This window comes from Nonomuraea salmonea (genome assembly GCF_042428605.1).
Classification (GTDB): Bacteria; Actinomycetota; Actinomycetes; order Streptosporangiales; family Streptosporangiaceae; genus Nonomuraea; species Nonomuraea salmonea.
The window spans coordinates 57,672-112,849 of the sequence record NZ_JBHMCF010000064.1 but is presented as its reverse complement, the minus strand read 5'-3'; the positions used below and the strand labels follow the sequence as shown (position 1 = coordinate 112,849).

At 70.6% G+C, this 55,178-nt stretch carries 54 protein-coding genes (2 of these 54 cut by a window edge); 33 read left to right on the top strand and 21 right to left on the bottom strand.

From position 1 onward, the window contains the following. From ACFFR3_RS49450 to ACFFR3_RS49425, 6 genes are all read left to right on the top strand, one after another. Window positions 1-893: the 3' portion of a TLP1 C-terminal extension domain-containing protein gene (locus ACFFR3_RS49450; RefSeq protein ID WP_379485470.1), read on the top strand. It extends 547 nt beyond the left edge of the window; only the last 893 of its 1,440 coding nucleotides appear in the window; the start codon falls outside the window, past its left edge; the stop codon is at window positions 891-893. Window positions 894-988: 95 nt separating this feature from the next. Then, window positions 989-1,270 carry a DUF6364 family protein gene (locus ACFFR3_RS49445; RefSeq protein WP_345389508.1) on the top strand — a complete coding sequence of 94 codons (282 nt, stop codon included), beginning with the start codon at window positions 989-991 and terminating at the stop codon, window positions 1,268-1,270. Continuing rightward, on the top strand, window positions 1,257-1,685 hold the full coding sequence (locus ACFFR3_RS49440; RefSeq protein WP_345389505.1) for a type II toxin-antitoxin system VapC family toxin: 429 nt from the start codon (window positions 1,257-1,259) through the stop codon (window positions 1,683-1,685). The genes ACFFR3_RS49445 and ACFFR3_RS49440 overlap by 14 nt, the downstream gene beginning before the upstream one ends. Window positions 1,686-1,732: 47 nt before the next feature. Continuing rightward, a complete protein-coding gene (locus tag ACFFR3_RS49435) occupies window positions 1,733-2,614 on the top strand; it encodes a hypothetical protein (protein WP_345389502.1) in 882 nt (293 codons plus the stop codon). Between the two features lie 313 nt (window positions 2,615-2,927). After that, window positions 2,928-3,884 carry a zinc-binding dehydrogenase gene (locus ACFFR3_RS49430; RefSeq protein WP_345389499.1) on the top strand — a complete coding sequence of 319 codons (957 nt, stop codon included), beginning with the start codon at window positions 2,928-2,930 and terminating at the stop codon, window positions 3,882-3,884. 75 nt (window positions 3,885-3,959) lie between these two features. Beyond that, entirely contained in the window at window positions 3,960-4,820 is an 861-nt protein-coding gene (locus ACFFR3_RS49425; protein ID WP_379485469.1) for an oxygenase MpaB family protein, read from the top strand. 48 nt (window positions 4,821-4,868) lie between these two features. Here the strand turns inward: ACFFR3_RS49425 and ACFFR3_RS49420 are convergent, their stop codons facing one another. The 5 genes from ACFFR3_RS49420 to ACFFR3_RS49400 form a co-directional block, all read right to left on the bottom strand. Beyond that, window positions 4,869-5,621 carry a helix-turn-helix transcriptional regulator gene (locus ACFFR3_RS49420; RefSeq protein WP_345389496.1) on the bottom strand — a complete coding sequence of 251 codons (753 nt, stop codon included), beginning with the start codon at window positions 5,619-5,621 and terminating at the stop codon, window positions 4,869-4,871. Continuing rightward, window positions 5,618-6,421, bottom strand: coding sequence for a DUF4097 family beta strand repeat-containing protein (locus ACFFR3_RS49415; RefSeq protein WP_345389493.1), 804 nt, complete (start codon window positions 6,419-6,421; stop codon window positions 5,618-5,620). Before ACFFR3_RS49415 ends, ACFFR3_RS49420 begins: the two co-directional genes overlap by 4 nt. A gap of 123 nt (window positions 6,422-6,544) precedes the next feature. Further along, window positions 6,545-6,724 carry a DUF6104 family protein gene (locus ACFFR3_RS49410; RefSeq protein ID WP_080045373.1) on the bottom strand — a complete coding sequence of 60 codons (180 nt, stop codon included), beginning with the start codon at window positions 6,722-6,724 and terminating at the stop codon, window positions 6,545-6,547. A gap of 102 nt (window positions 6,725-6,826) precedes the next feature. Beyond that, the gene (locus tag ACFFR3_RS49405; RefSeq protein ID WP_364376733.1) at window positions 6,827-10,477 is read right to left on the bottom strand and encodes a multifunctional oxoglutarate decarboxylase/oxoglutarate dehydrogenase thiamine pyrophosphate-binding subunit/dihydrolipoyllysine-residue succinyltransferase subunit; all 3,651 of its coding nucleotides are present in this window, start codon (window positions 10,475-10,477) and stop codon (window positions 6,827-6,829) included. Between the two features lie 204 nt (window positions 10,478-10,681). Next, a complete protein-coding gene (locus tag ACFFR3_RS49400; protein WP_345389488.1) occupies window positions 10,682-11,326 on the bottom strand; it encodes a B3/B4 domain-containing protein in 645 nt (214 codons plus the stop codon). Between the two features lie 74 nt (window positions 11,327-11,400). Between ACFFR3_RS49400 and ACFFR3_RS49395 the strand changes: the two genes are divergently transcribed. Both ACFFR3_RS49395 and ACFFR3_RS49390 read left to right on the top strand, forming a co-directional pair. Continuing rightward, entirely contained in the window at window positions 11,401-11,967 is a 567-nt protein-coding gene (locus ACFFR3_RS49395; protein ID WP_345389485.1) for a winged helix-turn-helix domain-containing protein, read from the top strand. Further along, window positions 11,964-13,253: an MFS transporter gene (locus ACFFR3_RS49390; protein WP_364376727.1), complete on the top strand. Its 1,290-nt coding sequence runs from the start codon at window positions 11,964-11,966 to the stop codon at window positions 13,251-13,253. The genes ACFFR3_RS49395 and ACFFR3_RS49390 overlap by 4 nt, the downstream gene beginning before the upstream one ends. On the opposite strand, the gene ACFFR3_RS49385 is transcribed toward ACFFR3_RS49390, so the two are convergent. After that, window positions 13,201-14,046: a glutathione S-transferase family protein gene (locus ACFFR3_RS49385; protein ID WP_345389482.1), complete on the bottom strand. Its 846-nt coding sequence runs from the start codon at window positions 14,044-14,046 to the stop codon at window positions 13,201-13,203. The genes ACFFR3_RS49390 and ACFFR3_RS49385 overlap by 53 nt on opposite strands. Before the next feature lie 45 nt (window positions 14,047-14,091). Between ACFFR3_RS49385 and ACFFR3_RS49380 the strand changes: the two genes are divergently transcribed. The 8 genes from ACFFR3_RS49380 to ACFFR3_RS49345 all read left to right on the top strand — a co-directional run bounded on the left by ACFFR3_RS49380 (window position 14,092) and on the right by ACFFR3_RS49345 (window position 23,135). Beyond that, a complete protein-coding gene (locus ACFFR3_RS49380; protein WP_345389480.1) occupies window positions 14,092-15,150 on the top strand; it encodes an MBL fold metallo-hydrolase in 1,059 nt (352 codons plus the stop codon). Window positions 15,151-15,201: 51 nt separating this feature from the next. After that, window positions 15,202-16,074, top strand: a complete 873-nt coding sequence (locus ACFFR3_RS49375) for an SDR family oxidoreductase (RefSeq protein ID WP_345389477.1) — start codon at window positions 15,202-15,204, stop codon at window positions 16,072-16,074. A gap of 179 nt (window positions 16,075-16,253) precedes the next feature. After that, window positions 16,254-17,411 carry an ROK family transcriptional regulator gene (locus tag ACFFR3_RS49370; RefSeq protein WP_364376721.1) on the top strand — a complete coding sequence of 386 codons (1,158 nt, stop codon included), beginning with the start codon at window positions 16,254-16,256 and terminating at the stop codon, window positions 17,409-17,411. Between the two features lie 13 nt (window positions 17,412-17,424). Beyond that, entirely contained in the window at window positions 17,425-18,909 is a 1,485-nt protein-coding gene (locus ACFFR3_RS49365; protein WP_345389471.1) for a sugar ABC transporter ATP-binding protein, read from the top strand. Continuing rightward, complete coding sequence (locus tag ACFFR3_RS49360; protein ID WP_364376719.1) at window positions 18,909-19,916, top strand: ABC transporter permease; 1,008 nt, start codon at window positions 18,909-18,911, stop codon at window positions 19,914-19,916. Before ACFFR3_RS49365 ends, ACFFR3_RS49360 begins: the two co-directional genes overlap by 1 nt. Further along, window positions 19,913-20,962, top strand: coding sequence for an ABC transporter substrate-binding protein (locus tag ACFFR3_RS49355; protein ID WP_345389462.1), 1,050 nt, complete (start codon window positions 19,913-19,915; stop codon window positions 20,960-20,962). The genes ACFFR3_RS49360 and ACFFR3_RS49355 overlap by 4 nt, the downstream gene beginning before the upstream one ends. Before the next feature lie 17 nt (window positions 20,963-20,979). After that, on the top strand, window positions 20,980-22,131 hold the full coding sequence (locus ACFFR3_RS49350) for a Gfo/Idh/MocA family protein (protein WP_345389459.1): 1,152 nt from the start codon (window positions 20,980-20,982) through the stop codon (window positions 22,129-22,131). Then, window positions 22,128-23,135: a sugar phosphate isomerase/epimerase family protein gene (locus tag ACFFR3_RS49345; protein ID WP_345389456.1), complete on the top strand. Its 1,008-nt coding sequence runs from the start codon at window positions 22,128-22,130 to the stop codon at window positions 23,133-23,135. The genes ACFFR3_RS49350 and ACFFR3_RS49345 overlap by 4 nt, the downstream gene beginning before the upstream one ends. A 71-nt stretch (window positions 23,136-23,206) precedes the next feature. Here ACFFR3_RS49345 and ACFFR3_RS49340 read toward each other — a convergent pair whose 3' ends face one another. Genes ACFFR3_RS49340 through ACFFR3_RS49330 form a run of 3 tightly spaced genes read right to left on the bottom strand, consistent with a single transcriptional unit; the run spans window position 23,207 to window position 24,964 of the window. Beyond that, window positions 23,207-24,298, bottom strand: coding sequence for a Zn-dependent alcohol dehydrogenase (locus tag ACFFR3_RS49340; protein ID WP_364376714.1), 1,092 nt, complete (start codon window positions 24,296-24,298; stop codon window positions 23,207-23,209). A gap of 25 nt (window positions 24,299-24,323) precedes the next feature. Beyond that, the gene (locus ACFFR3_RS49335) at window positions 24,324-24,515 is read right to left on the bottom strand and encodes a ferredoxin (RefSeq protein WP_345389450.1); all 192 of its coding nucleotides are present in this window, start codon (window positions 24,513-24,515) and stop codon (window positions 24,324-24,326) included. After that, a complete protein-coding gene (locus ACFFR3_RS49330) occupies window positions 24,512-24,964 on the bottom strand; it encodes a pyridoxamine 5'-phosphate oxidase family protein (RefSeq protein ID WP_364376711.1) in 453 nt (150 codons plus the stop codon). The genes ACFFR3_RS49335 and ACFFR3_RS49330 overlap by 4 nt, the downstream gene beginning before the upstream one ends. Window positions 24,965-25,049: 85 nt before the next feature. Here ACFFR3_RS49330 and ACFFR3_RS49325 point away from each other — a divergent pair, with 85 nt between their 5' ends. After that, window positions 25,050-25,679, top strand: a complete 630-nt coding sequence (locus ACFFR3_RS49325; RefSeq protein ID WP_379485481.1) for a class I SAM-dependent methyltransferase — start codon at window positions 25,050-25,052, stop codon at window positions 25,677-25,679. 4 nt (window positions 25,680-25,683) lie between these two features. On the opposite strand, the gene ACFFR3_RS49320 is transcribed toward ACFFR3_RS49325, so the two are convergent. From ACFFR3_RS49320 to ACFFR3_RS49305, 4 genes are all read right to left on the bottom strand, one after another. After that, window positions 25,684-26,664, bottom strand: coding sequence for a DUF1702 family protein (locus ACFFR3_RS49320; RefSeq protein WP_345389442.1), 981 nt, complete (start codon window positions 26,662-26,664; stop codon window positions 25,684-25,686). A gap of 145 nt (window positions 26,665-26,809) precedes the next feature. Next, on the bottom strand, window positions 26,810-27,859 hold the full coding sequence (locus tag ACFFR3_RS49315; RefSeq protein WP_345389439.1) for a glycoside hydrolase family 15 protein: 1,050 nt from the start codon (window positions 27,857-27,859) through the stop codon (window positions 26,810-26,812). Beyond that, complete coding sequence (locus tag ACFFR3_RS49310) at window positions 27,856-28,566, bottom strand: class I SAM-dependent methyltransferase (RefSeq protein WP_345389436.1); 711 nt, start codon at window positions 28,564-28,566, stop codon at window positions 27,856-27,858. Before ACFFR3_RS49310 ends, ACFFR3_RS49315 begins: the two co-directional genes overlap by 4 nt. 3 nt (window positions 28,567-28,569) lie before the next feature. After that, complete coding sequence (locus ACFFR3_RS49305) at window positions 28,570-29,820, bottom strand: glycosyltransferase family 4 protein (RefSeq protein ID WP_379485468.1); 1,251 nt, start codon at window positions 29,818-29,820, stop codon at window positions 28,570-28,572. Between the two features lie 250 nt (window positions 29,821-30,070). On the opposite strand from ACFFR3_RS49305, the gene ACFFR3_RS49300 reads away from it, so the two are divergent. Beyond that, window positions 30,071-31,093 carry a GDP-mannose 4,6-dehydratase gene (locus ACFFR3_RS49300; RefSeq protein ID WP_364376696.1) on the top strand — a complete coding sequence of 341 codons (1,023 nt, stop codon included), beginning with the start codon at window positions 30,071-30,073 and terminating at the stop codon, window positions 31,091-31,093. A 127-nt stretch (window positions 31,094-31,220) separates the two neighbouring features. On the opposite strand, the gene ACFFR3_RS49295 is transcribed toward ACFFR3_RS49300, so the two are convergent. Further along, window positions 31,221-32,042 (bottom strand): AraC family transcriptional regulator, encoded by an 822-nt coding sequence (locus tag ACFFR3_RS49295; protein WP_379485467.1) that lies wholly within the window; start codon window positions 32,040-32,042, stop codon window positions 31,221-31,223. A 51-nt stretch (window positions 32,043-32,093) separates the two neighbouring features. On the opposite strand from ACFFR3_RS49295, the gene ACFFR3_RS49290 reads away from it, so the two are divergent. The 4 genes from ACFFR3_RS49290 (at window position 32,094) to ACFFR3_RS49275 (ending at window position 35,303) form a co-directional block, all read left to right on the top strand. After that, window positions 32,094-32,672 carry a helix-turn-helix domain-containing protein gene (locus ACFFR3_RS49290; protein WP_364376690.1) on the top strand — a complete coding sequence of 193 codons (579 nt, stop codon included), beginning with the start codon at window positions 32,094-32,096 and terminating at the stop codon, window positions 32,670-32,672. Continuing rightward, window positions 32,665-33,501 (top strand): SRPBCC family protein, encoded by an 837-nt coding sequence (locus tag ACFFR3_RS49285; RefSeq protein ID WP_364376687.1) that lies wholly within the window; start codon window positions 32,665-32,667, stop codon window positions 33,499-33,501. The genes ACFFR3_RS49290 and ACFFR3_RS49285 overlap by 8 nt, the downstream gene beginning before the upstream one ends. A gap of 71 nt (window positions 33,502-33,572) precedes the next feature. Next, the gene (locus ACFFR3_RS49280) at window positions 33,573-33,983 is read left to right on the top strand and encodes a DUF2000 family protein (protein ID WP_379485466.1); all 411 of its coding nucleotides are present in this window, start codon (window positions 33,573-33,575) and stop codon (window positions 33,981-33,983) included. Between the two features lie 531 nt (window positions 33,984-34,514). Then, on the top strand, window positions 34,515-35,303 hold the full coding sequence (locus tag ACFFR3_RS49275) for a DUF559 domain-containing protein (RefSeq protein ID WP_379485465.1): 789 nt from the start codon (window positions 34,515-34,517) through the stop codon (window positions 35,301-35,303). Window positions 35,304-35,661: 358 nt separating this feature from the next. Here ACFFR3_RS49275 and ACFFR3_RS49270 read toward each other — a convergent pair whose 3' ends face one another. Further along, window positions 35,662-36,846: a cytochrome P450 gene (locus ACFFR3_RS49270; RefSeq protein WP_364376678.1), complete on the bottom strand. Its 1,185-nt coding sequence runs from the start codon at window positions 36,844-36,846 to the stop codon at window positions 35,662-35,664. Between the two features lie 755 nt (window positions 36,847-37,601). On the opposite strand from ACFFR3_RS49270, the gene ACFFR3_RS49265 reads away from it, so the two are divergent. The 7 genes from ACFFR3_RS49265 (at window position 37,602) to ACFFR3_RS49235 (ending at window position 45,021) form a co-directional block, all read left to right on the top strand. Continuing rightward, window positions 37,602-38,447 carry a fumarylacetoacetate hydrolase family protein gene (locus ACFFR3_RS49265; protein ID WP_345389414.1) on the top strand — a complete coding sequence of 282 codons (846 nt, stop codon included), beginning with the start codon at window positions 37,602-37,604 and terminating at the stop codon, window positions 38,445-38,447. Then, window positions 38,444-39,739 (top strand): L-fuconate dehydratase, encoded by a 1,296-nt coding sequence (locus ACFFR3_RS49260; RefSeq protein WP_379485464.1) that lies wholly within the window; start codon window positions 38,444-38,446, stop codon window positions 39,737-39,739. Before ACFFR3_RS49265 ends, ACFFR3_RS49260 begins: the two co-directional genes overlap by 4 nt. Beyond that, on the top strand, window positions 39,736-40,476 hold the full coding sequence (locus ACFFR3_RS49255; RefSeq protein ID WP_345389408.1) for an SDR family NAD(P)-dependent oxidoreductase: 741 nt from the start codon (window positions 39,736-39,738) through the stop codon (window positions 40,474-40,476). The genes ACFFR3_RS49260 and ACFFR3_RS49255 overlap by 4 nt, the downstream gene beginning before the upstream one ends. 120 nt (window positions 40,477-40,596) lie before the next feature. After that, entirely contained in the window at window positions 40,597-41,619 is a 1,023-nt protein-coding gene (locus ACFFR3_RS49250) for a sugar ABC transporter substrate-binding protein (protein ID WP_345389406.1), read from the top strand. Continuing rightward, window positions 41,619-43,097, top strand: a complete 1,479-nt coding sequence (locus ACFFR3_RS49245; protein ID WP_364376666.1) for a sugar ABC transporter ATP-binding protein — start codon at window positions 41,619-41,621, stop codon at window positions 43,095-43,097. Before ACFFR3_RS49250 ends, ACFFR3_RS49245 begins: the two co-directional genes overlap by 1 nt. Before the next feature lie 5 nt (window positions 43,098-43,102). Then, window positions 43,103-44,083, top strand: a complete 981-nt coding sequence (locus ACFFR3_RS49240) for an ABC transporter permease (protein ID WP_446686073.1) — start codon at window positions 43,103-43,105, stop codon at window positions 44,081-44,083. Continuing rightward, on the top strand, window positions 44,083-45,021 hold the full coding sequence (locus ACFFR3_RS49235) for an aldo/keto reductase (RefSeq protein ID WP_345389398.1): 939 nt from the start codon (window positions 44,083-44,085) through the stop codon (window positions 45,019-45,021). Before ACFFR3_RS49240 ends, ACFFR3_RS49235 begins: the two co-directional genes overlap by 1 nt. Before the next feature lie 212 nt (window positions 45,022-45,233). Here ACFFR3_RS49235 and ACFFR3_RS49230 read toward each other — a convergent pair whose 3' ends face one another. From ACFFR3_RS49230 to ACFFR3_RS49205, 6 genes are all read right to left on the bottom strand, one after another. Further along, window positions 45,234-46,181: a DNA polymerase ligase N-terminal domain-containing protein gene (locus tag ACFFR3_RS49230; protein WP_379485463.1), complete on the bottom strand. Its 948-nt coding sequence runs from the start codon at window positions 46,179-46,181 to the stop codon at window positions 45,234-45,236. A gap of 55 nt (window positions 46,182-46,236) precedes the next feature. Further along, complete coding sequence (locus ACFFR3_RS49225; RefSeq protein WP_364376654.1) at window positions 46,237-46,917, bottom strand: FadR/GntR family transcriptional regulator; 681 nt, start codon at window positions 46,915-46,917, stop codon at window positions 46,237-46,239. 25 nt (window positions 46,918-46,942) lie between these two features. Next, window positions 46,943-47,977, bottom strand: a complete 1,035-nt coding sequence (locus ACFFR3_RS49220; protein ID WP_345389392.1) for an MBL fold metallo-hydrolase — start codon at window positions 47,975-47,977, stop codon at window positions 46,943-46,945. A gap of 61 nt (window positions 47,978-48,038) precedes the next feature. Beyond that, the gene (locus ACFFR3_RS49215) at window positions 48,039-49,154 is read right to left on the bottom strand and encodes a steroid 3-ketoacyl-CoA thiolase (RefSeq protein ID WP_379485462.1); all 1,116 of its coding nucleotides are present in this window, start codon (window positions 49,152-49,154) and stop codon (window positions 48,039-48,041) included. A gap of 42 nt (window positions 49,155-49,196) precedes the next feature. After that, window positions 49,197-50,186 (bottom strand): sigma-70 family RNA polymerase sigma factor, encoded by a 990-nt coding sequence (locus tag ACFFR3_RS49210; RefSeq protein WP_345389390.1) that lies wholly within the window; start codon window positions 50,184-50,186, stop codon window positions 49,197-49,199. A 61-nt stretch (window positions 50,187-50,247) separates the two neighbouring features. Then, window positions 50,248-50,898: a TetR family transcriptional regulator gene (locus tag ACFFR3_RS49205; protein WP_379485461.1), complete on the bottom strand. Its 651-nt coding sequence runs from the start codon at window positions 50,896-50,898 to the stop codon at window positions 50,248-50,250. 187 nt (window positions 50,899-51,085) lie between these two features. Between ACFFR3_RS49205 and ACFFR3_RS49200 the strand changes: the two genes are divergently transcribed. The 4 genes in view from ACFFR3_RS49200 to ACFFR3_RS49185 are tightly spaced (at most 2 nt apart) and all read left to right on the top strand, a layout consistent with a single transcriptional unit that may run on beyond the window. Continuing rightward, window positions 51,086-52,762 (top strand): AMP-binding protein, encoded by a 1,677-nt coding sequence (locus ACFFR3_RS49200; RefSeq protein WP_379485460.1) that lies wholly within the window; start codon window positions 51,086-51,088, stop codon window positions 52,760-52,762. A 2-nt stretch (window positions 52,763-52,764) separates the two neighbouring features. Next, window positions 52,765-53,766: an acyl-CoA dehydrogenase family protein gene (locus ACFFR3_RS49195; protein WP_379485459.1), complete on the top strand. Its 1,002-nt coding sequence runs from the start codon at window positions 52,765-52,767 to the stop codon at window positions 53,764-53,766. After that, window positions 53,766-54,920 (top strand): acyl-CoA dehydrogenase family protein, encoded by a 1,155-nt coding sequence (locus tag ACFFR3_RS49190; protein ID WP_379485458.1) that lies wholly within the window; start codon window positions 53,766-53,768, stop codon window positions 54,918-54,920. Before ACFFR3_RS49195 ends, ACFFR3_RS49190 begins: the two co-directional genes overlap by 1 nt. Continuing rightward, window positions 54,917-55,178, top strand: partial view of a bifunctional MaoC family dehydratase N-terminal/OB-fold nucleic acid binding domain-containing protein gene (locus tag ACFFR3_RS49185; protein WP_379485457.1) — the beginning only. Its footprint extends 644 nt past the window's final position; only the first 262 of its 906 coding nucleotides appear in the window; its start codon is at window positions 54,917-54,919; its stop codon lies off the right edge, out of view. Before ACFFR3_RS49190 ends, ACFFR3_RS49185 begins: the two co-directional genes overlap by 4 nt.

Below are 55,178 nucleotides of genomic sequence, written 5' to 3'. Positions count from 1 at the left end.
GGGCCCTGATGATGGCGCCGATGACGGAAGTGGCCGCCGCCAACCCCCATGCGTGGCGGCGGACCGTGCGCACCGCCGGCGAGCTCGCCGCCGACCGGCGGTACGTCGGCTGGCCGTACACGCGCTCCACCGTGGCCGTGCTGGAGGTCGACCAGGCGGCGGCCGTCGTGCTCGCCGGCTCTGGGCTCGCCGACCGGCTGGGAGTGCCCGCCGAGCAGCGGGTGTACCTGCGGGGGTGGGCGTACGCGGAGGACACCTGGGAGGTGGCGGCGCGGCCCTCGCTGGGCTTGTCGCCGGCCGCCGGCGCAGCCGCCCGCGCCGCCTTCGACCGCGCCGGGCTCGGGCTCGGCGACATGGACGCGCTCGACGTCTACAGCTGCTTCGCGGTCGCGCTCCGGCAGGCGTGTGACGCGCTCGGGTTCGACCCGCTCGACCGGCGGGGGCTCACCGTCACGGGCGGGCTGCCGTACGCGGGCGGGCCCGCGAGCGACTACGTGCTGCACTCGACGGCCACCATGGCCGGGCTGCTGCGCGCCCAGCCGGGGCACGGGCTGGTGACCGGAGTCGGGATGCACCTGACCAAGCACAGCAGCGCGGTGTGGTCCAGCTCGCCGGGCGGACGGGCGGGGGACTCCGCGCCCGTTCACGTCGGCAAGGAGGTGCCCCTGGTTCCGGCCTATTCGGGGCCTGGTGTGGTGGCCGGGTACACGGTGGCGCACGGGCGGGACGGGGGCTTCGAGAAGGGGTTCGTCGTGGTGGAGGTGCCGGGCTCCGGGCGGGCTTACGCGGTGGTCACGGAGGAGGAGCTGCTGGCCGAGGCCGAGTCGCGGGAGCTGGTCGGGCAGGAGGTGCGGGTGGTCACGGACGGCAAGGTCAATGTGGCGTCGTGGTGACGTAAAGTGAGCGCAAAGCTGTGACGATGCGACTACTATCTGTTCTTGACATTTTTATGTCACCGGCCCACGCTGGAGCCATGCGGAGGACAACAGTGCGCATCGACGAAGCGCTCCTCAACGAGGCGAAGGCGTACGCGGCCAGAAACGGACGAAGTCTCACCTCAGTGATGGAGGACGCCTTGCGCCAACTGCTCAACCGCTCCACGGAGGCGGCCGAACGGCCCCGCGTGGAGCTCGTCACGTCAACGGCTCCGGCCGGGTTCCAGCCTTGGGTTCAGGAGCGGCTCGACGCCGGCGAGAAGCTGGAGCACATCGTCTACGACCTCGACGACGAGGAGCGGATTCTCAAGGAGGCGCGCGATGCTGCTCGCTGACACCAACGTCCTCGTCAACGCCTTCCGGCCCGAGTCGGCCGACCACAAGCTCTGCCACGCCTTCCTCGAGGAGATGGTCAACGGCGAGTCCGCCTACGCCGTGAGCGACTTCGTCGTCAACGGCTTCATCCGCATCGTCACCCACTCGCGCATCTACAAGAAGCCCGATCCGCTGGAAAGCGCCCTGGCCTTCGCCGAGGCCTATCGCAACCGGCAGCAGGCGACGGTGATCAGTGCCGCGGGCCGGCACTGGGAGATCTTCACCCGGCTCAGTCGCCAGGTCGGGGCCAAGGGCAACCTCGTCCCTGACGCCTATCTCGCTGCGCTCGCCATCGAGCACGGTTGTGAATTTGTGACCTGCGATACCGACTTCGCCCGGTTCGAGGGGTTGCGCTGGCGGTCGCCGCTCAACTGAACTGAGGACAAAGGGCGCAAGCCAGCACTACTCGGCTAGGAACGTCGGTGGCTGACCGGTTCGACGTCATCGAGGCAGGGGGGCGCGGCCGCCGCCGGTGGGTCGGCGTGACGGTGGTGGTGGCGCTCGTGGTCATCTGTGCCGTCAACCTGCTCAACCGGCGCGAGCCCGCCCCCATGACCGACGCCGAGGGGCCGACGCCCGCGCCGATCCGGTCCCTCACCAGAGTGCAGAGCGAGCCCAACATCCTCACCGCGCCCGCCACCCGCAAGGGCGGCGACCGGGTGCTGCGGGTCGTGTTCCCCGACGGCGCGCGGGGTGAGGTGCGTTATCCGGCCGAGCTGGGGCTCGCTGAGATGGGGTCGCGGCCGTTCTGGGGCGGGTGGGTCGACGGGCGGTTCCGGCAGTTCGTCGCTCCCTACCTCGGTGAGGTCGAGATCACCCGGGGCGGGCAGCCCATCAGGAGCTTCACCTCCAACGTCACCCTCTGGCCGCGGCAGGCCGGTGGCGGGTCCTACGGGCAGGTGCTGCTGTTCGCGTTCGGGCCGTGGCGGCTGGCCGTCTATGACCGAGGGCCGGGGCTGACGTTCGAGCAGCGGATGACGCTGGCCCGCCAGATGAAGGGCCGGGTGACCAAGGACGGCTACCTCGTGCTGGCGGCCGGCAAGGACGTCCGGCTGGCCCCGCCCGGCACGGTCGTGCAGGGCTATCCCGCGGGGCCGCAACTGTGGTTCGGCGGCGGGATGGGCGAGCTGGTGGCACTCGTCCCGACGCCCGGCTGCGCGTCCAAGGCCAAGATGCCGGCGGTCACCGACGGCCCCGGGCGGCGCGGCGAGATGGTCTGCCGCGGCGACGTCCTGGTAGCGGTCACCGGCCCACCCGAGTTCCGCCGCACCGTCCTCAACGACCTTCGTGTCACCCTGCGCTGACCACCTCCTTTCACAGGGCCCCGACCCCCAGGTCACCGTCACCTGACGGAGGCGGCGGGAGGTGAGCGCTTTTTCGAGAGGGTCCGGCTCATCACCTCCCATCGCGCCACCTGACAGAGGGGGTGAGGGGTGAGCGCTTCCCCGTAGGGTCTGACAGTTCCGGGGTGCTCACCCGTAACCGGATTCGTGACCTGATCGCCGGACACGTGGCGGTGATCTCCGGTGGTGGGCTAGCTCTCTCTCCCCTCCTTTCCGCTGATGGTTGCGGCTCGGTAGGTGGGTGTGTGGGGGTGGGCTGAAGTAGGGTGCGGCCATGTTCGCCGTTACCGCCACGCAGATCGATCCCGACAACCCGCTCGCCGGACTGACGCTGGGCGAGCACTCCGAGCCGAAGGTGCCGGACGGGTGGACGACCGTCACCGTACGCGCCGCCGCGCTCAACCACCACGACCTGTGGACGCTCAAGGGCGTCGGCATCCGCCAGGACCGCCTGCCGATCGTGCTGGGGTGTGACGCCGCCGGCGTGGACGAGGACGGCAACGAGGTCATCGTGCACTCCGTGATCGGCTCCGGTCCCGACGAGACGCTCGACCCGAAGCGTTCGCTGCTGTCGGAGGTGCACGACGGCACGTTCGCCGACCGGGTGGCGGTGCCGCGGCGAAACCTGGTGCCCAAGCCGGCGGCGCTGAGTTTCGAGCACGCCGCCTGTCTGCCGACGGCGTGGCTGACCGCGTACCGGATGTTGTTCGAGAAGGCTGGGCTGGAGCCGGGCTCGACCGTGCTCGTGCAGGGGGCCGGCGGCGGCGTGGCGACGGCGCTGATCGCGCTGGGCCGGGCGGCCGGCTACCGGATCTGGGCCACCAGCCGGACGGAGGGCAAGCGGGCGGCGGCCCTGGAGCTGGGCGCGGACCAGGTGTTCGAGCCGGGGGCGCGGCTGCCCGAGCGGGTGGACGCGGTGATGGAGACGGTCGGGCAGGCCACGTGGGACCACTCGCTCAAGTCGCTCAAGCCGGGCGGGCGCATCGTCGTGTGCGGGGCGACCAGTGGCGCGGTGCCGCCCGCCGACCTCAACCGGGTCTTCTTCCTGCAGCTGTCGGTGGTCGGCTCGACGATGGGGACGCGGGAGCAGTTGCGGCGGCTGGCGGTGTTCCTGGAGCAGACGGGGGTGCGGCCGGTGGTCGACCGGGCGATGCCGCTGGCGGAGGCACGCGACGGGTTCTCCGCGCTGGCGTCGGGGGAGATCTTCGGGAAGATCGTTTTCACCCGTTAGATAAGTGACAAGTTACTTTTGCTGACTCCTGGGTGATACAAGAAGGATGAGGCGTCTCACCCAGGAGTGATCAGCGTGGACGTTGTGCCGTTCGGCCCGGGTTCGATGCACTGGGACACCGCCGGGGAGTACCGCAACCTGCTCATCGCGGGCAGTGCGCTGGTGCTGCAGACCATGCATCCGGCCGTGGGGGCCGCGGTGGGGGAGCACTCGACGTACAAGCAGGATCCGTGGGGGCGGCTGCAGCGCACGCTGATCTCCGTGCAGAAGTGGGTGTACGGCGGCGCCGAGGGCCCGGCCGAGGGGCAGCGGCTCAGACGGTTGCACGAGCCGATCGGCGGTGTGGACGAGCAGGGCCGGCGCTACCACGCCCTGAACGGTGAGGCGTGGGCCTGGGTGCACCTGACGTTGTTCGAGCGGTTCATCACGCTCAACCGCTATTTCGGCACCCCGTACACGACGGGTCAGCTGGAGCGGTTCTACGAGGAGTCGCGGCAGCTCGGGGCGATCCTGCGGGTGCCCGAGCGTGAGGTGCCCGCCGATCTGCCGGCGTTCCGTGCGTACTTCGACAGGATGGTGGCCGAGCGGCTCGAAGCCCACCCGACCGCCCTCGACGTGCTGGCCGCCATGCGCGGCACCCCCGCGCCGCCCGGACTGCCCGCTCCGCTGCGGCGGTTGTGGCGGCCGGTGGGGGCCGGAGCGGGGGAGCTGACGTCCTTCCTCACGGTCGGCACCCTGCCACCGGCTGTCCGGCGCACGCTCGGCTTACGTTGGACGGCCCGCGACGAACGCCGCTTACGCCACCTGGGCCACGCGGTGGCGATGCTCCACCCGCGCCTCCCGGAACGCCTGCGCTACATGCCGCTCGCCTACCAGGCCCGCCGAGCCGCCCGCCGCACCCACCGCCCGGCCCCTCGGCACGTCCGCTCCGCCTGACTCCACGTTCGCCGGAGGAGACCCGCGCCGGCCAGAGGGGTGGGTGGGTCAGCGGTCGAGGATTTCGCGGATGCGGGTGGCGCTTTCGGTGAGGGTTGTGCGGAGTTCGGCAAGCTTGTCGGGGGTCAGGCGGGCCTCGGAGGCGTCGCGGCGGGCTTGGCCGACGAAGTCGGCGAGCAGTTCGCCCAGCTCGGCGTCCAGGTCGGCGCGCCCGGCGGGGCCGCCGGGCGGTGGGCCGCCGAGCGTGCTCCACGCCTCCTGCCAGATCCTGCGCCACTCCCTGCTGAGCCGCTCACCTTCGTCCTGCCAGTGGTAGGCGTGCTCCATCCACTGGCGTTTCTGTTCGTCCCGCAGCCGCTTGAGGTCCTCCTTCTGCTGGCGGCGCAGCCGCCTGGTGTCCTCGGCGGCGCCGGTGCGCACGTCCTTGGCCATCCTGGTCAGCTCGTCGCGCAGCGAGCGTACGGTGTCGCGGACGTCCTCCTTGACCTCGCGCGCGATGTCGCGGACGGAGGCGGAGATCTCCTGCTCCAGGTCGGCGAGCTCGTCGAGCCGGTCGTTGAGCTCCTCGCGGCCCTTGTCGGTGATGGAGAACACCTTTTTGCCCTCGACCACCTCGTGCGTCACCAGGCCCTCTTCCTCCAGCCTGGCCAGGCGTGGGTAGATGGTGCCGGGGGAGGGCGAGTAGACGCCGAGGAAGCGGTCCTGGAGCAGCCGGATGACCTCGTAGCCGTGGCGCGGGCTCTCGTCCAGCAGCTTGAGCAGGTACAGCCGGAGCCGGCCGTGACCGAAGACAGGGCTCATTCCTTCTCTCCCTTGAGCAGCGTGACCTCGCCGGAGACCGTGGTGGCCGACAGCGAGGCCATGCCGCCGCCGAGCCGCCCGGACATCGACTTCATGCCGGGGGAGCTTTTGGTGGACAGTTCCTCGAACGTGCTGACGAGCCGTCCGGAGGTGGATCGGGCGGTGACGTCCGCCTCCACGTTCTCGGGCAGCCTGATCAGGATGTCACCGGAGACGCTGTTGATGGTCACGTGTCCGGTGGGACGCAGTGACAGGTCGGCGGTGATGCGGCCGGAGACGGTGTTGGCCTTGAGCCGGTGCGGCGTGCCGTCGGCCACGGTGAGGTCGCCCGAGACGCTGATGAACGACAGGTCGCCGTCCATGGCGCGGGTCTCGACCGGGCCGGAGACGGTGTTGGCCGTCACCTCGCCGCTGACGCCGTCGAGCACGATCTCGCCGGAGACGCTCTTGACGTCCGTTACGCGCTCGAACCCGGCGACCACGGCCGGCGCCGTGACGACGCCCGCTTTGACCCGGCAGGTCTTGGGGACGGCGATGGACAGCACGGTTCTGCGTTGGTCGCGGCGCAGCCAGCCGAGCAGGCCGTCCCAGGTGAGGTCGCGGTAGGCGACGGTGAGCGTGCGGGCCAGTTCGTCGTACGTGACGAGGAGCGGCGAGGCCGACGCGATCTCGGCGATCTCCAGGGTGGGTGGCCCGTCACTGGCCAGGACGTCGAGCCGGCCCGCGACGATGCGTACGTCGAGGTCGTCGACCTGGTCGAAGGTGAGCCGGTCCGGCGCGTCGATCGTCCACTGCTGCATGCTCCCGCCCTTTCCCTGACGTCATCCCTACACAAGACACGATATGTCGCGTTCGCCCGAGACTCAAGATGTATCGCGTTCTGCTTCGAGACTACCGCCGCACCCCCTCAGGCGGGCGGCCGCTCAGTCGTCCTCGTCGTCGTCGAGCCGGGCCAGCCACGTGGCCAGCCGCTCGATCGGCGTCTCGAACTCGGGGTTGAGATCGACGAACTCACGCAGCCGCTCGCCCAGCCACAGCAGGCTGACCTCCTCCTCGCCACGCCGCTCGACCAGCTCTTCGATCCCCCGATCGGTGAAGTACATCGTTCTCCCTCGACTACCCGGGGCGACGCCGCCCCGTCTGACTGACAGCAGTGAGCCCCCGGCCACGAGGGGCAGGGGGCTCACCGTCGATCACCTGAATGCTCAGCCGAAGATCTGGTGCAGGATCTCCTCGAGCTCCCGGTCGTGCGCGTTGTGCGAACCGGTCGCCGGCGAGCTGTTGGCCGTCCGCGACACCCGGCGCAGCGACCGGCCGCCCAGCACCTGCGGGTCCTCGGCCAGCTTGAGCGTGAGGTACGGCCACGGGCCCATGTTGGTGGGCTCGTCCTGGGCCCAGACCAGCTCGGCCTGCGCGCCGTAGCGGGTCAGCTCGGCCGCCAGCTCCTCCGCCGGGAACGGGTAGAGCCGCTCGAGCCGGACCAGCGCCACGTCGTCACGCCCGCTCTTCTCGCGCTGCGCGAGCAGCTCGTAGTAGAGCTTGCCGGACGTGAGCGCCACCTTGGTCACCTTGGCCGGGTCGACGGTGGTGTCACCGATGACCGGCTGGAAGGTGCCCGAGGTGAAGTCGGACGCCTTGGACGTGGCCGCCTTGTGGCGCAGCAGCCACTTCGGCGTGAAGACCACCAGCGGCTTGTGCCGCTCGGACTCCACCTGCCAGCGCAGCAGGTGGAAGTAGTTGGCCGGCGTGGTGGGCTGGGCGACGGTCATGTTGTCGAGCGCGCACACCTGGAGGAAGCGCTCGATGCGGGCCGAGGAGTGGTCGGGGCCCTGACCCTCGTAGCCGTGCGGCAGCAACAGCACGACCGAGGACCTCTGGCCCCACTTCTGCTCGCCCGACGAGATGAACTCGTCGATGATCGTCTGGGCGCCGTTGACGAAGTCGCCGAACTGCGCCTCCCAGCAGACCAGGGCGTCGGGCCTGACCACGCTGTAGCCGTATTCGAAGCCGAGCGCCGCGAACTCGCTGAGCAGCGAGTCGTAGACGTAGAACTTCGTGGTGCCCTGGTTGAAGGTCTTGAGCGGCGTGTGGTCGGCGCCGGTCATGCGGTCGACGAGGACGGCGTGGCGCTGGGTGAACGTGCCGCGCCTGGAGTCCTGGCCGACCAGGCGCACCGGGTGGCCGTCGATCAGCAGCGAGCCGAAGGCCAGCGTCTCGCCCATCGCCCAGTCGATCGAGTCCTGCTCGACCATCTGGCCGCGGCGCTGCAGCACCGGCGCGAGACGCGGGTGCGGCGTGAAGCCCTCGGGCAGGCTGAGCTGGGTGTCGACGATGCGCTTGAGCGTCTCGTCGCTGATCGCCGTCGGCGTGTCGGCGTGGGACCACTTGACGACCTCGGCGGGCGGCACCCGCATGGCGGCCGCCTCCTTGGGCTTCTTCGCCGCCTCGCGGACCTCGGTGAACGCCTGCTCCAGCTTGGCCTGGTAGTCGCGCAGCGCCTGCTCGGCCTCTTCGACCGTGATGTCGCCGCGGCCGATCAGGGCCTCGGTGTAGAGCTTGCGGGTCGAGCGCTTGGCGTCGATGAGGTCGTACATCAGCGGCTGGGTGAAGGCGGGGTTGTCGCCCTCGTTGTGGCCGCGGCGGCGGTAGCAGATGAGGTCGATGACGACGTCCTTGCGGAACGCCTGGCGGTATTCGTAGGCCAGCTGGCCCACCCGCACGACGGCCTCGGGGTCGTCGCCGTTGACGTGGAAGATCGGCGCCTGGATCATCCGCGCGACGTCGGTCGCGTAGACCGACGAGCGGGAGGAGGCGGGCGAGGTGGTGAAGCCGACCTGGTTGTTGACCACGACGTGGACGGTGCCGCCGGTGCGGTAGCCGCGCAGCTGCGACAGGTTGAGCGTCTCGGCCACCACGCCCTGGCCCGCGAAGGCCGCGTCGCCGTGGACGAGGACGGGAAGGACGGTGAAGCCCTCCTCGCCGCGCTCGAGAAGGTCCTGCTTGGCCCGGACGACGCCCTCCAGCACCGGGTCGACCGCCTCCAGGTGGGAGGGGTTGGCGACCACGGAGGCGGTGATCGTGTTGCCGCTCGGCGCGGTGAACGTGCCGGCGGCGCCCAGGTGGTACTTCACGTCGCCGGAGCCGTGGGCGGTGCGGGGGTCGATGTTGCCCTCGAACTCGCCGAAGATCTGCGCGTAGGACTTGCCGACGATGTTGGCCAGCACGTTGAGCCTGCCGCGGTGGGCCATGCCGATGACGACCTCGTCGAGGCCCTCGTCGGCGGCGTCGCTGATCACCGAGTCGAGCAGCGGGATGAGGGACTCGCCGCCCTCGAGCGAGAAGCGCTTCTGGCCGACGAACTTCGTCTGCAGGAACGTCTCGAACGCCTCGGCGGTGTTGAGCCGCGACAGGATGTTGAGCTGCTCGTCGCGCTCGGGCGACTTGTGCGGCTTCTCCACCCGCGCCTGGATCCAGGCCCGCTCTTCGGGGTTCTGGATGTGCATGTACTCGATGCCGACCGTGCGGCAGTAGGAGTCGCGCAGCACGCCCAGGATCTCGCGCAGCTTCATCAGCGGGCGGCCGCCGAAACCGCCGGTGGCGAACTCGCGCTCGAGGTCCCACAGCGTCAGGCCGTGGCTCTGGATGTCGAGGTCGGGGTGCTTGCGCTGCTTGTACTCCAGCGGGTCGGTCTCGGCCATGAGGTGGCCGCGCACGCGGTAGGCGTGGATCAGCTCGATCACGCGAGCGGACTTGGCCACGTCGTCGTCGTGGGAGGCCGAGATGTCCTGGACCCAGCGGACCGGCTCGTACGGGATCCGCAGCGCCTCGAAGATCTCGTCGTAGAAGCCGTCCTCGCCGAGCAGCAACCGGTGGATCTGGCGCAAGAAGTCGCCCGACTGGGCGCCCTGGATGATCCGGTGGTCGTAGGTGCTGGTCAGCGTCATGACCTTGGAGACGGCCAGGCGCGACAGCGTGTCGGGCGATGCGCCCTGGTATTCGGCCGGGTATTCCATGGCGCCGACGCCGATGATGGTGCCCTGGCCGGGCATCAGGCGCGGGACGGAGTGGACGGTGCCGATGGTGCCGGGGTTGGTCAGCGAGATCGTGGTGCCGGAGAAGTCGTCGACGCCGAGCTTGCCGGCCCGCGCCTTGCGTACGACCTCTTCGTAGGCCATCCAGAACTGGCGGAAGTCCATCTCCTCGGCGCCCTTGATGGAGGGCACGAGGAGCTGGCGGTCGCCGTTGCTCTTCTGGACGTCGATGGCCAGGCCGAAGCCGACGTGCTCGGGCTTGACCAGGGTGGGCTTGCCGTCGATCTCGGCGTAGGAGTAGTTCATCTCCGGCATGGCCTTCAGCGCCTTGACGATCGCGAACCCGATCAGGTGCGTGAAGGAGATCTTGCCGCCTCGACCCCGCTTGAGGTGATTGTTGATCACGATGCGGTTGTCGATGAGCAGCTTGGCCGGGATGGCACGGACGCTGGTCGCGGTCGGCACCGACAGCGACAGGTCCATGTTGGCGGCCGTGCGGGCCGCCGCACCGCGCAGCTTGACCTCCTCGGCGCCCTTGGGCACCGGGGTGGCCGGCTGCTTCGGCTTGTCAGCCGCGGCGGGAGCCGAGGGTGGCGCCTTCGGCGGCGCCTTGGGAGGCGCGGGCGCGGTCACAGTGCCGTTCGCCGCCTCCCTGACCGGGGGTCGGCCCGGTCCGTTATCAGGGTTGTAGTCAGCGAAGAAGTTCCACCAGGCCTTGTCGACCGACTCTGGATCTTGGAGGTACTTCTGGTACAGCTCGTCGACAAGCCATTCGTTCTGACCAAAGCTTGCCAGCGGGTTTGTCCGCGACGACTCAGACGACACGGCGGAAATCGCCCTCTTCCGCAGATCGGCGTTGATGTTAGAGAACCTGTCCAAGGCTACTCGCCCGGACCGGCAGTGCGCGCCCAAGAGGGCGTGCCGCCTCGAACGATCGTCCCAGGACCGTGCAAAGACGTCACGCCCCCCTAGTCAATCCGGGTGGTGCAGCCTTTATTACTCTTTGGTATCAACACCTGTGGGGGAGGTTTATTTCCCCGGCGTCAGCAGTCTGCGGGCGATCCGCACGTCAGGCGACAGCTCGGCGAGGAGCGCGGCGAGCTCGTCGCCGGCCTGCTCCAGCTCCTCCAGCGACATCGGCTCGAGGCGTTCGAGCAGGAAGATCGCGTTGGTGGTGTCCTCGGTGAGCCGGGTGCGCACGACCTGGCGCCAGTTCCAGCGGCGGCAGGTGACGCCCTCGTCGTCGCGCCAGATGACCTCACCTGGCTCGGGCTGACCGAGCGCCTCCTCCGACGGCTCGTCGCCGGCGGCCCGTACGAGCCGCGCGGGGCCGGCGTAGTGGTCGAGGTCCTCGCCGCCGATGGGCAGCGCGTGCTTGACGCTCACCGAGTTGTACGCGTCGACCGCCTGGTTGATCTCCGGCAGCGGCATGCGCCGGGTGAGCGCGTCGACCGAGGGGCGGGTGCGCTGCGGCTTGGCGCCGAACGCGCGGTAGGCCTCTTTCCAGGCGTCGATCTTGGCGGTCTGGATCTCCTCCTCGCCGGCCGCCTTCAGCCAGGCGCGCGACCGGTCGTCCGTGGGCCCGTTGCGCAGGCCGTGTGCGGTCATGACCAGCACCGCGAAGTCGGGGCGCAGTGCGAAGACGGAGTCGTCAACCCAGATGTCGTCGAGCATCCCCACAGTCTAGGAGCCGGAAAAACCGCAAAAATCCCTTTGCAAAAATGTCTTTGCGGCCTATCGTCAGGGACATGGAGGACCGGTACAAGATCAGTGACCCGCAGGCGCTCAAGGTGGCCGCGCACCCGCTGCGCGGCCGGCTGCTCGGCCTGCTGCGCTCGGAAGGCCCCGCCACGGCCAGCGAGCTCGGCCGCAGGACCGGCGAGAGCTCGGGCTCGACCAGCTATCACCTGCGCGAGCTGTTCAAGTACGGCTTCATCGAGGAGGACACGGAAGGCCGCGACGGCCGCGAGCGCCGCTGGCGCGCCCGCCACCGCTACACCTCGTGGAACAGCCGCGAGATGGTCGAGATGCCGGGCGGGCGCGAGGCGGTCGAGGTCATCAGGACGCGGCAGGCCGAGGTGCTGGCCGAGGCGGCGCTGGGCTTCGACGAGGACGCCTGGTCGCCGGAGTGGGTCGAGGCGGCCGGCATCGACGACCACCTCTTCGAGCTGCCCCCCGCGGCGCTGACGGAGTTCCTGAGGCGGGCCCAGGACCTGCTGAACGAGCTCGCCGCCCGCCACGAGGGCGCCCCCGGCGTGCAGCCGGTCCACGTTTTCGTGGGGGGCTTCCCCCAGAAGCGGAGAGACGAGTCATGACAGCACGATCGGCACTGCGTCGCTACATGCTGGTCAATTTCCTGACCTGGCTGCCCATGGGGCTGATGGTGGCCGGCATGGTGCTGCTGATGAGCGAACGGGGGCTCGGCCTGGCCCAGATCGGGCTGGTCACCACCGTGTTCTCAATCGTCACCCTGAGCCTGGAGCTGCCCACCGGCGGGCTGTCCGACGTCGTGGGGCGCCGCGTGGTGCTGGCCGCGTCGGCCGCCTTCACGGTGGTCTCGCTCGCGATGCTCAGCGTGTCGACGACGCTCTGGATGTTCCTGGTGAGCGGCGTGCTCAAGGGCGTGGCCAGGGCGCTGTCCAGCGGCCCCGCCACCTCCTGGTACGTCGACACGCTGCACGCCGTCGAGGGTCACGACGCCGACCTCAGGCCGGGCCTGGCCAGGGGCGCGGTGATGGAGTCCGTGGCCTTGTGCGCGGGCGTGCTGGCCGGCGGCTGCCTGCCGCTGCTGGTGCCGCCCTCGCTGATGTTCCCGCTGGCCGCGCCCCCGCTGGCGGGCGCGGTGGCCGCCGCGGTGCTGCTGGTCGTGGTGCTGTTCGCGCTGCCCGAGCCGGCGCACGCCCGCAGGACGTTCGCGGACGTGCTGCGCGAGGTGCCCGCCACGATCGCCTCCGGCGTCAGGCTGGCGGCGGGCAGGCCGGTGCTGCGCCGCATGATGGGCGCCGCCGCGGTCTCGGGCGTCATGCTGACGAGCGTCGAGCTGCTCACGCCGGGCCGGCTGGCCGAGCTGGCCGGCACGGCCGAGCGCGGCAGCCTGTTCTACGCGGTGGTGGCGGCGCTCGGGTTCGCCGGCAGCGCGGCGGGCAGCGCGCTCGCGCCTCGCGCGGCCCGGCTGACCGGGAGCTCGGCGCGGGGAGCGATCGCGGGAACGGTGCTGAGCGCCCTGGCCGTCGCCGCGCTGGCCGCCACGGCGGAGCTGGACGGCCCGGCGGGCACGGCGAGCGCGGGCGTGGCCTACGTCGTGCTGTTCGTCGGCCTCGCGATCGCCTCGGTGCTCTGCCTGGAGCTGACGCACAAGGCGGTCACCGCGGCCGACCGCACCACCGTGACCTCGACCTCCTCGCTGGCCCTGCAGGGCGGCGGCGCGGCGGCGAACCTGGCGCTCGGCGCGCTGGCCGCCCAGGCGGGCCTGGCCACGGCCTGGGGGGTCGTGGTCGTGGTGCTGCTGGCCTCGACGACGCTGTTCGTCCGGATGCCGGCCGGCGGCGCTAGAGGCTCCAGTCCAGCTCAGGCCCTACCGGCACGATCCGGCTCGGGTTGATGTTCGTCTGGGTGAGGTAGTAATGACGCTTGATCTGGTCGAAGTCGGTGGTCTCGCGGAAGGCCGGGATGGCATAGAGGCGCCTGGCGTACGCCCACAGCGCCGGATAGTCCACCAGCCGCCGCACGGAACACTTGAAGTGCGTGTGGTAGACCGTGTCGAAGCGCGCCAGCGTGGTGTAGAGGCGCACGTCGCTGTCGGTGAGGGTGTCGAAGAGGAACTCCGACTCCGCCAGGCGCACCTCCAGGAAGTCGAGGGTGGTGAAGACGCGGGCCACCGCCTCCTCGTACACCTGCTGGTCACGGGAGAAGCCCGCCTCGTAGACCGCGTTGTTCAGGCCGTGATAGAGGCGGTCGTTCATGATGTCGATGTCGGGGCGCAGGCGCTCGGGATAGAGGTTGGGCGAGGTGCCCCATGACGTCTCCAGATCGAGGGTGATCTGGGGGAAGTCGTTGGTGACGATGCGCTCGTCCTGGGTGTCCCAGATGCACGGGACGGTGTAGCGGCCCACGTAGCCGGGGTCGGTGGCGTGGTAGAGCTCCGAGAGGTACTCGGGGTCGCCGCCGGGCACCCGCCAGCCCTTCTCGTCGCGGATGGGGTCGGTGATCGCGACGTCCAGCAGCTCTTCGAGGCCGAGCAGCTCGCGGACGATGAGCACGCGCTGGGCCCACGGGCAGGCGTAGGAGGCGTAGAGGCGATAGCGGCCGGGCTCGGGCGGGCCGAGCCGATCCGTGAAGCGGTTCGGCTGGCGGACGAAGCGGCCATCATTCGAGAGCTCGCGGCTCAGCTTCATGACCCCTAGTAGAACACGATTCTGCTACAGAACTATATTCGGCACGTGGCGAAATTCATGGTGACCCCTGCGAACGTGGCACAGCGGGAGGCGTGGCTCGGCGGGGCCGTCCCCGGCGTCGAGCGCGTACGTCCCGGTTTGTGGTCCATCCCGGTCCCGATCCCGATCAACCCCCTCCGGTACGTGCTGGTCTACGCACTCGAACTCCCCGACGGCGTGGCGATCATCGACGCCGGCTGGAACACCGACGAGGCGTACGACGCGCTCGTGGCCGGCCTGGGCGTGGCCGGATACGCGATCACCGACGTCAAGGGCGTGCTCGTCACCCACATCCACCCCGACCACTACGGCCTGGCCGGGCGGGTCCGCGAGGCGTCGGGCGCCTGGATCGCGCTGCACCCGGCCGACGCCCGCCTCATCCGCGAACGCTACGACGACGCGCTCATCGACTCCCTGGTGGAGCGCGAGCGCGCGCTGCTGCGCCGCTGCGGCGTGCCCGACCTGACCCTGGACGAGCTGGCCGGCGCCTCCATGATGATCAGGCACGTGGTCACGATGGCCAAGCCGGACCGCCTGGTCGAGGACGGCGACGACCTGAAGCTGCCCGGCTGGGACCTGCGCGCCGTCTGGACGCCGGGACACTCGCCTGGCCACCTGTGCTTCGTCTCGCCGGAGCGGCGGGTGCTGTTCTCCGGCGACCACGTGCTCGCCAAGATCACGCCGATCGTGGCCGTGCACCCGCAGTCGGGGCCGAACCCGCTGGCCGACTACCTCGACGCGCTGGCCGCCGTGCGCAAGCTGGAGGTGGACGAGGTGCTGCCCGCGCACGAGTACCGCTTCCTGGAGCTGGCCGAGCGGGTGGACACCGTGATGGCGCACCACGACGCCCGGCTGGCCGAGATCGAGCAGGTGCTGGCCGAGGGCGGCGCGGCGGCCTGCTGGGACGTCGCCACCCGGCTCACCTGGTCGCGGCCGTGGGAGACGATCCCGCCGTTCATGCGGCGCTCGGCCAACAACGAGACGCTGGCGCACCTGGCGTGGCTGGAGGCCAAGGGGAGAGTGGTCAGGGAGCCGGGCGAGCCGGACCTGTGGCGCGCGCCCTGAGCCGGTTATCGTAAGCGTACTAGAATGTTGTTCTCCTGCCTGGGAGGTTCGATGCTTCGGTTCGATGACAGGGTCGCGATCATCACGGGGGCCGGGCACGGCCTCGGCAGGTCGCACGCGCTCCTGCTGGCCGAGCGGGGGGCCAAGGTCGTCGTCAACGACCTCGGCGGCGCGCTCGACGGCACCGGCGCGTCCGCGGGCCCCGCCGCCGAGGTCGCCGACCTCATCGTCAAGAACGGCGGCCAGGCCGTGGCCAGCACCGACAACGTCGCCACCCCCGAGGGCGCCAGGGCCATCGTCCAGACCGCCGTCGACGCCTTCGGCAAGGTGGACATCGTCGTCAACAACGCGGGCATCCTGCGCGACAGGTCGTTCGGGAAGATGACCGTCGAGGACTTCGACCAGGTGCTGGCCGTGCACGTACGCGGCTCCTACCTCGTCAGCCAGGCCGCGTACCCGCTGATGAAGGCCGCCGGCTACGGCCGCGTCGTCAACACCTCGAGCCCGGCCGGCCTGTTCGGCAACTTCGGCCAGGCCAACTACTCCACCGCCAAGATGGGCCTGGTCGGCCTGACCAAGACGATCGGCATCGAGGGCGCGCGCAACGGCATCAGGGCCAACGCCATCGCGCCCATCGCCTGGACCCGCATGACCGAGGCGCTGCTGCCGGCCGAGTTCGAGGCCAAGTTCACCCCCGAGCGGGTCAGCGCGCTGGTCGCCTACCTCGTGCACGAGTCGTGCGAGACGAGCGGCGAGGTGTTCACGGTCGGGGGCGGCAGGGTGGCGCGGGTGTTCGTGGCGGAGGGTCCCGGCTTCAAGACCGACGACGTCACGCCCGAGGTGATCGCGGGCAACTGGGAGTCGGTGATGGCCGAGCAGCCGTACGTGCTGACCGCGGGCGACTCCATGAAGGCCATGCTCTAGTTCTTTCGCACGTCTCGCTCGGGGGCCCTGTCACCGCGCCGCGCGGTGACAGGGCCTATGTGTCAAAACGGTGGCTTTTTCGACACAAACAGGTCTTTGTTCGATCTTCGGCGGAAGTTAGGCGAGTTCGGTCGATTAAGGCTCTTGATTTGCCGCATCGGTGATCTTATTGTCGCGGCATGACCCCCCAGCCGGGTTCCGCCGGCGACGTGCTGACGCTCATCAGCGCGGGCTCGGCGACGACCCGTTCCGATCTGGCGAGGCTCACCGGCCTGGCCAGATCCACCATCTCCCAGCGTGTCGACGCCCTGATCGAGCGCGGCCTGATCGAGGAGACCGAGAGCGGCGAGTCCACCGGTGGCCGGCCGCCGCGCCAGCTGCGCCTGCACACCGAGGACCACGCCTTCGCCGGCGTGGATCTGGGCGCCACCCACTGCCGGGTCGCGCTCATGGACATCTCGGGCAACGTGCTCGCCGAGTGCGAGGACGGCCTGCTCATCGGCGACGGCCCTGAGAGCGTGCTCGCCCACGTGGACCAGCGCCTCGACCACCTGCTCGACCAGGCGGAACGGCCCCGCAGCGCACTGCGCGCGCTCGGGATAGGCGTGCCCGGCCCGGTCGAGTTCGCCACCGGCCGGCCCAACAACCCGCCGATCATGCCCGGCTGGAACGACTACCCCGTCCCCGAGTACTTCGACGGCGTCGAGGTCCTGGTGGACAACGACGTCAACGTGATGGCGCTGGGCGAGCACCGCAACGCCTTCCCCGACACCCGCCACCTGCTGTTCGTCAAGGTCGGCACCGGCATCGGCTGCGGCATCATGGCCGCCGGCCGGCTGCACAGGGGCGCCCAGGGCTCGGCCGGCGACATCGGCCACATCAGGGTCAGCGGCCACGACGACGCCGGCTGCCGGTGCGGCAACAGCGCCTGCCTGGAGGCCGTGGCAGGCGGCGCCGCCCTCGCGCGCCGCCTGAGCGAGCTCGGCCTGCCCGCCGAGTCGGGCGGCGACGTGGTGGCGCTCGTGCAGTCGGGCAACACCCAGGCGCTGCGCCTGGTCAGGGAGGCCGGCCGCCTCATCGGCGAGGTGCTGGCCAGCCTGGTCAACTTCTTCAACCCCGAGGTCATCGTCATCGGCGGCGCACTGTCGCGGGTGCACGAGCATCTGGTGGCCGGCATCAGGGAGACCGTCTACCGCCGGTCGCTGCCGCTGGCCACCCACCATCTGTCGATCACGCCGAGTCGTACGGGGAGCAACGCCGCCGCATTGGGCGCCGGGATCCTCGCGATCGAGCACTACCTGTCACCGGACAACATCAACCGCATCGTCAACGCCTGAAAGGGACTCCCCGATGCTGGTCATGAAGGGCATCGTCAAGCAGTTCCCCGGCGTGCGCGCGCTCGACGGGGTCGATCTGGACGTACGGGCGGGCGAGGTGCACTGCCTGCTCGGCCAGAACGGCGCCGGCAAGTCCACCCTGATCAAGGTACTGGCCGGGGTGCACCAGCCGGACGAGGGCACCATCAGCTTCAACGGCGCGGACGTGCGCCCCGGCAGCCCGATCGACGCCATCAGGCTCGGTTTCGCCACCATCTACCAGGAGCTCGACCTGGTCGACGGGCTCACCGTGGCCGAGAACATCTTCCTCGGCCACGAGCACGCCCGCCTCGGCTTCGTCAACAGGGCGGCGGGCCGCCGCGCCGCCACGGCCGTGCTGGAGCGCCTCGGCCACCCGGAGATCCGCCCGTCGGTGGAGGTCGGGCGGCTGTCGCCGGCCGCCAAGCAGGTCGTCTCGATGGCCCGCGCGCTCTCCCACGACGCTCGCCTCATCATCATGGACGAGCCGTCGGCCGCGCTCGCCCACGACGAGGTGAACAACCTCTTCCGCATCATCCGCGAGCTGACCGCCCAGGGCGTCGCCGTGGTCTACATCTCCCACCGCCTGGAGGAGATCCGCGAGATCGGCGACCGGGTGACGGTGCTCAAGGACGGCCGCACGGTCGCGGTCGGCCTGTCCGCCCGCGACACGCCGACCACCGAGATCGTCTCCCTGATGACCGGCCGCAACGTCGAGTACGTCTTCCCGCCCAGGGCCGGCCGCGAACCGGGGGAGGAGGTGCTCAGGGTGGAGGACCTGGCTTCTCCGGGCGTCTTCTCCGGCGTGTCGTTCTCGGTGCGGGCGGGCGAGATCGTCGGCCTCGCCGGGCTCGTCGGGTCGGGCCGCTCGGAGATTCTCGAAGCCGTCTACGGCGCCCGCCCCGCCACCGGTCGCGTCCTGCTGGACGGCCGCCGGACGCGGCGCGGCGTGGTCGGCACCGTACGCCGCGGCATGGGGCTCGCCCCCGAGGAGCGCAAGGCCCAGGCCCTGCTCCTCGACCAGAGCGTCACCGCGAACATCACGCTGGGCACCCTGCCGGACTTCGCGACGTTCGGCTGGCTGGACAGGAAACGGGAGCGCGCCGAGGCCCGCCGCCTGTCGGAGATGCTCGACATCCGGCCACCCGACCCCGAACGCCCGATCAGGACCCTGTCGGGCGGCAACCAGCAGAAGGCTGTGCTGGCCCGCTGGCTGCTCGGCGGCCGCAAGCTGCTCCTGCTCGACGAGCCGACCAGAGGCGTGGACGTGGGCGCCAGGGCCGAGCTGTACGCGGTCATCCGCGACCTCGCCGAGCAGGGCATCGGTGTGCTGCTGGTCTCCAGCGAGGTGCCCGAGGTGCTCGGGCTCTCCGACCGGGTGCTGGTGCTGCGCGAGGGCCAGGTCATCCACGAAGGGGAGGCGGCCGAGCTGGACGAGCATCGCGTACTGGACATGATCATGAATGGGAGGGCGGCGTGATGAGCGAGCCCGCAACAGACCGGCGTGCCGGGAAGGCGAGCCTGCCGGCGCTGCCGTCGATCCGCGGGGTGAGCGAGATGCGCCACCTCGGGCTGATCGGCGCGCTCGCGCTGCTGGTGGTCGTCGGCCTGGTCACCAGATACGAGAACTTCGCGACCGCCTCCAACTTCGTCAGCATCCTGTCGCTGGCCGCCACGATCGGCGTCATCACGGTCGGGGCCACGTTCGTCATCATCGGCGGGGGCATCGACCTGTCGGTGGGCGCGGTCATGGCGCTGGCCAGCGTGTGGGCGACGACGCTCGCCACCCAGTCGTACGGGCCGGTGGTGATGGCGATCTGCGCCATCCTCGTCGGCACCGGGGCGGGGCTGGTCAACGGATGGCTCATCGCGTACGGGCGGCTGGTGCCGTTCATCGCGACACTGGCCATGCTGGTGGCCGCCCGCGGGCTCGCCCAGCGCATGTCCGACCGCAAGACGCAGCTCATCCAGGCCGACAACACGGCCATCGTGGACCTGTCGACCACCCGGCTGCTCGGCATCCCGCTGCTGGTCTACATCTTCGCGCTGGTCGTGGTGCTGGGCTGGATCCTGCTCAACCGCACGACCTTCGGGCGGCGCACGTACGCGGTGGGCGGCAACCCCGAGGCCGCCCGCCTGGCCGGCATCGACGTACGCAGGCACACGATGCTGCTGTACGCCCTGTCGGGGCTGTGCTGCGGCGTCGCCGCGATCCTCATCATGGCGCGTACGACGACGGGCTCGTCCACCCACGGCGACCTGTACGAGCTGGACGCCATCGCGGCCGTCATCATCGGCGGCACGCTGCTCACGGGTGGCCGGGGCACGATCATCGGCTCGATCCTGGGCCTGCTGATCTTCACCCTGATCACCAACCTCTTCATCCTCAACGGCCTCAACACCAGCGACCAGCTGATCGCCAAGGGCCTGATCATCGTCGTCGCCGTCCTTCTCCAGCGGCGGAACCTGAAGGAGAGAGCACCATGAGTGACAACGTCGCGCGCAGGGGATTCCTCGTCGGCGGAGCCGTGCTGTTGGCGGCGGGCTGCACCAGCAACGAGCCGGAGGCGGCGCCGAGCAGCGCGGCGCCCCAGCCGGCCCCCGCCGCCACCGGCGGCAACGAGCAGCCGGGCGAGAAGGTGGTGATCGGCTTCTCGGCCCCGGCGGCCGACCACGGCTGGATCGCCGCCATCGCCAAGAACGCCGAGGCGACCGCGAAGCAGTATTCGGACATCGAGTTCAAGCCGGTGGAGCCGACCAACGACATCAACCAGCAGATCTCCGCGGTGGAGTCGCTGATCGCGGCCAAGGTGAACGCGCTGGTGATCCTGCCCAACGACGGCCAGCAGCTCAACCAGGTCGCGCTGCAGGCCACCGAGGCGGGCATCCCGGTCGTCAACCTCGACCGCATCTTCCCCGACAAGCTGGCCTACCGGACGTGGGTCGGCGGCGACAACTACGGCATGGGCGTCGCGGCCGGTCACTTCATCGGCAAGCAGCTCAAGGACAAGGGCGTGTCGAACCCGGTGATCGTCGAGATCCAGGGCATCGCCACGCTGCCGCTCACCCAGGACCGCACCAAGGGCTTCGAGGACGCGCTGAAGACGTACGGGTTCAGCGTCACGGCCAAGCAGGACGCGCAGTTCACCGTCGAGACCGGCAACGAGGTCGCCACCTCGCTGCTGCAGGCGCACAAGAAGATCGACGCGATGTGGAACCACGACGACGACCAGGGCGTCGGCGTGCTGGCCGCGATCAAGGAGGCCAGCCGCGACGAGTTCATCATGGTCGGCGGCGCCGGCTCGCTGAACGCGATGCGGGAGATCCAGTCGGGCAACTCCGTGCTGCAGGCGACGGTCACCTACAGCCCGACCATGGCCTCCTCGGCGATCAAGCTGGCGCGTCTGATAGCACAGGGGAAGGGCATGAGTGATCTGGTGGAGAACCAGGTTCCCCAGTCCATCACGCTCGCGTCCGAGACCATCACCAAGGAGAACGTCGAGAAGTACCTGGCGCTCGGCTTCGAATCCTGATCCTGATCGGGGGTTGCATGTCAGACAGAACCACCATCGGCGTGGGCATGATCGGCTACGCCTTCATGGGCCGTGTCCACTCCCAGGCCTGGCGCAGTGTCGGAGCGTTCTTCGACCTGCCGCTGGCGCCGCGCATGGCGGTGCTCGCGGGCCGGTCGAAGGAACGTACCGCGGCGGCCGCGGCGCAGCTCGGCTGGGCCGACGCCGAGACCGACTGGAGAGAGGTCATCAAGCGTGACGACGTGCAGATCGTGGACATCTGCACGCCTGGCGACTCGCACGCCGAGATCGCCATCGCCGCGCTGGCCGCAGGCAAGCACGTGATCTGCGAGAAGCCGCTGGCCAACACCGTCGCCGAGGCCGAGGCCATGGCGGCGGCGGCCGCCACGGCGCCGGGCAAGAGCATGGTGGCCTTCAACTACCGGCGGGTGCCCGCGGTCGCGCTCGCCCGCCGGTACGTCGAGGAAGGACGCATCGGCGAGATCCGGCACGTCCGCGCGGTCTATCTGCAGGACTGGATCGTCGACCCGGAGTTCCCGCTGGTCTGGCGGTTGCAGAAGGACAAGGCCGGCTCGGGCGCGCTGGGCGACATCGGCGCCCACATCGTGGACGCCGCCCAGTTCATCACCGGCCAGAACCTCGTGGGCGTCTCCGCGCTGACGGAGACGTTCATCAAGGAGCGTCCGCTCGCCACCGAGTCGGCCGGGCTCGGCGCCACCGGCTCGTCGGCCAGGGGCGAGGTCACGGTGGACGACGCCGCCCTGTTCATCGGGCGGATGTCCGGCGGCGCGCTGGCCTCCTTCGAGGCCACCCGCTTCGCCAACGGGCGCAAGAACGCGATGCGCATCGAGATCAACGGCTCGCTCGGCAGCCTCGCGTTCGACTTCGAGTCGATGAACGAGCTGTGGTTCAGCGCCGGCGGCGGCGGGTTCGAGCGCATCCTGGTCACCGAGCCCGACCACCCGTACGTCGGCGCCTGGTGGCCGCCCGGCCACGGCCTCGGCTACGAGCACACTTTCACCCACGAGGTCAGGGACTTCCTGGAGGCGGTCGCCACCGGCGCCGACCCGACGCCCTCGTTCGCCGACGGGCTACGGGTGCAGCGGGTGCTGGAGGCGGTCGAGCGCAGCGCGGCTGACGGCAGCCGCTACACGAACGTGGAGGATTGATGAGACCAGTCACGCTGTTCACCGGACAGTGGGCCGACCTGCCCTTCGAGGAGGTGTGCAGGCTGGCGGCCGAGTGGGGCTACGACGGCCTGGAGATCGCCTGCTCGGGCGACCACTTCGACGTGGCGCAGGCGGTGTCCGACCCCTCGTACGTGGAGCAGAAGCGGGCCCAGCTCGACAAGCACGGCCTGAAGGTGTGGACGATCTCCAACCACCTGGTCGGCCAGGCCGTCTGCGACCACCCGATCGACGAGCGGCACAAGGCGATCCTGCCGGCCCGCATCTGGGGCAACGGCGACCCCGAGTCGGTGCGCCAGGCGGCGGCGGAGGAGCTGAAGAACACCGCGCGCGCCGCGGCGGCGCTCGGCGTGGACACCGTGGTGGGCTTCACCGGCTCGTCGATCTGGCACACGGTCGCGATGTTCCCGCCGGTGCCCGCCTCGATGGTGGACGCGGGCTACCAGGACTTCGCCGACCGCTGGAACCCGATCCTCGACGTGTTCGACGAGGTCGGGGTGCGCTTCGCCCACGAGGTGCACCCGAGCGAGATCGCCTACGACTACCACACCACCGTGCGCACCCTCGAGGCCATCGGCCACCGGCCGGCGTTCGGCCTCAACTGGGACCCCTCGCACATGGTGTGGCAGGACATCGATCCGGTCGGGTTCATCCTCGACTTCAAGGACCGCATCTACCACGTCGACTGCAAGGACACCCGGCTCCGCGTCGGCGACGGCCGCAAGGGCCGCCTGTCGTCGCACCTGCCGTGGGCCGACATGCGCAGGGGCTGGGACTTCGTCTCGACCGGCCGCGGCGACGTGCCGTGGGAGGACTGCTTCCGCGCACTCAACGCGATCGGCTACGAGGGGCCGATCTCGGTCGAGTGGGAGGACGCCGGCATGGACCGGCTCGACGGGGCCAAGGAGGCGCTGGGCTACATCCGCACGCTCAACGCCATCACCCCGCCCACCACGGCCTTCGACGCCGCCTTCTCCACCACCTGAGCGGCGGGGGACCGAACCGGCCGGCGCCTCCCTTCCTCCGGGGGGCGCCGGCCGGCGTATGTCGTGGGGTGTCAGTCCATGATGACGATCTGCCGCAGCACCTCGCCGCCGCGCAGCGCCTCGACTGCCTCGTTGAGGTCGCCGAGCCGGATGCGAGAGCTGATCATCGACTCGAGGTCGAGCAGGCCGGCCTTGTAGAGCTTGGCGAAGTACGGGAAGTCGTGCCGCACGTCGGCCTCGCCGTACAGGCTGGACAGCAGGTTCTTGCCGTCGAACAGCAGGCTGAACGCCGAGATCGACACCATGTCGTCCATCGCGCCCGCCCCGACCACGATCACGTCGCCGCCCGCGCGGGTGAGCTGCCACGCGCTCTGGATGGTGGCGGACTTGCCGACCACCTCGAAGCCGTAGTCGAAGCCCGCGCCGCCGGTGAGCTCGCTGAGCGACTCCGGCACCTGCTCGGGGGTGGCGGTGTGGGTGGCGCCGACCTTCCTGGCCAGCTCGTGCTTGGACACCAGCGGGTCCACCGCCAGGATCGTCCTGGCGCCGGAGACGCGGGCGCCCTGGATGACCGACAGGCCGACGCCGCCGCAGCCGATCACCACGACCGTCGAGCCCGGCCGCACCTTCGCGGTGTTGATCGCGGCGCCGACGCCGGTCGTGATGCCGCAGCCGATCAGCGCCGCCGCCTCCCACGGCACGTCCTCGTCGATCTTGATCGCGCCCTGCCAGGGCACGATCACCTCCTCCGCCCAGGTGCCGCAGCCGGCCATGCCGAACGCCGTCGCCCCGTCGCCGCCGAAGCGGAAGTTGCCCTTGCTGAAGGACTCGATCACGTACTTCATGCACAGGTACGGCTGCCCGCCCACGCACAGGTCGCACTCGCCGCACGCCGGGCGCCAGCTGATGATCACGTGGTCGCCCGGTTCGACGGTGCTGACGTGCTCGCCCACCTCGACCACCTCGCCCGCGCCCTCGTGGCCAGGGATGAGCGGCACCGGTTGCGGCAGCACGCCGGACATGGCCGACAGGTCCGAGTGGCACACGCCGGTGGCCCGGATCCTGACGCGCACATCGGTCGGCCCGACGGGGGCCAGGGTGACGTCGTCGCGGAGGTCGAGCTTGCTGTCGGTGCCTACGGCGTGCAGGATCGCGGCGCGCATGAGGTTCCTCCTCGTGCCTGGGGGGCTAGTCCTCGATGGACAGGGCGGCTTTCGGGCAGGACCTGACCGCGTGGCGGACGCGGTCCTGCAACTCGGGGGGCGGTTCGGGGAGCAAAATGTGGAGCTGGTCGTCGTCGTCCACCTCGAACACCTCGGGCGCGAGCCCCATGCACACGGCGTTGGCCTCGCAGACCAGCTCGTCGACCTTCACCTTCATCTGAGCCTCCTGTGATCCCATGAGACCACTTTGGTGCTCTCGACGACGTACGCAACCCGCTTGAGCCCGGTCTTCTCCACGTACGGGAGCAGCAGCTCGTCGGCCACGCCCGGCGTCGTGCGGCGGGCGACCTTGAGCCCGATGGCCATGACGTGCTCGCGGTCGTCCACGAGCGCGGCGGTGCCGTAGACGAGCACGCCGCGCAGCTCGTCGTAGCTCTCGCCGGCCTCGACGAGGCAGCTCACGCGGGGGTCGCGGGCGAGGTTCCTGGCCTTCTGGGACTTGGCGTACGTCCAGAACGCGATGCGGCCCTCGTCGAGGCCGTAGAACATGGTGACCAGGTGTGGTGTTCCGTCAGGATTGATGGTGGCCAGCTGCAGTTTGCCGGAGTTCTCGACGAACGCGGTGACGTCGTCGTCCGGCATCGCGATGCGAGCGCGCTGATTCACGTGCCAAGTAGAACAGGTTCCAGAACGGCCCGGCAAGAGCCCGGCGGAATGTTGTTCGGTTCGGCTAGGGTCAGAGGCTATGACGATGCCGCCAGAGCTGCTGCGCGCGGCCCGCGAGGCCAAGGGATTCATGCCCGACGACGAGGGCCTGGCCCTCTATGAGGCGGCCCGCCACTACGGTCCGCTCGGCCCCATCGGCGAGATCGGCACCTACTGCGGCAAGTCGGCCGTCTACCTCGGCGCGGCGGCCCGGCAGACCGGCTCCGTCGTCGTCACCGTCGATCACCACCGCGGCTCCGAGGAGATCCAGCCCGGCTGGGAGCACCACGACCCGAGCCTGGTCGACCCGCGCTTCGGCAAGATGGACTCACTGCCGGTCTTCCGCGCCACGATCGCCGCGGCCGGGCTCGAGGACGAGGTGATCGCCGTCGTCGGGCGCTCCGAGCAGGTGGCCCGGCTCTGGAGCACCCCGCTCGGCCTGCTGTTCATCGACGGCGGCCACTCCGACGAGCCGGTCACCCGCGACTACGAGGGCTGGGCGCCCCACGTCATGGAGGGCGGCGCGCTCGTCTTCCACGACATCTACCCCGACCCGGCCGACGGCGGCCAGGCCCCCTACCGGGTCTACCTGCGTGCCCTGGCCTCCGGCGCGTTCAAAGAGGTGTCGGTGACCGGGTCGCTGCGCGTGCTGGAGCGCGTCGCACCCGGCGTCTGAGCGCTCAGTAGCGGTGGCGGCGGGTCCAGGCGCCGCGGATCCGCGACTGCCACTTCTGGAAGTCCTCGTGGGTGTGCGCCTCGTGGCCGAGCGCGATGAGCGCCTCGTCCGTCCACGCGGCCGCCTCGTCGGGCTCGGCGCCCGCCAGGATCGGCACGGCCTGCGCCAGATGGTCCGGCAGCAGCCCCGAGCGCAGCCGCGCGCTCACCGCGAACGCGCAGCCCTGCGCCAGGTACGCGCGGAACCCGTCGCCCCCCGCGTGCTCGGTCAGCCACCACAGCTCGTCGGCCTCGGCGCCGCCGGTGTACGTCGCCGCGAACCCGACCCCGCTCCACAGGTCGGCCCGGCGCGAGGGCGGGTAGCTCGCGACGCGCGCCGCCACGTCGTCGGGCGAGGCGCAGTCGTGATACCACAGCAGCCGCCCGAGCCCCTGGTCGAACACCGCGCAGTGCGCCCTGGTCAGCAGGTCGGGCATCGTGCGCTCGCCCACCATGCGGTCGGTCCTGGACAGGCCCCACTGGAAGCCGAACCCGTCCACGGCCAGCCAGCGCAGCAGCGGGTGCGCCCGCCGCGCGCCCCACACCGGGCGCAGCCGCAGCAGTGCGTAGCCGCGCCCGGCGCCGACGTACGCGGCGTGGCGGTGATGCTGGGCGGGGCCGGCCAGTAGCTCGTGAAGGCGCCGGCCCCGAGTCAATGTGAGCAGGTCGAGCACGGTGCAGGCGGCGGCGGCTCCCTCGTAGCCGAAGGGCCGCTGCTCCTGCGGGATCTCCTCGACCTTCTCGACCTCGCGGGAGATCGCCGCGTTGAAGCCGAAGACGTACGACTGCTCGGCCTTGCCGAAGGCCGTACGGGGAGCGCCGCCCCTGAGCCGGAACCTGCGCCGGCTCAGATCGGACTCCAGCGGATCCTTCGCCAGCCATCTCAGCAGCCCCTTCGGGCGCGAGAGTGCCGGCAGGGTTGTCGGCTCGGTCCCGACCTGGTCCAAGAACGAAGTTGTGCCCGTGTCGCCCACGCTTCCCCCGAAGACGCCTCGTACGGCCAGACACGAAGCTAGTAACCCCATTGCGGCGTTCGGCGGCGGCGCACCGGATTTCCCCGGCAAAGAACCGGCAAAAGCGCTTGTGCCCCGGTCAGCGGCCTTCTTCGGCCCCGCGTACGGCGGCGCATCCGCACACCTCGGGATCCGACACCGCGGTCCCGTCCACGTCGCGGAAGATCCCGGCGCCCGGCGACAGCCCGAGCAGGGCGTCGGCCGCCAGCACCGCCGCGGCGGCGGTGTAACCGGAGCGCTCGTGCGGGAAATGCCTGCGGTTGGCGAACTGCCAGCCCGTCCAATACGAGCCGTCCTCGTGCCGCAGGTGCTGGATGTCGGCGAAGAGCGCGCCGGCCCGCTCGCCGTCGCCCAGCGCGTCGAGCGCCAGCACCAGCTCGCACGTCTCGGCACCGGTGACCCACGGCTGGTCGGAGACGCACCGGATGCCGAGCCCCGGCACCACGAACGTGGCCCACTCGCGCTCCAGCAGCTCCAGCGCCTGCCGCCCGCGTACGGCGCCGCCCAGCACCGGGTAGTACCAGTCCATCGAGAAGCGGCTCTTGTCGGCGAACGCCTCAGGGTGCGCCGCCACCACGTGCGCCAGGCGGCCGGCGGCCAGCTCCCAGTGCGGCTGCGGGTCGCCCAGGTGCTCGGCCAGCCGTACGGCGCAGCGCAGCCCCTGGTGGATGGAGGAGCAGCCGGTCAGCAGCGCGTACGAGGCGGCCCTGCCCTCGGCGTCGCGCTCCCAGACGATCTCGCCGCGCTCGGTCTGCAGCCCCGCCACGTAGTCGAGTGCCGCCTTGACCATCGGCCAGTGCTCCTCGGTGAAGCCCTGGTCGCCGGTGACGAGGTGGTGGTGCCACAGGCCCACGGCGACGTAGGCGGCGTGGTTGCTCTCGCCGCCCCGCTCGGCCGCAACACCGTCCATGAGCTTCATCGGCCAGGAGCCGTCGGGGCGCTGGTGGCGGGCCAGCCAGGCGTAGCCGCGGCGTACCGGCTCGCGCAGGCCCGCCACGGACATCGCCATCAGGCACTCGACGTGGTTCCACGCGTCGACGTGGCCCTCGGGCCACGGAACGCCGCCGTCGTCCTGCTGGATCGCGGCGATGCTCTCGGCCGTCCGCACGACCTGCGCGCGGGAGATCATGGCTTCCTGATGTAGAGGACCACGCTCTTGCCGATGACCGGGTTGAGCAGGCTCTCGGCGATCCTGGTCGCGGCCGGGCGCTTCATGATGTCCCACACCAGCAGCTGGTGGTAGGCCTTGGCGAGGGGATGGTCGTCGTTGTTCACGCCGACCGCGCACTTGATCCACCAGTAGGGCGCGTGCAGGCCGTGGGCGTGGTGGTGCGGGCCGATCTCGAACCCGACCGACTTCAGCTTCGCCGACAGCTCCGCCAGCGTGTAGATGCGCACATGGCCGCCGGGCGCCGTGTGGTACGCCTCGTCCAGCGCCCAGCAGATCCGCTCGGGCAGGAAGCTCGGCACCGTGACCGCCGCCGTGCCGCCGGAGCGCAGCACGCGGAAGATCTCCCGCATGGCCGTCATGTCGTCGGGGATGTGCTCCAGCACCTCGGCCGCGATCACCCGGTCGAAGCTGCCGTCCTCGAACGGCATGTCCAGCGCCGTGCCCTGGACGATCTCGCCGGTGGCGCCGTCCGGCACCTCGCCCGCCTTGTCCATCGCCGTGAACATGGCCGCGACGCCGTCCAGCTCCGCCTGGTCCATGTCGAACGCGGTCACGTCGGCGCCCCTGCGGAGCACCTCGAACGCGTGCCTGCCGCCGCCGCAGCCCAGGTCGAGTACGCGCACGCCGGGGCCCACGGGAAGCCGGGCGAAGTCCACGGTCAGCACTGCTCAGCCTCTCCTCTTGTGGTTGTCGATGGCCTCGTGGTACGCCTCGACGGTCCGCTTGGCCACGACGTGCCAGGTGTAGCGCTCCATGACGCGGTCGTATCCCGCCTTGCCCACGCGCTCGCGCTCCTCGGGGGAGTCGTGCAGCCGGCGCAGCACCGCGGCCAGTTCCTCGGCGTCGCCCGGCGGCACCTGCACGGCGGCGTCGCCGACCACCTCGGGCAGCGCGCCCGTACGGCTGGCGACCAGCGGCGTGGCGCAGGCCATGTGCTCGACGGCCGGCAGGGAGAAGCCCTCGTACAGGGAGGGCACGACGGAGATCTCCGAGGTGGCGATCAGCTCGCCCAGCTCGTCGTCGGAGATGCCGTGCACGAAGCGCACCCGGTCCTGCAGCGACAGCTCCTGGACGAGCTGCTCGGTGGGACCGCCGGGGGTGGGCTTGCTGACGACGGTGAGGTTCACGTCGCGCTCGGTGGCGAGCTTGGCCACCGCGCGCAGCAGCGTCGCGACGCCCTTCATGGGGGAGTCCGCGCTGGCCACGGCCACGATCGAGCCCTTGCGGCGGGGCTTGTCCGGCCGGGGGTGGAAGTAGCGGGTGTCCACGCCGAGGGGGATCAGCCGCATGTTGGCCTGGGGGACGTTGAAGTCGCGGTGGATGTCGGCCAGCGACGACTCGCTGACGGTGAGGATGGGGCTGAGCCTGGGCGCGACGCGGGACTGCATCTTCACGAAGCCGTACCAGCGGCGCAGGCTCAGCTTCTTGGCGCCCTCTGCGGCCTCCAGCTCGATGCGGCGGTCCACGCTGATCGGGTGGTGGATGGTCCCGACCACGGGGAACAGGCGCTGGATGCCGAGCAGGCCGTAGCCGAGCGTCTGGTTGTCCTGCACCACGTCGAAGTCGCCGACGCGCTTCTTCAGCTCGCGGTAGGCCCGCAGGGTGAACGTCAGCGGCTCAGGGAAGCCGGCCGTCCACATCGTGCCGACTTCCAGCCAGTCGATCCAGTCGCGGTATTCGTGCAGCTTGGGGGTCCGGAACGGGTCCTCGTCGCGGTAGAGGTCGAGGCTCGGCACCTCCCGCAGGATGACGCCCTCGTCCAGCTCGGGGTACGGCTGGCCGGAGAAGACCTCGACGTGGTGCCCGAGCGCCACGAGCTCCCGGCTCAGATGACGGAGGTAGACACCCTGACCACCGCAGGTGGGTTTGCTGCGGTAGGACAGAAGCGCGATCCGCAGCTTTGGCTCCCGCACGGACACCCCTTTCTCCGCCGGTAGGGCCCTGAGTCGGGCGTGTACCGTGAAAGATGACCTTAGTCCGAAAAGGCTACCATTCGGTAGGTCGGCTGGAATTGTTCACAACCGGGCTCACAGGTCGTGCGAACTGCGACGTTGCCGTGACCGAGCGTGGTTCGGTGGAACGTGTTCTAGGCGGCTCGGTACCTCAAAGAGGTGCTTGGCGGTACATTCCGTCCCTAAGGGATGGGGCAGGCGATCGTTGGAGGACCCCTTGGCCAGGCGCGCGCTGATCACCGGCATCACCGGCCAGGATGGTTCCTACTTGGCGGAGCACCTCCTGGAGCAGGGGTACGAGGTGTGGGGGCTGGCCCGCGGGCAGGCGAACCCGCGCGTGTCGCGGATGCGCAAGCTGCTCGCCGACGTCCAGGTGGTGCGGGGTGATCTGCTCGATCAGGGGTCGCTGATCTCGGCGGTGGAACGCGTTCAGCCCGATGAGGTCTACAACCTGGGTGCGATCTCGTTCGTGCCGATGTCGTGGGAGCAGGCGGAGCTCACGGCCGAGGTGACCGGGATGGGCGTCCTGCGGATGCTCGAAGCGATCCGGGTGTGTTCCGGGGTGTCGCGGGGCGGGTCGGCGTCCGGACAGATCCGTTTTTATCAGGCTTCGTCCTCTGAGATGTTCGGGCAGGTCAGCGAGACCCCGCAGAACGAGCGCACCGCCTTCCACCCGCGCTCCCCGTACGGCGTCGCCAAGGCGTACGGCCACTTCCTCACCCAGAACTACCGCGAGTCGTACGGGATGTTCGCCGTCTCCGGCATCCTGTTCAACCACGAGTCGCCGCGGCGCGGGGCCGAGTTCGTCACCAGGAAGGTCTCGCTCGGCGTCGCCCGGATCAAGCTCGGGCTGGCGAACGAGCTGCGCCTCGGGAACCTGGAGGCGCGCCGCGACTGGGGCTTCGCCGGCGACTACGTCAAGGCCATGCACCTGATGCTGCGGGCCGCCACCCCCGAGGACTACGTCATCGGCACCGGCCGGATGAAGTCGGTCAGGGAACTGGTGGAGGCCGCGTTCAGCGCGGCCGGCCTGGACTGGGAGCAGTACGTCGTCACCGACCAGACCCTGCACCGCCCCGCCGAGGTCGACCTCCTCTGCGCCGACCCGAAGAAGGCACGGGCCCAGCTCGGCTGGGAGCCCAAGGTGTCGTTCGACGAACTGGTCGCCATGATGGTCGAGGCTGATCTGCACCTGCTGAGGGACGGCGGCGACCCCCACGACGACAGCTCCTGGCCCTGATCCGGGGGCGGCCCCCGGCGCAGCCCTGTCTGGTCCGGCCGCGCGGCGGCGTTCCCTTCTTCCCCCTTATGACCTCTCCCTCTCCTGTCGTTCCTGGCTCCTCACCGCGCCTCGCCCCTTACGGCGCTCAGTGGGTGATCGCTGCCCGGTAGGCCCCCGGGGTCAGGCCGAAGTAGCGGGTGAACCAGCGGGTCAGGTGGCTCTGGTCGGCGAAGCCGGACGCGGCGGCCGCCCCCGCGATGGGCGTGCCGGTGGCGATCAGGTCGCGGGCCCTCCTCAGCCTGAGCTGGCGCTGGTAGTCGCTGGGTGCCATGCCGTAGGCGGCGTGGAAGGCGCGGTAGACGGCGTACCGGCTGGCGCCCGCCGACGTGGCGAGGTCGTCGATGGTGAGGTCGTCGGTCAGGCGCTCGTGCAGGACGCTCCTGGCGCGGGCGGCCATGGCGCCGGTGCTTACGCGGGCAGTTGCCACGGGGGAGGCCGCGGCGCGACGTACGATGGCCGCGACCGTGGCGGTGAGCAGCTCGTCACGGCGCAGGGCGGTCGCGCGGTCGTCGAGGAGCGCGGCGTGCAGGGCGCGCAGCGCGCCCGCGAGCGCCGGATCGTCCACCACGGGGCTGGCGAACAGCGGCAGGCCCGCGCGGCGGCCGGTGGCGTCCTCCAGCGCGTCCGTGACCAGGGCGGGCCCGATGTGCACCATCCGGTACGTGAAGCCGAGCGCGTTCGCGGCGTGCCCGTCGTGCGGGTCCTCGGGGTTGAAGGCCATGACCATGCCGGCCGCGCTCGTGTGCGCCGCCCCCCGGCACGTGAACGCCTGTGCCCCGTGCTCCGTGACCCCGAAGGAGTAGGTCTCGTGGCTGTGCCGGTGGTAGACGTGCCGCTCGAAGTGGGCGTGCATGGCCTCGAGCGGCCGGTCGGGCGACCTCCAGTAGCGGGACCAGTCGTGCGTCACCCTTCCACTCTATTGACAAAGAGAGTTTTTACGTAAAGGATTCCTTTTGCGATGAGAGACGTCCTGTACTTGGAAGAGATCGAGCAGGCAGAGGCCCTGCTCAAGCCGCAGCGCGTGGAGGTGCTGCGGCAGCTGGCCGAGCCCCGCACCTGCTCAGAGGTGGCGGAACGACTCGGCCAGACGCCGCAGCGGGTCTACTACCACGTCAAGCGGCTGGTCGAGGCGGGCCTGGTGGACCAGGTGGCCGAGCGCAAGGTGCGCGGCGTCCACGAGGGCATCTACCAGGCGGGCGCGCGGTCGTACTGGCTGTCGCCCCGCCTCGTCGGCCGCATCGGGCTGCGCAAGGCCCGCGACGAGCTGAGCCTCGGCTACCTGCTCGACCTCATGGAGGAGGTGCAGGCCGACATCGCGGCGCTCGACCGCAGCGCCCCCGAGCTGCCGTCCATCGGGCTGTCCGGCGAGATCCACGTGCGCCCTGAGCGACGGCAGGAGTTCCTGAACGAGCTGCAGACCCTGCTGCAGGACCTTTTCACCCGATACGGCGGGGACGAAGGCGACGCCTTCAAGCTGGCCATCGCCTGCTACCCCCATGCCGCACCCCAGCCAGAAGGAGAACGAGACGATGTCTGAGCCGTTGATCGTGCGTGCCCGGATCCCCGCCGGCGTCGAGGAGGTGCGCAGCGCGCTCACCGATCCCGAGGCGCTGCGCGGGTGGCTGGCCGAGCACGTGGACGTGAACCTCGCCGAGGGGCGCTTCTGCTTCTGGGGGCGTACGACGCCCGAGGGCGACGCGCCGCACCAGCGGCTGCTGCACGCCGACGAGCGTACGCTGCGCTTCGCCTGGCTGCTCGACGGCGAGGAGACGACGACCGAGCTGACCTGGGAGGCCGACGGCGAGCACACCGTGGTGACGCTGTCGCAGACGCACTTCGACTTCCAGGACGTCATCACCGGCAAGAGCATCAGGGGCGTGCTGCAGACGTACTGGTGCCTGGTGCTCACCAACCTCGCCGAGCACCTCGAAGGCCGCCCGCTCACCGACAAGATCGACTTCACCTCGGCGGAGATGCGCACCACCGTCGAGATCGCGGCCTCGCCCGAGCGGGTCTTCGAGTCGCTCACCTCGTCCGAGGCGGTCTCCAAGTGGTTCGGCTTCCCCATCGAGATCGAGCCGCAGGTCGGCGGGCGGTTCGCCATGGGCGGCTTCGACAACGACCCCGAGCCCGCGCGGATCCTGGAGCTGGAGCCGGACCGCAAGCTCTCCGTCGGCTGGGGCGAGAACGGTGTGGGCTCGTGGGAGCTGGAGGGATCCGGCGGTAGGACGCGGCTGACGCTGGTGCAGAGCGGCTTCGACGAGTCGCGGCCGCCGTACGCCGCGTGGGGCGGGTTCGTGTCGGGGCTGGCGGAGCTGCGCCGCTACCACGAGATCCCGGGCTGGCAGCCGATCATCACCGCGTAGTTGTGCCGGGTCTCTGGGCCGGCGCACGAGCGTTCAAGACACCGCCTTATCGGCCCGGAATGCTGCTGGCCATGCGTTTCGACACCAAAATCGGCATCGTCGTCCGCTCGGACCTCGCCGCCTGGCAACGCTTGAACGTCACCGCCTTCCTCGCCAGCGCCATCGCCGGTGGGCGGCCGGAGGCGATGGGGGACGATTACGAGGACGGGTCGGGGAACACGTACCTGCCGATGTTCCGCCAGCCTGTGGTCATCTACCAGGCGGACCTCGCCACGCTGCGCAAGGTCCGAGAGAAGGCCGTGGGACGGGGGTTGGGCGTGGCCGTCTACACGGAGGACATGTTCAAGACGGGCAACGACGAGGACAACCGGGCCGCCGTACGCGCGTACCTGGGCGGGGACCTCAACCTGGTCGGACTAGCCCTGTACGGCCCCAAAACCCCGATGGACAAATCCCTGAAGGGCCTCACCCTCCACCCCTGACGGGAGAAAGGCCGTCAGTAGAGCGGCCGCAGGGACCGGCCGCAGGAACCGGCCGCAGGGGGCGCAGGTGCTGGTCGCAGGGCGGCGCAGGGGCTGGTCGTAGGGAGCAGCCGCTCCCGGCGGCAGGACCTTCGAACCGAATGCGGTCCTGTGGATGACCCCCTTATCCACAGAACCGCATTCGGCCCTGGTTCCACGGCCCCGAGCCGCCATCCTCAACCCATGACCCGCCCCACCATCCACACACCCCAGCCCACCACCAGCCGCCCACAACCAGCCAAGACACTTCAACCCCTACCGCCTGCGGCACGACCACTCGCGCCCACAGAACAGCCACTTGCTGTTGGGCGACCGCAGGCACCCATGGGGCGACCACGGACCTTCGCGAACCGACCAGAAGCACTCACGAGGCGAGCGGCGGCACCAGCGGATCGACCTGAGGAGCCAGCGGGTCGACCTGAGGAGCCAGCGGGTCGATCAGAAGAGCTCTCGGGCCGGCCACGTTCACTCTCAGGACGGACACCCGCCTTCGTGCCACTGATCGAGCGGGCCCGCACCATCACCATGGCCGTCCCGCACGCCGTCGCCTGCGGTCAGACAGCCGCCCACATCTGGGGCCTCCAGATCACGGCCACTCCCGACCACGAGTGGCCCGTCGAGGTGATAGCCCCCACCCACCTGGCGATCCCCGGCTGCGTGACCTACCTGATCCCACTCCCGCAAGAAGACATCACCGGCCACAAAGGCGTCCGCCTCACCACTATGGAACGCACGGCCCTCGACTGCGCCCGCTGGCTACCCCGCACGGAAGCGGTCGCCATCCTCGACCGGTTCGCCCGCCGAGGCGTGGACCTGGAAGCCCTGTGGCACCGCCCCCTCAACTCCTGGCGCCTGCGCGACACCCTCAGCCTCGCCGACAGAGGAGCCGCCTCACCCAGGGAAAGCTGGCTACGGGTGATCCTCGTGGACGGCGGCCTCCCCAGACCGACCACCCAGATCAAGGTGCAACTGAGCGAAGACCGCTCCGCCTACCTCGACCTCGGCTGGGAGGAGTACAAGGTCGCCGTGGAGTACGACGGCCGCGAACACCACACCTCACCCGCCGACCAGCAACACGACACGGACAGGCGAGAGGAGTTGCGCCGCCGGGGCTGGCGAGTGATAGCCGTCCGCCGAGACGTCATCCCCGCCCAAATAGCCGACCTCCTCCACCAGGTGGCCAACACGTTGATCGAACAAGGCTGGCAACCCGGCCCCCAAGGAACGACCCGCATCCTCTCCCGAATCCGCGCCGCCCGCCGCAAACCCCGCTACCGCTGACCCAGCGCCACCCACCGACGGATCCCATAGCCGACGCCCCCGGTCCACAGTTCGGCTAGCCGACGATCCGTGCATGGTGGTTCGCTCGCTTGTGGGTCTTCCACGCATCGGCCACATACCTGCGAGTCCTCACCGGTGGGTCGTCCACGCTCAGGCGGCCCACCTGGGGGTCGCCTGCGCGTGGACCGCCCGCGCGTAGGCCGCCCGCGCGTAGGCCGCCCGCGCGCGGGCGGCCACTTGAGGGTCGTCCGTCGGCAGGTCGTCGAGCCGCAGGTTGCTTGTTCGTGGGCCCCTTGCCCGGTGTTCTGGCTCCAGGGTTGAGCGAGTGACGGTTCGCCGAAGGGCTGCCGATCGTCCACTAGCCGATGGTCACGGGCAGTTCTTTGAGGCCGTTGATGAAGTTCGAGCGGAGGCGGCGGGGGGCGCCTGACTGGTGGATGTGGGGGTGGCGGCGGGCCAACTGCTCGAAGAGGATGCGGAGTTCCAGTTTGGCGAGGTGGTTGCCGAGGCAGAAGTGGGCGCCGCCGCCGCCGAAGCCGATGTGCGGGTTCGGGTCGCGGCCGATGTCGAAGACGTCGCCGTCCTGGAAGACGGAGGTGTCGCGGTTGGCGGAGGCGTAGAAGACGACGACCTTGTCGTCCGCCTTGATCTCCTGGCCCCCGAGCACCTGGTCGGCGGTCGAGGTGCGGCGGAAGAGGTTCACGGGGGAGACCCAGCGGACGATCTCGTCGGCCGCCGTCTTCGCCAGCGCGGGGTCGGCGACCAGCCGGTCCCACTGGTCGGGGTGCTCGAAGAAGGCGAGCATGCCGCCTGAGGCCGCGTTCCGCGTGGTCTCGTTGCCGGCCACCACCAGCAGGAGGACGAACAGGTCGAACTCATCCTCGGCGAGCGTCTCGCCGTTCTCGTTGGGCTGGAGGAGCCGGGTGACGATGTCGTTCCTGGGGTTGGCCTTGCGCTGGGCGGCCAGCTGGTTGGCGTACGCGTACACCTCCATGGCCGCGCCCGAGCCCTTTTCCGGAGTGTCGGCGAAGTCGGGGTCCTGGGCGCCGATCATGCGGTTCGACCAGTTGAAGAGCTTGTCGCGGTCTTCGACGGGGGCCCCGAGGAGTTCGCAGATCACGTACAGGGGGAGGGGTGCGGCGACCTCGGTGACGAAGTCGACCTCGCCCGTGACCTTGTCGAGGAGGTCGTCGCAGATGTCGCGGATGTGCTGCTCGAGGGCGCCGATCGTGCGCGGGGTGAAGCCCCGGTTCACCAGGGCGCGCCGTCGTGTGTGCTCGGGCGGGTCCTGGTTGAGCATCATGAGGCGCTGCAGCGCGATCTGGTCCTCCTCCAGCTCGTCGAAGAGGGCGAGCCTGCGGTGGGAGGAGAAGAGCTCGGAGTGGCGCGACACGTGGACGACGTCGTCGTAGCGGGTGACGGCCCAGAAACCCGGGTCGCCCTCGTGCCAGTGGACCGGGGAGTTCGCGCGCAGCCAGGCGAGCTGGGCGTGGGGCGGTCCAGCGGTCGCGTATAGGTCCCTGTCGACCAGGTCGATGTGCACGCGGGGTCACCTCGTAGGTCAAGCGCTTGGTTGGGTAATCGACACCGTACTTGAAACGTGTTCTATTACGCCACTGTACGCCCGTCAAGGAGGAGTGGGGATGGCTCCGGATGTGCTCCCGGTGCGCTTCCGATGGGCTTTCGCTGTGCTCCCGCTGGTGCTGGTGGCGGGCTTGGTAGGGGGTGAATGTGATGGCGGGAAGGAAAGGCGAAAGGGGTATATCGGGTGGCGTTTCGGTTATATCCGGATGTTCCTTGGGCGAGGGCGAGGGCGAGGGCGAGGGCGGGGGCGGGGGCGGGGGCGGGGCTGGGGGCCTGGGGGCCTGGGTTCAGGTAGGTGGCTCGGCTGATGCTCGGTCGCGGGTCGCGGGTTGCCGGTGTGTGGGTCGCCGGTGCCTAGTGCCTAGTGCCCGGTGCCCGGTGCCCAGTGCCCAGCGCCCAGTGGCCGGTACCCGGTGCCCCGCGCCCCGCGCCCCGCGCCCCGCGCCCCGCCGTGCCCCGCGCCCCGCGCCCCGTGCCCGTGCTCAGCGCCCCGTGCCCCGTGCCCCGTGCCCCGTGCCCCGTGCCTGGTGCCTGGTGGTCGGGGTCGGAGGGAGTGGGTGGTTTGTCGGAATGTGTGGCGCCTCAACTGCCTCTCAGGTATCGGTCCAAAGCTCGCTGGGAAACATCGGACGACACTGCGCCTCTTGACACGTTGCACTTTGCCGCACCAGCATCGTGAGGCGAGACATCCGATGTATAGGTGAAGGATGCGGTGTGAAGCTGCTGCGAGTAGGACCTGTCGGCCAGGAGCGGCCGGTGGTCATGGACGACGCCGGCAACCTGCGTGACATTGGCGTACCCGAGATCGACGGGGCTTTTCTCGCCTCCGGGGGAGTGGCGCGGGTCAGAGAGGCGCTGGAGCGGGGCGACCTGCCCGTCGTGGAGGCCGAGGGGCTGAGGGTCGGGGCGCCGATCGCGCGGCCGGGAAAGATCGTATGCATCGGGCTGAACTTCAGCGACCACGCCGCCGAGTCGGGCGCGGCGGTGCCGGCGGAGCCGGTGGTGTTCATGAAGGCGAGCAACACCATGGTCGGCCCGTACGACGAGGTGCTCGTGCCCCGCGGCAGCGTGAAGACCGACTGGGAGGTGGAGCTGGCGATCGTGATCGGGCGGGAGGCCCGCTACCTCGGCAGCCGGGAGGAGGCGCTGGAGGTCGTCGCCGGGTACGCGATCTCGAACGACGTCTCCGAGCGGGAGTTCCAGCTTGAGCGCGGCGGCCAGTGGGACAAGGGCAAGTCGTGCGAGACGTTCAACCCGCTGGGCCCCTGGCTGGTGACGGCCGACGAAGTGGGCGACCCGCAGGACCTGGCGATGCGCCTGTGGGTGAACGGCGAGCTGCGCCAGGACGGCGACACCAAGAACATGATCTTCGACGTGGCGGAGGTCGTCCGGTACCTGAGCCAGTTCATGGTGCTGGAGCCGGGAGACGTGATCAACACGGGCACCCCGGCCGGCGTCGCCATGGGCATGCCGGGCCAGCCGTACCTGCGCGCGGGTGACGTGATGGAGCTGGAGATCGAGGGCCTCGGCCGGCAGCGGCAGACGGTGGGACAGGCATGACGACCTCGACGTACCGGATCGTGGGCATGGAGACGCACGACGTGCGTTTCCCGACGTCCCGCGAGCTCGACGGCTCCGACGCGATGAACCCCGACCCCGATTACTCCGCCGCGTACGTGGTGCTCAAGACGGACGACGGGTACGAGGGCCACGGGTTCGCGTTCACCATCGGCCGGGGCAACGACGTGCAGACGGCGGCGATCGGCGCGCTGCGGCCGTACGTGATCGGCAAGGACGTCGAGGACCTCGGCGCGCTCTACAAGGAGCTGGTCAACGACTCGCAGCTGCGCTGGCTGGGCCCGGAGAAGGGCGTCATGCACATGGCGATCTCCGCCGTGGTCAACGCGCTGTGGGACCTGAAGGCGAAGCGGGCCGGCAAGCCGCTCTGGCGGCTGCTCGCGGACATGTCGCCGGAGGAGATCGTCGAGCTGATCGACTTCCGCTACCTGAGCGACGCGCTGACCAGGGACGACGCCTTGGAGATCCTGCGCGCGGCGGAGGGCGGCAAGGCGGAGCGCGTCGCGCGGCTGCAGGAGACCGGCTATCCGGCGTACACGACGTCGCCGGGCTGGCTCGGCTACGACGACGAGAAGCTGCGCCGGCTCTGCAAGGAGGCGCTTGAGCAGGGCTTCGGCCAGATCAAGCTCAAGGTGGGCGCGGACCTGGAGGACGACAGGCGGCGCTTCAGGGTGGCCAGGGAGGTCTGCGGCACCGGCTTCCCGATCGCCATCGACGCCAACCAGCGCTGGGACGTCGGTTCGGCCATCGAGTGGGTGAACGCGCTGCGCGAGTTCGAGCCGCACTGGGTCGAGGAGCCGACGAGCCCCGACGACGTGCTGGGGCACGCGGCGATCGCGCGGGGCATCGCGCCGATCCCGGTGGCGACCGGCGAGCACGTCCAGAACCGCATCGTCTTCAAGCAGTTGCTGCAGGCCGAGGCGCTGTCGTACGTGCAGATCGACGCCGCCAGGGTGGGCGGGCTGAACGAGAACCTCGCGATCGTGCTGCTGGCGGCCAAGTTCGGGGTGCCGGTGTGCCCGCACGCGGGCGGCGTGGGGCTGTGCGAGCTGGTGCAGCACCTGTCGATGTTCGACTACGTGGCGGTGACCGGCACGATGGACGGCCGCGTCATCGAGTACGTCGACCACCTCCACGAGCACTTCGTCGACCCGGTGGTCATCAAGGACGGCAGATACGCGGCCCCGTCGCGCCCCGGCTTCAGCGCGGAGCTGCGCGAGGAGTCGATCGCCGCCCACACCTTCCCCGGCGGCGAGGTCTGGAGGGACGCATGAGTGACGCGCTGAAGGCGGTCGTGACCGGCGGCGGCTCGGGGATCGGCCTGGCGGCGGCGTCGGCGCTGGCGGTGCGCGGCATGCGGGTCGCCTGCCTCGACCTCAATCCGCCGGGTGAGCCGTTCATCGGCATCAAGGCCGACGTCACCGACGACGCCGCGGTACGCGCCGCGGTGGCGGAGGCGGCCGAGCGGCTGGGCGGCATCGACGTGCTGGTCAACAACGCCGGCATCGGCGCCCAGGGCACGATCGAGGACAACCCGGACAGCGAGTGGCATCGGGCGTTCGACGTGAACGTCCTCGGCATGGTCCGGGTCGCGCGGGCGGCGCTGCCGTACCTGCGCAGGTCGGAGCATGCCGCGATCGTCAACACCTGCTCGGTCGCGGCCACCGCGGGGCTGCCCCAGCGGGCCCTCTACAGCGCCACCAAGGGCGCGGTGCTGTCGCTGACGCTCGCCATGGCCGCCGACCACATCCGCGAGGGCATCAGGGTCAACTGCGTCAATCCGGGCACCGCCGACACCCCGTGGGTGGGCAGGCTGCTGGACGCGGCCGAGGACCCCGAGGCCGAACGCGCGGCGCTCAACGCCAGGCAGCCGATGGGCCGCCTGGTCACCGCAGAGGAGGTCGCCGCGGCGATCGCCTACCTCGCGAGCCCCGAGTCCGCCTCGACCACGGGCACCGCGCTCGCGGTGGACGGCGGCATGCAGGGCCTGCGACTGCGCCCCGCCAACTGAACAGCCGCCGCCGAAGGGCGGCACGGCCGTAAATGCGCCGACCGATGGCCGGCGGCCCCGCAGGCCGCCGGCCGACGGCCCTCCGACCAGAGGGCCAGGCAACTAAGGAAGGTACCCCCCATGAAGTTCGGACGGGCGGTCGCGGCAGCGGCCATGCTGGCGGTCGTGACCGCGTGCGGTTCAGGCGGCACGACGGCGGAAGGAGGCGGCGGCGGGAAGGTCGGCATCGACCATCCCCGCGCCGACTCCGACTTCTGGAACTCCTACATCAAGTACGTCCCGCAGATGGCCGGCGAGCTCAAGGTGGACCTCATGCCGGCCACGAACTCGCAGAACGACGTGGCCAAGCTGGTCAACAACGTGCAGGCGCTGGTCGGCCAGGGCGCCAAGGTCATCGTCATGGCCCCGCAGGACACCGGCGCCGTCGCCACCACGCTGCAGCAGCTGGAGAACAAGAAGATCCCGGTCGTCACCGTGGACACCCGCCCCGACAAGGGCAACGTCTACATGGTCGTCCGCGCCGACAACCGCGCGTACGGCACCAAGGCGTGCGAGTTCCTCGGCGAGAAGCTCGGCGGCAAGGGCAAGGTGGTGCAGCTCCAGGGCTCGCTCGGCTCGATCAACGGCCGCGACAGGTCGGAGGCGTTCCTCGACTGCATGAAGAGCAAGTTCCCCGGCATCACGGTGTTCAGTGAGCCGACCGAGTGGGAGGGCACGAAGGCGGCGTCGATGCTGCAGACCCGCCTGGAGCAGAACCCCGACATCAAGGGCATCTACATGCACGCGGGCGGCGTGCACCTGGCGCCGACGCTGCAGGTGCTCAAGCAGAAGGGCCTGCTGCTCCCCACCGACGACCCCAAGCACATCTTCGTGATCTCCAACGACGGGATCCCGCAGGAGTTCGAGGCGATCCGCAAGGGCGACATCGACGCGACGGTCTCGCAGCCGGCCGACCTGTACGCCAAGTACGCCCTCTTCTACGCCAAGGCCGCGGCCGAGGGCAAGACGTTCAAGCCCGGCCCGACCGACCACGACAGCACGATCATCGAGCTGCCGAACGGCTTGGAGGACCAGCTCCCCGCGCCGCTCGTGACGAAGGAGAACGTGGACGACCAGGCCCTCTGGGGCAACCAGGTCAAGTGATGAGCACCCACGTCGAAGCCAGGAACGTGGTCAAACGCTTCGGCCCGACGACCGCGCTCGACGGCGCCGGCATCACGATCGCCGAGGGTGAGACGCACGCGCTGGTCGGCAGGAACGGCGCCGGCAAGTCCACGCTGGTGTCGATCCTGACCGGGCTGCAACGGCCGGACGAGGGCGAGGTGCGCTTCTCGGGCGAGCCCGCCCCCGCGCTCGGCGACCGGGACGCCTGGCGGCGGCGGGTGGCGTGCGTCTACCAGAAGTCCACGATCATCCCGGCGCTGACGGTGGCCGAGAACCTGTTCCTCAACCGCCAGTCGGAAGGGCGCACGATCAACTGGCGGGCGCTGCGGGCCAGGGCCAGGGAGCTGCTGGACACGTACGAGGTGGACGTCGACGCGCAGGCGCTGGCCGGCGACCTGAGCGTCGAGCAGCGCCAGCTCGTGGAGATCGCCCGCGCGCTGTCGTTCGGCGCCCGGTTCATCATCCTGGACGAGCCGACCGCGCGGCTCGACGGCCCGGCGATCGAGCGCCTGTTCGCGCGCATGCGCTCGCTGCGCGAGCAGGGCGTGACCATGATGTACATCTCCCACCACCTCGACGAGGTCTACGAGATCTGCCAGAGCGTCACGGTGTTCCGCGACGCCCGGCACGTCCTGACCAGGCCGGTCGCGGGGCTGCCGCACGACGAGCTGGTGGCCGCGATGACCGGCGAGGCGACGGCGGCGTACGAGGCCCGCCAGCACACGCCGGCCGAGCGGGTCGTGCTGGAGGGCGCCGGGCTGTCGCTGGCCGGCCGCTACACCGGCGTCGATCTCGCGGTCAGGTCGGGCGAGGTCGTCGGCCTGGCCGGATCGGCGAGCAGCGGCAAGGTCGGCCTGGCGGAGACGCTGGTCGGGCTGCGCAGAGCGGACGCCGGCACGGTCACCGTCAACGGCACCCAGGTCAGGGCGGGCGACGTGCCCGCCGCGATGCGGGCCGGGCTCGGGTTCGTCCCGGAGGACCGCCACCACGAGGGCTTCGTCCCGCTGCTGTCGGTGGGCGAGAACGCCACGTTCCCGATCGCCCGCAAGCTCGGCCGCTTCGGCACGGTCTCGCCCGCGCGGCGCCGCGCCGAGGCCGAGCGGTTGATCGGCTCCCTCGACATCAAGACCGAGGGGCCCGACCAGCCGGTGGGCGACCTGTCAGGAGGCAACGCGCAGAAGGTGGTGTTCGCGCGGGCGCTGGTGGACGACCCGGCCGTGCTGGTGGTGATCAACCCGACCGCCGGCGTCGACGTCAAGGCCAAGCAGGCCCTGCTCGGCGCCGTCGAGGACGCCGTCGAGCGCGGCGCGGGGGCCGTGGTGGTCTCCGACGAGCTCGATGACCTGCGGATCTGCGATCGGGTGCTGGTGATGTTCCACGGCAGGGTCGTCAAGGAGGTGCCGCGTGGCTGGAGTGACCACGAGCTCGTGGCCGTGATGGAAGGCATAGAAGAGTGACTGCTTTGACGGCTCCCGCCCCCCGGGTGCGGCTGGCCAAGTTCCGCGATCTGACGCTCGTCCCGGTGATCGTGCTTCTGCTCGTCGTCGGCGCGTTCCTCGACCCGACCTTCCTGACGGCGGGCAACCTGACGAACGTGCTCCAGCAGCAGGCCGCGATCTCGCTGCTGGTGCTGGCCGAGGCGATGATCCTGATCGCCGGCAAGTTCGACCTGTCGCTGGAGTCGACGGTCGGCACCGCGCCGGCGATCGCGGTGATGCTGGTCATCCCGGTGTCGGCGGGCGGCTTCGGCATCGGCCTGCCCGGGGTGCTGGTGATCCCGCTGGCGCTGCTCGTCGGAGCCGCGATCGGCGCGTTCAACGGCTTTCTGATCGTACGGTTCCAGCTGTCGGCGTTCATCGTCACGCTGGCCATGCTGATCATCGTGCACGGGCTGCTTCAGGGGCCGACCGAGGGCAAGACGCTGTTCGAGCTCCCCGACTCGATCCTCTACCTGGGCAGCGCCATGTGGCTGGGCCTGCCCGCCGCCATCTGGATCGCCGGCGCGCTGTTCGCGGCCGGTATCTTCGGCCTCGGCTACCTGCGGCTCGGCCGCGCGCTCTACGCGATCGGCGGCAACCTCGACGCCGCCCGCGCCGCCGGCATCCGGGTCGACCGGGTCCTGTACGGCGTGTTCATCCTGGGGGGCACGCTCGCCGCGCTGGCCGGCGTGCTGGAGACCGGCCGCCTCGGCGCCATCGGCAACCAGCAGGGCGTCGGCTGGATCTTCATGGTGTTCGCCGCGGCCGTCATCGGCGGTGTCAGCATGGACGGCGGCAAGGGCACCATCCTCGGCGCGCTCACCGGCGTGCTGGTGATCGGCCTCGTGCAGAACATCCTCACCCTCATCGGGGTGTCAGGCTTCTGGCAGCCGGTCATCTACGGCTCGATCATCCTCGTCGCCCTCATGATCAGCAGGATCGCCGGCGGAAAGGCACAAGATTGATGGACCGGATCGACCTGCCCCGCGTCGGCTTCGGTGGCGCGCCCATCGGCAACCTCTACGACGCGGTGACTGAGGACCAGGCGCGGTCCACCGTCGAGGCCGCCTGGCAGAGCGGCATCCGCCTGTACGACACCGCGCCCCACTACGGGCTCGGCGTGTCGGAGCGGCGGATCGGCGCGGCGCTGACCGGCCGGTCGGGTTACCTGCTGTCCACGAAGGTCGGAAGGCTGCTGCGGCCGGTCACCGTCACCCCTTCCGAGCGGGGCGGGCGCGCGGAGCTGGGCTTCGACGAGCCCGACGACCTGGAACGGGTGTGGGACTTCTCCGGCGATGGCGTACGCACGTCGCTGACCGAGTCCCTCACCCGCCTCGGCCTGCCCGGCGTGGACATCGCCTTCATCCACGACCCCGACGACCACGCCGAGCAGGCGATCAAGGAGGCTTATCCGGCGCTGGCCGAGCTGCGTGCCGAGGGGCGGATCCGGGCGGTCGGCGTCGGCATGAACCAGTGGCAGGTGCCGCTGCGGTTCGTCCGCGAGACAGACATCGACGTGGTCATGCTGGCCGGTCGCTACACCCTGCTCGACCAGTCCGGTTTGCCCCTCCTGGAGGAGTGCGCGGAGCGGGGCGTCGCGGTGCTGGCCGCCGGCGTCTTCAACAGTGGCCTGCTCGCCACGCACGAGCCAGCGGGCACCTTCGACTACCTGCCCGCCCCTGAGCACCTGGTGGTGAAGGCGCGGCGCATCGCCGCGGTCTGCGAACGCCACGACGTCACCCTGCCCCAGGCGGCGCTGGCCTTCCCTCTCCGCCACCCGGCGGTCGCCACGATCGTGGTGGGTGCCCGCACCCCCAAGGAGGTCCAGGAGAACACCACCCTCCTGGACCGCCCGGTCCCCGAGTCCTTGTGGACGGACCTCGCGGCAGAAGGCCTGCTATGACGGCTCGCCTCCGGCCTCGCCCCTGAAAAGGGGGAAGGGTGGGGTGGCGGCGGGCACGCACGCCCCGGCCTTCCGGCCTTCCGGCCTTCCGGCCTTCCGGCCTTCCGGCCTTCCGGCCTTCCGGCCTTCCGGCCTTCCGGCCTTCCGGCCTTCCGGCCTTCCGGCCTTCCGGCCTTCCGGCCTTCCGGCCAGGGCAAGGCGCGGGCTCTCGGTCAGGACTTCAGGAAGAGCCAGTGTTTCGACGGGCCCGGTTCGTACGGGGAGTCGAGGCGTTTGGCCACCACGCCTGGCAGGCCCTGGTCGCGGGCGGCCTGGCGGACCGGGGCCAGGTCGCCGGGCCACGATGGGGCGGTCTGCCAGTGGGCGCCGGTCAGATCGAGCGCCTCCAAAGCGGCGCGCCGCACGGTGTAGGGCTCGCCGGTGAGCGTGTGGCCGTCGTCGTACAGGAGGTCGTAGAAGACGAGCAGCTCCGCGCCGCCGAGCGTGACCAGCTCGCCGTCCAGCACCGCCGTGCGGCTGCCGAACGACTCGGCCAGCCCGCGCAGCCAGGGGTGCTCGCCGGCCGCCTCGGTACGCCCGCCGTCGATCGGCACGAGCAGCCGCCGCCCGCCCCAGGCGAACTCGAAGGCGTACGCCGAGACGTCCCTGGGCGGCCGGGAACGCGGGGTCGGCTCCATGGGGGCGAGGCCGGGGAACGGGTCGCGGACGGCCGAGCCCATCCGGTGGATCATCCAGTTCTTGCCCCGGGTACGGAACAGCACGAACCGGCCGGAGGCCCGCTCGCCGTTCAGCACGACCTTGACCTCGCGGTCCGACCACTTCTCGGTCTCGTACGTGCCGGTGTCCCAGACGCTCATGGAGCCGCCGCCGTACTCGCCCTTGGGGATCTCGCCGTGGAAGGTGAGGTACTCCATGGGATGGTCCTCGGTGTGCACGGCGAGATGGTTGGTGTCCGGGTCGGCGGGCAGCCCCTTGGGCACCGCCCACGAGACGAGCACGCCGTCGCGTTCGAGCCGCAGGTCCCAGTGCAGGGACCGGGCGTGGTGCTCCTGGATGACGAACGCGTTGCCGCCGGGGGTGCCGGAGGGGGCATCGGGGATGGGCTCAGGCGTGCGGCCGGGGGCGCGTTTGCTCCGATACTGCGTCAGTTTGTCGGGCACAGAACCGGTACTACCCGCTGCCACGCAGGCTGATCGCGGCTAATCCTCCGATGTGTCAGTCCATGTCCAGAGCTCGCCGCAGCCACGCCTCGACCCCCGCGACGTGCACGGTCGCCCACGAGCGTGCCACGTCGGCCTGACGGGAGGCGATGGCCTCGTAGATCGCGCTGTGCTGCTCGCGGGTCTTGTCCATCGCGCCCTCCTGGGTGAGGCCGCGCCAGATCCTGGCCCGGGTGGTCGGCCCCGACAGGCTCTCGATGAACGAGCACAGCACGCTGTTGCCCGAGCCCTGCGCGATGCGGTGGTGGAACTCGAGGTCGTTGGCCACCAGCTCCTCGACCGTCGGCCGCTCGGGCAGCTTGTCGAGGATCACCCGCAGCTCCGCGACGTCGGCGTCGGTCATCTGTTCTGCGGCCATCGCGGTGGCGGCCGGCTCGAGGATGCGCCGGACCTCGAAGAACTGCAGCACGGTGTCGTCGCGGTGCAGGTCGAGCACGAACGACATGGTGTCGAGCAGCAGCCGCGGCTCGAGGCTGGTGACGTACGTGCCGTCGCCCTGGCGTACGTCGAGGACGTTGATGAGCGACAGCGCCCTGACGGCCTCGCGCAGCGAGTTGCGTGAGAGGCCGAGCCGTTCGGCCAGGTCGGCCTCCTTGGGCAGGCGGTCTCCTGGCGCCAGCTCGCCGGAGACGATCATCTGCTTGATCTTGTCGATGGCCGCGTCGGTGACCGCCACGCTCTTCTCCCTAGACATCGGATGTCTAGGAGTCTAGAGCCTGGAAGCGGACCGGATCGACCCCCGCGTGGCGACGAACCTGACCGCGCGCCTCCAGCGTACGCAGATGGGCCGCGGCCTCACCGGCCGCCATGCCCCTCAGGACCGGGGGCAGTTCGTCCCACGGCCGGTTCCACGTCATCATCGCGGCGACCTCCCAGATGGTCAGCGGCTGCGCCTGCCTGGCCAGGAGGGCGCGCAGCCGTTCGAGTTTCTCCTCGTGATGGTGGCGGATCTCGGCAGCACGCGCCGCAACATCCGGAAATATCCACTCATGGGCGGGGAGAGCGTCGAGTGGGCCACTGGCCGCCGAGAGATCGCCGATCCGGTCCAGCGAGTTCAGGAAGTCGCTGAGCGGATCGACGTCGTCGCGATCGTACGGATAGATCCCGACGTGCGGGGTGATGTCGGGCAGGACGTGGTCACCGGTGAACAGCCGGTCCGCGTCCTCCAGATGCAGGCAGATGTGTCCTGGTGTGTGGCCGGGCGTGTGGAACGCCCGCAGCTTGCGGCCCGGCAGGTCCACCAGGTCGCCGTCCCGCAGCTCGCGGTCGGGCAGGGCGGGCGGCGCGGGCCTGGTGCCCATGACCTGCCTGGCCTCGCCGGGGTCGGCTCCCGCGCGGCGCAGCATGTCGCTCTGGAAGTCGTCGTGCTCGCCGGCCGCGTACTCGGTCATGAGCCTGACCAGCGCCGCGTCGTCCTCGTGCATGGCGATCCAGCTGCCGGACGCCTCGCGCACCTGCCCGGCGAGCCCGGCGTGGTCGGGATGGAAATGGGTGACGACCACCCCGCTCACCGTGCTCACGTCGATGCCGAGCGCGGCCAGGCCGCCGGTGAGCGCGTCCCACGCGTCGGGGTGGTTCCAGCCGGCGTCGATCAGCACCGGGCCCCTGGGCGACTCGACGGCGTAGACGAGCGTGTAGCCGAGCGGGTTGCCGGGAATCGGCACCGGCACGCTCCACACGCCGCCGCCGAGATCCTGCGGACGCTGCTCAGCGTACGGTCTGCGCCTGGTCTTCATGTGCCCCCGATTCGTGGTGGTTCGTGGGTAAGAGCGCCTGCTGCGAGGCCCGGATACCCGTTCAGCCGATGCGTTCCAGGATGGTGGCGGTGGCCAGCGCGCCGCCCGCGCACATCGAGACGAGTGCGGTGCTGGAATCGGAGCGTTCGAGCTCGTGCAGCGCCGTGGTGATGAGCCGGGCGCCCGTCGCGCCCACGGGGTGGCCGAGCGCGATCGCGCCGCCGTTGACGTTGACCCGGTCGAAGTCGGGCTCGTGCACGCTCGCCCACGACAGCACAACCGACGCGAACGCCTCGTTCACCTCGAACCTGTCGATGTCGCCGATCGTCATCCCGGCCGACGCGAGCGCCTTGGCCGTCGCCGCCACCGGCCCGTCGAGGTGGAAGTACGGCTCCGCCCCCACCAGCGCCTGCGCCAGGATGCGGGCCCTGGGCCGCAGGCCGTGCCGCCGCGCCGCCGTCTCGCTCATCACCAGCACGGCCGCCGCGCCGTCGGAGATCTGCGAGGACGTGCCGGCCGTGTGCAGGCCGCCCTCCACCACCGGCCTCAGCGCGGCCAGCCCCTCGACGGTCGTCTCGCGCAGGCCCTGGTCCCTGCGGACGTCGCCGACCGGCACGATCTCCCGCTCGAACCGCCCGTCGGCCCACGCCTTGGCCGCCAGCCGCTGCGAACGCGCCCCGAACCAGTCGAGCCGCTCACGCGTCAGCCCGCGCCTTTCGGCGATGCGCTCGGCCGCCGTGAACTGGTCGGGCAGGTCGATGGTCCAGTCGTCGGGGCGCGGCTTGGCGGGGCGCACGTTGCTGCCCAGCGGCGCCCGGCTCATGACCTCGACGCCGCAGCCGACGCCCGCCTCGATCACGCCCGCGCCGATCAGCGCCGCCGCGAGGTGCACCGCCTGCTGCGACGAGCCGCACTGGGCGTCGACGGTGGTGACACCCGTCTGGTACGGCAGCCCGGCATAGAGCCAGGCGTGCCGCCCGACGTGGCCGCCCTGCTCGCCCGCCTGCGTCACGCAGCCGGTGAACACCTGCTCGACGATCGCCGGGTCGATGCCCGCCCGATCGACGAGCCCGTTCAGCGCCGTGGCCAGAACCTGTTGCGGTTTCAGCTCCGCCAGCCAGCCGGCCCGCTTGCCGATCGGTGTGCGTACGGCCTCGACGATCACGGGTGTGCCCATAGCCGCCTCCAGAATTAAGCTCTGGCGCGACTGTAACTGGTTCTACTTGGTTGCGGAACCCTCCCACTTCGGCGGCAGGCCGAACGTCTCGAACAGCTGCTCCTCGAAGAACATGCCGACGTGGCTGACCCGGTCGCCCGACAAGGTGAGCACCATGATGGCGAACTGGCCGTAGACGCCGTCCTTGCGGTGATAGACGGCGAACGCCGGCTGGCCGTTCGCCGCGACCGGGACCAGCCGCAGATCACCCGCGCGCTCTGCCGGGCACTGCGTCCTGGTGAGCTCGGCGATCGACTCGGGCCCTTGGTACCAGCCGGTGAACGGCGGCATCTCCCACACCGCGTCCTCGGTGAACAGGTGGACCAGGCCGTCGACGTCGTAGTTCTCGAACGCGGCGACGTAGCGGTCGAGCAGGTCGCGCTGCTCGGACGTCAGCGGCTCGACCGGGTCGTCGACGCTCGGCGCCACCTCGTCGAGCTGGGCGCGGGCCCGCTGCAGCAGGCTGTTGACCGCCGCCGTCGAGACCCCGACCGCCTCGGCCACCTCGGCGGCCTTCCACCTGAGCACGTCGCGCAGGACCAGCACCGCGCGCTGGCGGGGCGGGAGGTGCTGCAGCGCGGCGATCAGCGCGAGCCTGATGCTCTCACGCGAGGTCACGATCGCGGCCGGGTCGTCGGCGCCGGCGCCCGTCAGGGCGTCGGGCGCGGGCTCCAGCCAGGGCACCTCGTCGTCGCGGGCGAGCGGCGCGGCGGCCTCTTGGCTGGGAGCGCCGAGCCCGGTCGGCAGGGGGCGCCTGGAACGGCTGTCGAGCGCCGTCAGGCACGTGGTGGTCGCGATGCGGTAGAGCCACGTGCGCAGGGACGAACGCCCCTCGAAGCCCTCGTACGCCTTCCACGCGCGCAGGTAGGTCTCCTGCACGAGATCTTCGGCGTCGTGCACCGAACCCATCATGCGATAGCAGTGCGCGAGCAGCTCGCGCCGCATGGGATCAGCCTGGCGGAGGAAGTCCTCGCTCGTCGGCTTGTCGGTCATACCCCCTTGTATAGCCCCCGCCACCGACAGAATCCCGCGAACACCTTTCCGGGGGTGCGGGTCAGATGTCGGCGAGGAGGCGGGTGGCGGCCGTTTCGATGCGGCGTTGGATCTGGTCGTACGTGCGGCGGCCGCGCAGCATCTCCAGCAGCTCCTGGACCCAGACGCTGGCCAGGGAGCCGGCCAGGTCGATCTGTTCCTCGCTCGCCTCCTGCAGGGTCAGGCCGTCGGCGGAGACGCGCAGCAGCAGGCCGGTCATGCGGTCGCCGAAGGGGGTCTGGACCTCGGCCATGATGAGGGAGCGGATGAGCGCGTCGGCCAGCTCGGGCTCGCGCATGAGCCCCCTGGTGGCCCGCATTAGCACGTCGACCGCGCGGCTGGCGGGGGTCGCGGCACCCGGCGGGCGCCGCTCGATGCTGCTCTCCAGCAGGTCGATCTCCTCGCCGACGACGGCGACGACGAGGTCCATCTTGGACGGAAAGTAGCGATAGAGCGTGCCAAGCGCCACGCCCGCGCGCTCGGCCACCGTCCGCATCTGCATGGCCTCGACACCGCCGCGCGAGGCCAGCGCCGCCGCGGCCTGGACGATGCGCTTGCGGCGTTGGTGCTGGCTGCGGGTGCGGACGCTGTGCCCGCCCGGGGTGGAACCGTTTTCCATGGTGCCCTCGGAGTCGCTGGGGGGCGCCGCGGGGGTGGCGTGCGTGGAACGCATGAGAACACGTTATCTGATTTCTTCTTGACGCGGCTTGTTACTCGCGGGTCACAAACCAGCCCTATAGGCCCATGTCTCCGGCGTTACACGGATATATCCGGCCTTATGTAGATAGGTGGCCGCTGGACAGACATTAGAATCTGTTCTAGTTTGCGAATCGGCTTACCTAGCGCTTGCTGGAGGAGCGATGACCGCGGACACGCTCGCCTCCCTGCTGACCGCACGCGCCCACGACGACCGCCCCGGGCTCGTGTTCGAGGACAGGGTGTGGACGTGGCGCGAGCACGTCATCGCCTGTCAGGAGGCCGCCGCCCGCCTGTCCGCGCACGGTCCCGGCACGCACGCCGGTGTGCTGAGTGAGAACGTTCCCGACCTGGTTTTCCTCATCGGCGGCGCGGCGCTGGCCGGTCACGTCGTGGTGGCGCTCAACCCCACCCGTCCGGCCCCGGAGCTGATCCGCGACGCCCGCGCCACCGACGTCACCTTGCTCCTGGCCGACACCCCCTTCACCAACCTGGCCACCGAGGTCTCCAGGGAGCTGGGGGTGGAGTCCCGCCCGCTCGCCACGGGCGCGCATACGGGCTCGCCCTTCGCCCAGGACCCGCCGCTCGCCCAGAACACGCCTCCGCACCCGCCCTCTGCCGGCCATGAGCGGCCCGCCAGGCACGAGCGTGCTGACCCGCAGGGTGGCGAGCTGGTGATGCTGATCTTCACCTCGGGGACGTCGGGGCGGCCACGCGCTGTCCGGGTCACGCAGCGGAAGCTGGCTGTGCCCGGGGTCAGCCTGGCGGCCATGCTCGGCCCCGACGACGCCGTCTACTGCTCGATGCCGCTGTTCCACTCGGGGGCGCTCATGGCCGCTTACGCCCCGGCCGTCGCGTCGGGGGCGAGGCTGGTGTTGCGGCGGCGGTTCTCGGCGACGGGGCTGCTGCCCGACATCAGACGGTACGGCGCCACGTACCTGCACTACGTCGGCAAGGCGCTCTCCTATGTGCTGGCCACCGAGGAGCGCCCCGACGACGCCGACAACCCGCTGCGGATCGCGTTCGGCAACGAGGGCAGCGCGGTGGCGACCAGGCGGTTCGGGGAGCGGTTCGGGTGCCGGGTCATCGACGCGTTCGGATCGACGGAGACGGCCATCTCGCTCACCCCCGACCCCACGGGCCCGCCGGGCTGCCTCGGCCGGTTGCCCGACGGCGTCCACATCCTCGACCCGTTCACCGGCCGCCCCTGCCCGCCCGCCAGGATCGAGGACGGCCGCCTGCTCAACGCGGAGGAAGCGGTCGGCGAGCTGGTGAACACGGCAGGGCTCGGGTTGTTCGACGGCTACTACAACGACCAGGAGGCGGACGCGGAACGGGTCAGGGACGGCGCGTTCTGGTCCGGCGACCTGGCCTACGCCGACGCGGACGGCCACGTCTTCTTCGCGGGAAGAGGCACGGAACGGCTGCGCGTGGACGGCGAGAACCTCGCGGTCGCGCCCATCGAGGCGGTGTTACGCGAGTTCGCCGGGGTGGTGGAGGCGGCGGTCTACCCGGTGCCCGACGCGGCGGCCGGGGATCAGGTGATGGCGGCGCTGGTGCTGGCGGGCGGCTTCGACCCGGAGGCGTTCGCGGCCTTCCTGGCCGGACGCGGTGACCTGGGCGTCAAGGCGCTGCCCCGCTACGTCCGCATCGCCCGCGAGCTGCCGCAGACGCCCTCGCACAAGGTCATCAAGCGGCACCTCGCCCGCGAGGCGTGGCGCACGGCCGACCCCGTCTGGTGGCGCACGCGGCACGGCTTCCGTCCGCTCACCGACGCGGACGTGGAGGGCATCGAGGACGACTTCGTACGGCACGGCAGGCGACACCTCTTGGAGACGTAGACGTGGATTTCAACCTGGACGAAACCCAGCGGGAGCTGAAGCAGCTGGCGGCCGATGTCCTGTCGATGGAGAGGTCGAAGGAAGGGTCGAAGGAAGGGGACGAGGAGCGGTTGTGGCAGGCCGGGCTGCTCAGCGTGTGCGTGCCCGAGGCGGCGGGCGGCGCGGGGCTCGGCCCGGTGGAGATGGCCGTGGTGCTGCGCGAGGTCGGCGCCCGCGCGGCCCCGGTGCCCGCCCTGCCGGTGCTCGCGGGCCAACTGCTGATGGCCCGGCACGCGGCCCCCGACCGGCAGCCGCCGCCCGGCGCCCGGCTCACCCTCGCCCTGCGCGAGCCCGGCGTCCCCCTGGCCGAGCCGCCCCGCACCACCGCCCGCGAGGTGAGCGGCCGGTGGGAGGTCAGCGGGCGCAAGACGGGAGTGCTCCATCCGGACGGCGCCGGGGTGCTGGTGACGGCGGACGAGGGGCTGTTCCTGCTGGAGAGCCAGGCGGGCACGCCGGAGCACACCTCGACCGGCGAGCCGGCCGCCACGATCGTGCTGGACGCGACTCCGGCCGAGCGCGTGGCAGGGCCCGAGGGGGCGCGGGACGCCGTCCAGGTGTTCATGGCCGCCGTCGCCGCCCAGGCGAGCGGGGTGCTGGCGGGGGCGCTGGAGCTGACGACCGGCTACATCAAGCAGCGCAGGCAGTTCGGGCGGGCGCTGGCCGAGTTCCAGGCCGTGACGATGCAGATCGCCGACGTCTACATCGCGGGCCGGGCGCTCGACGTCGCGATGTGGTCGGCGGCCTGGCGGCTGGCCGAGGGGCTGCCGGCCGAGCAGGACCTGGCGCTGGCGGCGTACCAGGTGGGGGAGGCGGTCGAGGCGCTCTACACCTGCCAGCACCTGCACGGCGGGCTCGGACTCGACGTCACCTACCCGCTGCACCGCTACTTCGCCCAGGCCAAGCACCTGTCCCACCTGCTCGGCGGCGCCGACGCCCAGCTCGACCTGATCGGAGCGCTCGTCTGATGCTCATCGACCTGACCCCCGAGCAGCGCAGGCTCCGCGACGAGCTGCGCGAGTACTTCGGTTCCTGCCTGACCGCCGAGGACCGGGCCAAGATCGCCGATGATCCGTTCGGCGAGGCGTACATGGAGCACTGCCGTCGGCTCGGCAGGGACGGCAAGCTCGGCCTCGGCTGGCCCAAGGAGTACGGAGGAGGCGGCTACGGCCCCCTGGAGCAGCAGATCTTCGCCAACGAGATCGCCCGCGCGGGAGTGCCGTACCCGATCATCACCGTGCAGACGGTGGGCCCCACGCTCATGCAGTACGGCACCCAGCGGCAGAGGGAGTTCTTCCTGCCCCGCATCCTGGCCGGCGAGTGCCACTTCGCGATCGGCTACAGCGAGCCCGAGGCGGGCACCGACCTGGCCGCGCTGCGGACGACGGCGGTGCTGGACGGCGACCACTACGTCGTCAACGGCCAGAAGATCTTCACCAGCGGCGCGCACTACGCCCAGTACATCTGGCTCGCCGCCCGCACGAACCCGACGGCCAAGCGGCACAAGGGCATCACGATGATGATCGCCGCCACCGACGACCCCGGCTTCTCGTGGACGCCGATCGTCACCATGGACGGCCGCCACCACACCAACGCCACCTATTACTCCGACGTGCGCGTGCCGGTGGACATGGTGGTGGGCGAGGTGGACCGCGGCTGGGACCTCATCGTCAACCAGCTCAACCACGAGCGGGTCACGCTCGGCCCGGCGGGCAACATCGGGCAGACCTACGACAGGTTCCTGGCCTGGGCGCGGCGCACGGGGCTGGACGCCGAGCCGGGCGTGCGGCGGGCGCTGGCCGCGGTGTGGGCCGCGTTCCGTACGAACGAGCTGCTCAACTGGCAGGTCGCGGCCAACATGGACCTCGGCTGGCTGGGCGCGCCGGACGCGTCCGCGACCAAGATCTACGCCTCCGAGCGCATGCAGGAGGTCGGCAGGATCGTGGGGGACGTGCTGGCGAGGTACGGCGACCCGGCCGACCCCGAGACGGCCGAGCTGATCGAGCGCACCGACCACGCGACCAAGGGGGCGGTGGTGCTGACCTTCGGCGGCGGGGTGAACGAGGTGCAGCGGGAGCTGATCGCCATGCTCGGCCTGAGCCTGCCGAGGCCGCCTCGATGAGCGCGGTACTCGGCGACGAGGAGCTGCACGAGCTGGCCGCCAAGCAGGCGGCGCTCGGCGAGGTGCGCGGCACGCCGGCCGACGACCCCGTCAACGTCCCCATGATCCGGCACTGGCTGACCGCCATGGGCGACACGAACCCCGTCTACCTCGACCGCGGCCTGGCCCCGCCCGCGATGGCGCAGGTGTGGACCATGCGCGGGCCGGGCGGCAGGGACCGCTCGCCGGTCGACGACCTGCTGGCCGCGCTCGACCGCG

Excerpts from the sequence above, each read along its gene's own strand:
- ACFFR3_RS49375 (WP_345389477.1), top strand. The coding sequence starts at position 15,202 with ATGCTTCGGTTCGATGACAGGGTCGCGATCATCACGGGGGCCGGGCAC.
- ACFFR3_RS49260 (WP_379485464.1), top strand. The coding sequence starts at position 38,444 with ATGACGACCTCGACGTACCGGATCGTGGGCATGGAGACGCACGACGTG.
- ACFFR3_RS49370 (WP_364376721.1), top strand. The coding sequence starts at position 16,254 with ATGACCCCCCAGCCGGGTTCCGCCGGCGACGTGCTGACGCTCATCAGC.
- ACFFR3_RS49205 (WP_379485461.1), bottom strand. The coding sequence starts at position 50,898 with ATGCGTTCCACGCACGCCACCCCCGCGGCGCCCCCCAGCGACTCCGAG.
- ACFFR3_RS49280 (WP_379485466.1), top strand. The coding sequence starts at position 33,573 with ATGCGTTTCGACACCAAAATCGGCATCGTCGTCCGCTCGGACCTCGCC.
- ACFFR3_RS49290 (WP_364376690.1), top strand. The coding sequence starts at position 32,094 with ATGAGAGACGTCCTGTACTTGGAAGAGATCGAGCAGGCAGAGGCCCTG.
- ACFFR3_RS49350 (WP_345389459.1), top strand. The coding sequence starts at position 20,980 with ATGTCAGACAGAACCACCATCGGCGTGGGCATGATCGGCTACGCCTTC.
- ACFFR3_RS49355 (WP_345389462.1), top strand. The coding sequence starts at position 19,913 with ATGAGTGACAACGTCGCGCGCAGGGGATTCCTCGTCGGCGGAGCCGTG.
- ACFFR3_RS49360 (WP_364376719.1), top strand. The coding sequence starts at position 18,909 with ATGAGCGAGCCCGCAACAGACCGGCGTGCCGGGAAGGCGAGCCTGCCG.
- ACFFR3_RS49285 (WP_364376687.1), top strand. The coding sequence starts at position 32,665 with ATGTCTGAGCCGTTGATCGTGCGTGCCCGGATCCCCGCCGGCGTCGAG.
- ACFFR3_RS49250 (WP_345389406.1), top strand. The coding sequence starts at position 40,597 with ATGAAGTTCGGACGGGCGGTCGCGGCAGCGGCCATGCTGGCGGTCGTG.
- ACFFR3_RS49235 (WP_345389398.1), top strand. The coding sequence starts at position 44,083 with ATGGACCGGATCGACCTGCCCCGCGTCGGCTTCGGTGGCGCGCCCATC.
- ACFFR3_RS49245 (WP_364376666.1), top strand. The coding sequence starts at position 41,619 with ATGAGCACCCACGTCGAAGCCAGGAACGTGGTCAAACGCTTCGGCCCG.
- ACFFR3_RS49210 (WP_345389390.1), bottom strand. The coding sequence starts at position 50,186 with ATGACCGACAAGCCGACGAGCGAGGACTTCCTCCGCCAGGCTGATCCC.
- ACFFR3_RS49385 (WP_345389482.1), bottom strand. The coding sequence starts at position 14,046 with ATGAAGCTGAGCCGCGAGCTCTCGAATGATGGCCGCTTCGTCCGCCAG.
- ACFFR3_RS49395 (WP_345389485.1), top strand. The coding sequence starts at position 11,401 with ATGGAGGACCGGTACAAGATCAGTGACCCGCAGGCGCTCAAGGTGGCC.
- ACFFR3_RS49365 (WP_345389471.1), top strand. The coding sequence starts at position 17,425 with ATGCTGGTCATGAAGGGCATCGTCAAGCAGTTCCCCGGCGTGCGCGCG.
- ACFFR3_RS49325 (WP_379485481.1), top strand. The coding sequence starts at position 25,050 with ATGCCGCCAGAGCTGCTGCGCGCGGCCCGCGAGGCCAAGGGATTCATG.
- ACFFR3_RS49340 (WP_364376714.1), bottom strand. The coding sequence starts at position 24,298 with ATGCGCGCCGCGATCCTGCACGCCGTAGGCACCGACAGCAAGCTCGAC.
- ACFFR3_RS49200 (WP_379485460.1), top strand. The coding sequence starts at position 51,086 with ATGACCGCGGACACGCTCGCCTCCCTGCTGACCGCACGCGCCCACGAC.
- ACFFR3_RS49190 (WP_379485458.1), top strand. The coding sequence starts at position 53,766 with ATGCTCATCGACCTGACCCCCGAGCAGCGCAGGCTCCGCGACGAGCTG.
- ACFFR3_RS49410 (WP_080045373.1), bottom strand. The coding sequence starts at position 6,724 with ATGTACTTCACCGATCGGGGGATCGAAGAGCTGGTCGAGCGGCGTGGC.
- ACFFR3_RS49415 (WP_345389493.1), bottom strand. The coding sequence starts at position 6,421 with ATGCAGCAGTGGACGATCGACGCGCCGGACCGGCTCACCTTCGACCAG.
- ACFFR3_RS49255 (WP_345389408.1), top strand. The coding sequence starts at position 39,736 with ATGAGTGACGCGCTGAAGGCGGTCGTGACCGGCGGCGGCTCGGGGATC.
- ACFFR3_RS49440 (WP_345389505.1), top strand. The coding sequence starts at position 1,257 with ATGCTGCTCGCTGACACCAACGTCCTCGTCAACGCCTTCCGGCCCGAG.
- ACFFR3_RS49420 (WP_345389496.1), bottom strand. The coding sequence starts at position 5,621 with ATGAGCCCTGTCTTCGGTCACGGCCGGCTCCGGCTGTACCTGCTCAAG.
- ACFFR3_RS49220 (WP_345389392.1), bottom strand. The coding sequence starts at position 47,977 with ATGAAGACCAGGCGCAGACCGTACGCTGAGCAGCGTCCGCAGGATCTC.
- ACFFR3_RS49335 (WP_345389450.1), bottom strand. The coding sequence starts at position 24,515 with ATGAAGGTGAAGGTCGACGAGCTGGTCTGCGAGGCCAACGCCGTGTGC.
- ACFFR3_RS49400 (WP_345389488.1), bottom strand. The coding sequence starts at position 11,326 with ATGCTCGACGACATCTGGGTTGACGACTCCGTCTTCGCACTGCGCCCC.
- ACFFR3_RS49215 (WP_379485462.1), bottom strand. The coding sequence starts at position 49,154 with ATGGGCACACCCGTGATCGTCGAGGCCGTACGCACACCGATCGGCAAG.
- ACFFR3_RS49390 (WP_364376727.1), top strand. The coding sequence starts at position 11,964 with ATGACAGCACGATCGGCACTGCGTCGCTACATGCTGGTCAATTTCCTG.
- ACFFR3_RS49315 (WP_345389439.1), bottom strand. The coding sequence starts at position 27,859 with ATGATCTCCCGCGCGCAGGTCGTGCGGACGGCCGAGAGCATCGCCGCG.
- ACFFR3_RS49430 (WP_345389499.1), top strand. The coding sequence starts at position 2,928 with ATGTTCGCCGTTACCGCCACGCAGATCGATCCCGACAACCCGCTCGCC.